We start from the raw sequence: 56193 nt of genomic DNA, 5'->3' as shown, positions 1-56193 counted from the left end.
ACCGTCCGGTGATGCCAGAACGGAGGTCTGATCGAGGACGAAACGGAAGTCGGTCGTCTTCGGCCAGACATTGTCCCATTGGGTTTTGACCCATTGATCGAGGCCGGGGATGACGTCGCTATGGGTGCCGAAGGCGAGCACGTCCGGATCGAAGAGCGGCCGCGCCGAGGCGTAATCGACCTCTCGGACATAACCCGCGAAGGTGTCCAGCCATCGGCGGAAGAACTGCGTGATCTCAGTATTCGCGGTCGGCAAAGAGGCCATCACCTGCTCCACATTCTGCAACTCAATCACGGCGATCTTTGTTGCCATGGGCCGGACGATCCAGCAAGATTTGTGCTCCGGGATCACTCGATCGCGACAGGTGTCACGTCACAGCCGGGTTCGATGCTTCGACATCGGCCGGCTCCATTTGGTGGGAGCCAGATTCATGAACCGCGTCCTTCTGCTTGCAGCCTCCCTCCTCCTCACGGGCAGCACAGCCGGCGCGCAGTCCAGTCAACCCTATGCCGGCCTTGAGAAGCGCCCCATCAAGGCGCTGTCACAGCAACAGATCGACGATCTCCGCGCCGGACGCGGTATGGGCCTGGCTCTCGCTGCGGAGCTCAATGGATATCCCGGTCCCAGCCACGTCCTCGAGCTCAGTGATCGTCTCGGCCTGACCGCCGATCAGCGCGCCGAGGTTCAACGGCTGTTCGATGCCATGAAACAGGAAGCCGTTCCGCTGGGTAACAAGCTCGTCGAGCAAGAGAGAGCGCTGGAAGACCTCTTCTCTTCCCGTAGGGTCACATCGGAAGCGCTCAAGACCAGCATTGGCGCCATTGCCGAAACTCAGGGGCAGCTCCGCGAGAGCCACCTCAAATACCACCTATCAACCGCTGCCGTGCTCGATAAAAGCCAGATGCAGCGATATGCAGAGTTACGAGGCTATCAGCGTCCCGACGGCTCCGCAGGGCACAAGCACAAGCACCATCACTAGACAATGCCGACCGAGATCAGACGATCGCGCTAGGGCGGATCGAGATGAGGCAACGGCCGACCAAGCTTCGCTGATCCGCCCCGCGCATTTGCCTCAATTCAGTGCCGAATACACGATCAGGCCGAGGATCAAGGCCGTCAGCGAGTATTTGAGCGTGTAGTAGACGTTGCGGTTCCACTCCTTCACCTTGCGGCTGGCGAGGTGGATCTCGTAGAGCTTGCCGAACACCTTGTTGAGCACGCCGACGTGCTCACCGTCGACATTCTGGGTCGCCGACGCCTTGACGATGTGATGGCTGACCCAGCGGTTGATCGCGGTCATGAAGCCGTACTTCATCGGGCGCTCGACATCGCAGAACAGGATGATGCGGTTGACGTCGGTCGCATTCTCGGCGCTGTGGATGAAGGTCTCGTCGAACATGAAGGCCTCGCCATCACGCCAGACGCATTCGACGCCATCGACGAGGATCCGGCACTTGTTCGAGTTCGGCGTGACCAGGCCGAGGTGATAGCGCAGAGACCCGGCGAAGGGATCACGGTGAGCGCCGAGCTTGCCACCGGGCGGCAGCATCGCGAACATCGCGCCATGCACGCTCGGGATCGATTTGAGTAGCTCCACCGTCTTCGGGCACAGCGTGTTCGCCGACGGCAGGAAGTCGTCGTACCATTTCAGGTAGAACCGCTTCCAGCCGCTCTTGAAGAACGAGTAGAAGCCCCAATCGTTGTTCTTCGCCGCCGCGCGGATAAAACCTTCATCGAACAGGCGCACAGCTTCGTCGCGGATGGTCTCCCAGTTCTCGCGGAGGGGCTTCAGCTCCGGAAACTGATCGACCGAGATCACCGGCTTGTTCGGCACCGCCGAGCCCGCATACATCAGCACATTGTAAGGTGCGAGATAGGTCGAGTGATCGCCGAGCTGGCGCGCGAAGCGCAGCCGCTGCTTGCCGCGGAAGTGGACGTAAATCGTCGAAGCCGCAAGCACGTACAAAATGACGAGCTGCGGCGCAAAAAGCTGTTTCAACATTTCCCCAATCCCCAAGTGACCCAGCCGGGGTGTCGTGTAGCCCGACCCGGCCGGAGCGGCAAGATATTCACCGCTGGGTTGCAATCACGCCGGGGAGAGCAAGGGGATGGACTGGGGTCCAAACCGGCCGAAACGAGCCGAATCAAGCCCGCGACAGCGCCTGCAGGCCCTTGAAGGTCAGGCGCTTGGGGTCGGTGACGCCGGCGAGATAGAGGCGGCGGATGAAGGCGATGACGGCGTCGCGGTCGCAATCGGTCAGCGCGACGACGGCGTCGACCGCTATTCTCTGGGCTTCCATTGGGCTCACCTCGGCCTTGCGAGTAACCCCGGCCGAGACAGGGTAGGACTCATCCGTTAAATCGGCGTTAACCGTTCAGGAACCATCGCCGATTCAGCCGCCCCGCCGTATACGCGAAAACGCGCATTGCGGGGGCATGAAGCGGCTCAACGCGCCTTGGTGCTCTGCTTCAGCAGCGCAAACTGCTTCTTCAGCCGGGGCACGGCGAAGTCGGTGAAGGCGCGCACCTTGGGCACCGAAAGCCGGCCCTGCGGGCAGATCAGATGCGCCGGCATCTCCGGATCCTCGTCGTCCGCCAGCACGATCTCGAGCTCGCGGCGCGAGACCTGCTCGGCCACTTGGTACGAATACATCCGCGCCACGCCGCGCCCGGCCACAGTGGAGGCCACTGCCGCATAGGTGCTGTTGACGACGAGCCGCGGGGTGAACTGCACGGTGCGCGGCGCCGATGAGCCCGGCTGCGGCGCAAAGGTCCAGGAATTGGGCAGATGCGCCATCGCGACGATCTGGTGTTTGGCGAGATCGCCCGGCTCGGTGATGCGCGGATGTTGTTTCAGGTAGCGGGGAGCTGCCACCACGACGCGGCTGATCCCGCCGACCCGCATCGCCACCATCGCCGAATCCGCCAGCGGACCGATGCGAAGCGCGATATCGACGCCTTCCTCGATCAGATTGACCGCACGGTCGAACAGCAGGAGTTTTGCCGATACGGTCGGATAGGCGTCGAGAAACGCGTCGAGGATCGGCCGCAGTACCATCTCGCCGGAGACCACCGGAGCGGTGATCGTGAGCAGACCACGCGGAGCCGTGCGCGGTCCGGCCGCGATGTCCTCGGCCTCCTCCAGATCGGTGAGCACGCGGCGGCAGATCGCGACATAACGCTCGCCTTCCTCGCTCAGCTTGATCGAGCGTGTCGTCCGGTGCAGCAGCTCGGCGCCGACCCGCTGCTCCAGAAAGGCGATGGCGCGGCTCACCGCAGCCGGCGATCGGCCGAGCTTGCGTCCTGCGGCAGCCAAGCTGCCCTCGTCCACCGCAAGGACAAACACCTTCATCGCGTCCAGACGATCCATGCGCTCGCCGCAGCCCCCTGAGATTTCGGCTGAAAGCTAGGCGTTTGCGCCGGCTGCGACAACCTCCGCAAGGATCGATCCGGCATTCGTTCGCGTCGCGAAAGAGTGTCTGCCGGGCAGCGGATATTCGCAAGCAAGCTGCCGCAGCGTACCTCAACGCCCAAGCCAGCCGCCGCTGGCGCAGGTTTTCAAGCCAACAACAGGAGCCCGTCATGGGTATCGAGCAGAAGGTCGCCATCATCACCGGTGCATCGCAGGGTATCGGCGCCGCCCTGGTCCAGGGTTTTCGCGATCGCAACTATCGCGTCGTCGCAACGGCGCGCTCCATCAAGCCGTCGGGTGACGACGACGTCCTCGCCGTTGCAGGCGACATCGCCGAGCGGTCCACCGCAGAGCGCGTGGTGTCGCAAGCGATCGCCCGCTTCGGCCGAGTCGACACGCTGGTCAACAACGCGGGCATCTTCGTCGCAAAACCGTTTACCCAGTACACGGCCGAGGACTATGCCGCAGTTATGGGCACCAATGTCGCGGGCTTCTTCAACATCACGCAGCTCGCCATCGCCGAAATGGAGAAGCAGGGGTCTGGCCACGTCGTCCAGATCACGACGACGCTGGTCGATCAGGCCAATTCGAATGTGCCCTCGGTGCTGGCCTCGCTGAGCAAGGGCGGGCTGAACGCCGCGACCAAGTCGCTCGCGATCGAATACGCCAGGCGCGGCATCCGCGTGAATGCGGTGTCGCCCGGCATCATCAAGTCGCCGATGCATCCGGTCGCGACGCACGCGCAGCTCGACGCGCTGCACCCGGTCGGCCACATGGGCGAGATGTCTGACATCGTCGATGCTGTGCTCTATCTCGAGGGCGCCTCCTTTGTCACCGGCGAGATCCTGCATGTCGACGGCGGCCAGAGCGCCGGCCACTGAGCGGAGGAGAACGACAATGCCCATCGTCACCATTCAAGTGACCCGCGAGGGAACGGCGCCGGGTGCAGCGTCGCTCACGGCGGAGGAGAAGGCCGCACTGATCAAGGGCTCGAGCGAGCTGCTGCGCGACGTGCTCGGCAAGCCGCTCGAGTCCACCTTCGTCGTGATCGAGGAGGTCGACACCGACAATTGGGGCTGGGGCGGCGTGCCCGTGCAGGAATTCCGCCGCCGCCGCGCCACGCAGACAGGATGATCTGCACGCCGTCGAGCGCAAGAGGATGACATGACCTCGGCACGATCGTCGGCCCGCTCGTCGCCGACCATCTCGGCGACCGCTCGGGTTTTGGTCCCGCCCTTCGCGCAGGCGAGCTGCATCACCTGGCACTGGGCTTTGTCATGCTTTGAGCAAGCGACCTCAGCAACTCGGTTTGCTTCAGGACCAACTCACATTGCTTTCGCGCATGCGTGCCCGACAGCTCAACCAACTCTGCCAGAGTCTTTGCACGCCCTAGCTCCCGCGCATACTCCAAGGTCGCGCCCGCATTGACCTTCATCAGTTCGAGCACGACGGTGCGACACTCGGCTGCCGTCCCAATCGCGTCGATGAGATCGCTTTCCACGACGACGGTTTCATTGGCCTCTGATGTCACACTGGCCAGCCGTGATTTTGCGAGGTCGTTGGCGAAGTTAAGCGTAGCGCTCATGCCGTCCAAAGCGCAGGCTTGATATCCCTTAGCCATGTCCACGATGAGATCAGTGCCGCTCGAAGGTTCAGGTCTTGCAACGATGACGCTGGCCGCTTCTTGTACCGGAACAGTCATCGGAGCAGGCGCTTCTTGCGCAATCTGCGGCGCATCTTGGGGGAAGACGGCGACTGAGCCCTGCGGCATGGCCAAGCCCTCGTCGACCGCACGGCTCACTTCCTCCGCCAGTTCCAGCAGCGAGCGACGCCCGGTGCGTGCAACGTCAGCAGGCAGCTTTGAGCGCGCCTTTCCCATAATCATCCGACTCCTCGGCCAAGTGCGCCGCGATCCAACCCCACAAACTTACAATTTCGTCCGAAGCTTTGCCCGCCGGTGCGAACTCCGTCACGCCCAACCCTGCTCCGAGTGCATCCTGGTGATCGTTACGCTGCGCAATAAACGGGAGTGCAAGCACGCCGAGCGAGCTTAGCGATGTGGCAGCTTCGCTCAGCCGGCACCCTCGCGTCGGTGTCTGATTGAGGATAAAGGCAAATCGGCGGTTGAGTCTGCGAATGGCGATCAGTGTAGGAATTGCGGCTTCGATATCGGCCGGGCTCGGGCGCGCCGGGATGAGACAGAGATCGGCGCAGGCGATGACGCGCATCGCCAGGCTGTTGGTCGTGGCAGCTGTGTCGACGATGGCAAGCCAGACGCCTTCGGCCTTCAGCCGCGCGATCAACGGTTCGAGCTCGGCAGGATCGGCAACGCGCTCGACGCGGGGATAGGGATGATCGCGGCGCTCTTTCCATTTCGAGATCGTACCTTGCGCGTCCGCCTCAATGAGAGCGACGCGCTCAGCTCGCTGCATTGCTGCCACCGCCAGGCCAACGGACAGCGTACTCTTGCCGCTTCCGCCTTTTTGCGTGACCAGGGCAAGGACGTGCATGTCCCGCGCTCCCCTTGAAACGGCAACGACGCGGAACTTAGACGTTGTCGGAAATAAACTTCTTGCAGCGCAGAAATACTACCGCAAGTCGTGATTCGTCTCAAGCGAACGCGAGGCTATCCCGGCATCCTACGTAGCAAGATCAGGAATACTGCATCACGCCATCGTCGATCCGACCGAAGCGCAACGAGACGATGTCAAGCGCGTAGTTCTGGTGGAGCCGCCAGGGCCGCTTCGAGCCCTGCTTCGGCATCTTGGCAATCGAGCGCTGCACGTAGCCCGAGGTGAAATCGAGCGAAGGCTGCGCGGTGATGGTGGGATCATCGTTGTGCGGCATGCACTGGCGGAAATTGTGCCGGTCCATGTAATTGATGAGGCGGCAGACATATTCGCAGGTTAGGTCGCATTTCAGCGTCCAGGACGCGTTGGTGTAGCCGAAGGCCGAGGCCATGTTCGGCACGTCGGCATACATCATGCCCTTGTAGGTCAGCGTGTTGGCGAAATCGACGGAGCGGCCGTCGACGCTGACCTCGAGGCCACCGGCGACCTGGAGCACCAGCCCGGTCGCCGTCACGATGATGTCGGCCGCCAGCTCGCGGCCGTCCTTCAGACGGATGCCATCATGCGTGAAGGTCTCGATCTCGCTGGTGACGACGCTGGCGCGCTGCTCGCGGATCGCCTTGAAGAGGTCGCCATCGGGCACGAGGCACAGCCGCTGGTCCCAGGGATTGTAGCGCGGCGTGAAGTGGGTCGCGACGTCGTAGTCCGGGCCGAGCGCGATTCTCACGCCCTTGAGGATCAGATCCTTCACCTTCGCCGGCCTGCGCCGGCTGAGCTGGAAGAAGAACATCCCCCACATCACGTTGCGCCAGCGGATCAGGTGATAGGCGAACTTCGCCGGCAGGTTGCGGCGCAGCTTGTTGGCGACGGGATCCTGCGCCGGCCGCGACACCACATAGGTCGGCGAGCGCTGCAGCATGGTGACCTGCTCCGCCTGCTTGGCGAGCTCCGGCACCAGCGTTACCGCTGTCGCGCCCGAGCCGATCACGACGACACGCTTGCCCGCGTAGTCGATGTCCTCGGTCCATTTCTGCGGATGCACGATGCGGCCGGCGAAATCAGCGGCGCCCTTGAACTCCGGCGTATAGCCCGCTTCGTATTTGTAATAGCCTGAGCACATGAATAGAAAGTTGCAGGTGAAGCGCACCAGCTCGGTCGCGCCCTCGCCCGTGATGCGCTCGGCCTCGACGGTCCAGCGCGCATCCGGCGTCGACCACGCCGCGCGCTTGACGCGGTGGTGGAAGCGGATGTGCTTGTCGATGCCGTTCTCGCTAGCAGTCTCGCGCACGTAGTTCAGGATCTGCGGCCCGTCGGCGATCGCCTTCGGATCGGTCCACGGCTTGAACGAATAGCCGAGGGTGAACATGTCGCTGTCAGAGCGGATGCCGGGATAGCGGAAGAGGTCCCAGGTGCCGCCGATGCAATCGCGTCCCTCGAGGATGACGTAGCTCTTGGCCGGACACTTGGTCTGCAGATGATAGCCGGCGCCGATGCCTGATAGCCCGGCGCCGACGATCAGCACGTCGAAATGTTCTTGTTGCATGGTTTCCTCCGCCGGGGCGGATTGTCCGCCTGCCGCTGCTGGCCGTCAATCGGCAATCAACGTACCGCAACTGCAAAGCGAGTTGAATTCCATGCCCCGAAACAACAAAGCCCCGGATCGCTCCGGGGCTTTGCGTCGATGGTTGGTCGAACCGGTGGCTCAGTAGCGGTAGTGGTCCGATTTGTACGGGCCTTCCTGCTTCACGCCGATATAGTCGGCCTGGTCCTTGCGGAGCTCGGTGAGCTTGACGCCGATCTTGGAGAGGTGCAGGCGGGCGACCTTCTCGTCGAGCGTCTTGGGCAGCACGTAGACCTTCTTCTCGTACTTGCCGTCCTTGTTGTTGGCGAACAGCTCGATCTGCGCCAGCGTCTGGTTGGTGAAGGACGCCGACATCACGAAGGACGGATGGCCCATCGCGTTGCCGAGGTTCACGAGGCGGCCCTCCGACAGCAGGATGATGCGGTGCTTGTCAGGGAACTCGATCTCGTCGACCTGCGGCTTGATGTTGGTCCACTTCAGATTGCGCAGAGACGCGATCTGGATCTCGTTGTCAAAGTGGCCGATGTTGCAGACGATGGCGCGATCCTTCATCGCGCGCATGTGCTCGATGGTGATGATGTCCTTGTTGCCGGTGGCGGTGACGAAGATGTCGGCCCGCGGCGCGGCGTCTTCCATGGTCACGACCTCGTAGCCTTCCATCGCCGCCTGCAGCGCGCAGATCGGATCAACCTCGGAGACCATGACGCGGCAGCCGGCCTGGCGCAGCGAGGCGGCCGAGCCCTTGCCGACGTCGCCGAAGCCGGCGACCATCGCTACCTTGCCCGACAGCATCACGTCGGTGCCGCGGCGGATGCCGTCGACCAGCGATTCACGGCAGCCATAGAGGTTGTCGAACTTCGACTTGGTGACGCTGTCGTTGACGTTGATGGCCGGCCACAGCAGCGTGCCTGCCTTCTGCATGTCATAGAGACGATGCACGCCCGTCGTGGTCTCCTCGGAAACGCCCTTGATGCTGTTGGCGATCCCGGCGAAGTAGCCCTTCGGCTTTTCCTTGAGCTGCTTCTTCAGAAGCGCGAAGAATACTTCCTCTTCCTCGGAGCCGGGCTTGTCGAGGAAGGCGGTGTCGCCGTTCTCCGCGCGCAGACCGAGATGGACATACATGGTGGCGTCACCGCCGTCATCGAGGATCATGTTCGGGTGACCGCCGCCGTGCCAGTCGAACAGCTTCGCGGTGTAGTCCCAGTACTCGGTCAGCGTCTCGCCCTTGACGGCGAAGACGGGAATGCCGGCGGCGGCGATCGCAGCGGCAGCGTGATCCTGCGTCGAATAGATGTTGCAGGAGACCCAGCGGATGTCGGCGCCGAGCGCGGCGAGCGTCTCGATCAACACGCCGGTCTGGATCGTCATGTGCAGCGAGCCGGCGATGCGCGCGCCCTTCAGCGGCTGCTTCGGGCCGTACTCCTCGCGGGTGGCCATCAGGCCAGGCATCTCGGTCTCGGCCAGCGAGAGCTCCTTGCGGCCGAAATCGGCGAGCGAAATGTCCTTGACGATGTAATCGGTGAAGCCGGGCTTCGCGTTCATGGCGAGTGTCCTGTTGTTGAACTCGTCATTCCGGGGCACTTCCAAGAGGCGAACCCGGAATCTCGACGTGATAGATGAGGATCCCGGGTTCGCTCGCGTACGCGCCCCGGGATGTCGCGTTTATTAGAGCGCGCGCTTGAGCTGCTCGACGAGGTCGGTCTTCTCCCAGGAGAAGCCGCCCTCGTTGTCGGGCGTGCGGCCGAAATGGCCGTAAGCCGAGGTGCGCGCGTAGATCGGCCGGTTGAGATCGAGATGAGTGCGGATGCCGCGCGGGGTGAGGTCCATCGCCTTGGCGGCGGCCTTCTCGAGCTGGTCTTCCGAAACCTTACCGGTGCCGTGGGTGTCAATGTAGATCGACAGCGGGCGCGCCACGCCGATGGCGTAGGCGAGCTGCAGGGTGCAGCGGTCGGCAAGACCGGCGGCGACGATGTTCTTGGCGACGTAGCGCGCAGCATAGGCCGCGGAGCGGTCGACCTTGGTCGGATCCTTGCCGGAGAACGCGCCGCCGCCGTGCGGGGCCGCACCGCCATAGGTGTCGACGATGATCTTGCGGCCGGTCAGGCCGGAATCGCCGTCGGGACCGCCGATGTAGAACTTGCCGGTGGGGTTGATGTGCCAGATCGTCTTCGCGGTGATCCAGTCCTTCGGCAGCGCCTCGCGCACATAGGGCTCGACGATCTCGCGAACCTGGTTCGAGCTGAGGTCGGGAACCAGATGCTGGTGCGACACGACGATCTCGCGCACGCCGACCGGCTTGCCGTTCTCGTACTGCACGGTGACCTGGCTCTTGGAGTCCGGACCCAGCACCTTCTCCTTGCCGGAGTGGCGGGCTTCCGAGATCAGGCGCAGGATCTTGTGGGCGTAGAAGATCGGCGCCGGCATCAGATCGGGCGTCTCGTTGGTGGCGTAGCCGAACATGATGCCCTGGTCGCCCGCGCCTTCTTCCTTGACCTCGCCCGGCTGCAGCGCATCGACGCCCTGGGCGATGTCGGCCGATTGCGGATGCAGGAGGATCTCGATGTCGCAGGTCTTCCAGTGGAAGCCTTCCTGCTCGTAGCCGATGTCCTTGATCGCGCCGCGCACGACGCTCTCGATCTGCTCGTTGGTCACCGACTTCGGGCCGCGGGTCTCGCCGGCGATCACCACCTTGTTGGTGGTCGCGAGCGTCTCGCAGGCGGCGCGGATTTGCCAGGGGTCGATGCCCGCCTTAGGCCCTTCACGGTAGAACAGGTCGACGATCTCATCGGAGATCCGGTCACAGACCTTGTCCGGATGGCCCTCGGACACGGACTCGCTGGTGAAGAGATAGGACGCGCGCATCAGTAACCCCTTGTTCCGCCGCTAGCCGGCGGGCGTTTGCGATGTTTACTTGTGATGATGTCAATCACGCCGGCGCGAGATGACGTAGGATTCGTCGAGAAACCAGAGCCCGTTGTACTTCCGCAGCACATCCCTGGCGGCATCCAGAGTGCGGCCGTTTTGAGTCATTTCTGTCAATCGGTCGTCCTCAATCTGAGCGACATACACCGCCGCATTCCACGCTGCAAAGGCCGTCGAGGTTCCGATGGTGCCGGTGACCTCGTTGGGCAGAGCTTCCATATCATACCTGAAGATCGAACGATTGTCCGCGTATGCATTAAAATTTAAGTCGCGGCCCACCGATCCAAGTTCATACTTAACGGCACGCAGTAGCTCATGACGGCTGACTGAGAAAGGATTTTCTCCCGGCCAGATCGCCTGGATCATTTCCATGCCCGGATCCTGCCCATGGGAGTGGATACCGATCAGCCTGCCGCCCGGCCGCAGCGCCCGCGCCAGAGGTGCAATGATCCGCTTGGCCCGGAAATTGACCGATGACAGGGCCCGATAGGGCTGGGATGCGATGACGAGGTCGAAATTGGCCTCAGTCTGGCCTGGCCGCGGAATGGTCGAATCGAGCAGGAACCGGTGATCCTCGCGATAGAGCACGAGGACCACCGGCCGCTCGTAGAGCGGCATGGCCGTGCGTGGGCTGATCGCCGCGCGCCAGTTCTGCTCCAAAAACGGCCTCAGCTCCGCGATCTGCTGCTCGAATTCGCCCGATGAAGCGCCGCGGAGCGGCACCTCGTGCCAGACGGTGGCGGCCGCCGCGGCAGGCGATGCCGGGGTCAGCCAGGGCGCCTCCGCGTAGAACATGTTGGTGAACACGAACACCGATGCCGGGTGCTCGAAAATGCGGTCCGGCACCTTCTCCAGCGTCAGGCGCAAATCCTCCAGGCTGAGCTCCTTGCCCGCGACGTAGAACGGCATGTGCGGAAAGCGCTGGTGCGTGGCGCGCAGCACCCGCGCCAGCACCGTGCCGTCGCCGACGCCGGCGTCGAACAGACGCAGCGCCGGCGGGCGCGGATGGATGGAGCTCAGCTCCAAGGCAACCCTGTCTGCGATCACCCGCTTTTCGCTGCAGGTGTGGACGAACAGCAGATATTTCTGGCGGTTCTCGAAGAAGCGGAAATTGCCGCGTGGATCGCGCTTCTCGGGCGGCACCTGAAGTCCCCGCGGCGGCGGCACGCCGCCGGCCATCGATGCCGCCATATAGGCCTGGATCCGCTCCAGCGTGTCGATGGTGATGCGCTTTCCCTCGCGCAGGCGGTGCACCAGCTTCCCATCGTTCACCGCGCGCCGGCCGAACGTCGATTCCGCCATGTCCGCCTTGCGGCAGAAGTCGGTGATCTGGCTCAGGATTTCGTCGTTCTTCATGAGTGGGAAATCGGTGGGCAGACGGATTGGGACCAATCTCCTAGCAAAATCTGCCCACTGAGGGAATAGCGGATCCAAGCGCCTCCTTCACAGTTTGCTCCGGCCGCGAGCCGCGCCCCACTCTGGCCCCGCCGAGCAACAACTGGCGCTTCTCCTCTGATCGCCTCCTTACCGTGCGCGCCTGCCCGGTCGCCCTGCTCGCCGCGCTCCTGTGGTCCGCCCGCGGTCGCGTAGGCACGCGCAATCAGCTCGAGCCGAGCTGCACGGCGGACACGACGCCGCAGACAAGATGATCAATGCCTGCGAAGGAATCATCGCGTGGGAGGTGCAGGGGCACGGCCCGCCGAGCGGCACGAGCTCAATCGCGGCAAGGCCAGGCGCGGCAAGGTGATCTCGACCCCGAAGAACAAGCATGTGCCCATGGTCGAACTCCTCTCTGTGGGGGTCTATCTGGCGGAGAAGTGACTCGTGCCCGGACGCAGCGCAGCGCTTCTCAGCGGTGCTCTGCAGAGCTGAGGCCTATAGCTCCGCGCAGCAAGTCGAGCAGCATGGGTCCCGGCTCTGCGCAGCAACGCTGGAGCGTTGCTGCGCGTCCGGGACACGGGTGAGCCTTAACGGCGGAGCCTTACTGCCCCCACACTTCCTTCGCGATCTCGACCGCGAGGCTGAGCTTGGCCCACTGCTCCTCCTCGGAGAGGATGTTGCCCTCTTCCGTCGAGGCAAAGCCACATTGCGGCGACAGCGCGAGCTGCTCCAAGGGCGCGAACTTGGCGGCTTCTTCCAGGCGGCGCTTGATGTCGTCCTTCTTCTCGAGCTCGCCGAACTTCGAGGTGATGACGCCGACCACGACGACCTTGTTGCCCTTGGGCAGGAAGCGCAGCGGCTCGAAACCGCCGGCGCGGTCGCTGTCGTACTCCAGGAAGTAGCCGTCGTAATTGGTGCCGGCGAGCATGGTCTCGGCCACCGGCTCGTAGCCACCCGAGGAAATCCAGGTCGAGCGGAAATTACCGCGGCAGACGTGGGTCGTCACCACCATGTCGGCCGGCTTCTCCGCCAGCGCGTAGTTGATGATGCGCGCATAGATCTGTTGCAGCCCATCCGGATTATCGCCGCGCTCGCGTGCCTTCTGCAATTCGTCCTGCGAGCAGAGATAGGCCCAGACGGTGTCGTCGAACTGGAGATAGCGGCAGCCGGCGTCGTAGAACGCCTTCACGGCCTTGCGGTAGGTCTTGCCGAGATCTTCGTAGAAGGCGTCGAGATCGGGATAGACGTCCTTGGAGATCGACTTGCGTCCGCCGCGGAAGTGGAGCACTGCCGGCGAAGGGATCGTCATCTTGGCGGTGACGTGAGCCTGGTCGGCGACCTTCTTCAGGAAGCGGAAGTGGTCCAGCATCGGGTGGCTGTCTGGAAAGTCGAGCTTGCCGATGACGCGGACCGCATCGTGACGGGTCTGCACGCCCGTGAACTGGATGCCGGTGTCGGGATGGAATAGCTCGCAGCCGGTGAGCTTGGCCAGGAAGTCGAAATGCCACCAGGAGCGGCGGAATTCGCCGTCGGTCGCGAGCTTCAGCCCGATCGAGGCCTGCTTGTGCACGACCTTCTCGATCTCCATGTCCTCGATCTTGCGCAGATCGTCGGCCGAGATCTCGCCCTTCTCCAGCCGGCTACGGGCTTCCTTGATCTTGAGCGGACGCAGGAGGCTGCCGACCTCGTCGGCGCGGAAGGGGGCTGTGGTTCGCTGCATGTGTTACTCCCTGGACATCTTAGTGGGCCGCCGCCCCGGCGACGCCGAGATGGCGCTCCAGGACAGAGGGGTCGGTCTTCAGCGCGGCGCTCGGAGCGTCGTGGACGATCGTTCCGCGCTCCAATATCACAACGCGATCGGCGAGCCCCAGAATCTTTTGGGCATTCTGCTCTACGATGATCGAGCAGATACCTCCGGACCGGGTGATGGTCCCGATCGCCTTCAAGAGTTCCTCGACGATGATGGGCGCAAGGCCCTCCATCGGCTCGTCCAGCAGCAGGACTTTCGGATTGAGGGTAAGTGCGCGACCGATCGCCAGCATCTGCTGCTCGCCGCCGGAGAGCTGGTTGCCGAAATTGCTCCGCCGCTCCTTCAGCCGCGGGAACATCTCGTACACCTTCTCGACCGTCCAGGGACCGGGCTGCGCTACGGCGGTCATGTTCTCTTCCACCGTCAGCGAGCGGAAGATGTTGCGCTCCTGCGGCACCCAGCCGATGCCGGCGCGCGCCCGCTGGTCGGGCCGCATCGCCGTGACATCGGTGCCGGCCAGCGCAATGGAGCCTGCGAAGCAGCGCGTGACGCCGACGATGGAGTTGATCAGCGTGGTCTTGCCGGTGCCGTTGCGCCCGAGCAGCGCCAGCACCTGTCCTTCGGCGAGACGGAGCGTCATCTTCGGCAGCACCACCGCCTCGCCGTAGCCGGCGCGAAGCGAATCGATCGCGAGCAGGTCAGACATCGACCGCCTCCTCGCCGAGATAGACCGCCTTCACCTGCGGATCGCGCGCGACCTCTTCGGGCGGGCCTTCGGTCAGCAGCGCGCCCGAGACTAGCACCGAGATGCGATCAGCAAAGGAGAACACGAGGTCCATGTCGTGCTCGATCAGGAGCACGGTGACGTCCCGCGGCAGGCTGCCCACGACGGCGAGAATGTCGTGGCGCTCGCTCTCGGGCACGCCGGCGGCGGGCTCGTCGAGCAGCAGCACGCGCGGCTTGGCCGCAATGGCCACCGCGATCTCGAGCAGGCGCTGCTTGCCGTAGGGCAGCGTCACGGTCTCTTCGTTCATGACGTCGAGCAGATGGAAGCGGGAGAGCAGATCGGCGGTCTCGCCATTGACGTCACTGCGCGTGCCCATCCGTCGCCACCAGTCGCCGCCATGGCCGAGGCGCTCGGAGACCGCGAGCCCGATGGTCTCCAGGGGAGTCAGGTCCGGGTAGAGCTGGTTGATCTGGAACGTGCGCGACAGTCCGCGCAGCACGCGCTTGTGCACCGGCAGATCGGTGATGTCCTGACCTTCGAGCAGGATGCGGCCTGCGTTCGGCTTCAGCACGCCGGTGAGCTGGTTGATGACCGTGGTCTTGCCGGCACCGTTCGGGCCGATCAGCGCGTGGCGGGCGCCCTGCTCGACCTTCAAAGACAGATCGCGGGTGACGCGCAGGCCGCCGAACTGCTTCTCGAGATTTTGGGTTTCGAGCGCGATTGTCATGAATCGCTCTCCGGCACGGCAACGATCGCCTTGCGCCCCGCAATCCGCCTGATGATCAGGTTCGGCACATACAGCACCCAGCGATGCAGGCGCTGGCGGCCGACCAGCACGATCACGACCAGCACGAGGCCGATCCAGAACTGCCAGTATTGCGGCGTGATGGTCGAGAACAATTCCTGGAGCAGGCGGAAGATCACCGCGCCGACCAGCCCGCCGTAGAGATAGCCGGTACCGCCGATCACCAGCACCAGCATCAGGTCCGCGGAGCGCTCGAAGGCGAACACGTCGAGCGAGGCGATCGCGGTCGTCTGGGTGAACAGCGCGCCCGCAATGCCGGCATAGAACGCAGCCAGCGTATAGATCGCGACCAGGCGGCGGTTGACCGGAATGCCAATGGCTGCGGCGCGGAGAGGATTGTTCTTGATGGCGCGCAGCGACAGGCCGAACGGGGAATTCACGACGCGGCGGGCCAACAGGAACAGCAGGAACAACACGGCGAGCGAATAGAAGAAGCCGGCCTTGCCGAACATGTCGAACGGGATCTCGCCGAAGATCGGCTGCATCTCGATGCCCTGCAGGCCGTCGGTCCCACCGGTGATATTGGAGAAGCGCTCGGCGAGCGCTTCCAGCAGCAACGCAATGCCGAGCGTCACCATCAGGCGCGTCAGGTCGACGCCGCGGATCACCAGAAAGCTGGTGGCAAAGCCGAGCACCATGGCGGCAAGGCCGGCGACGATCAGCGCCAGCACGGGCTCCTTGACGATGCCGTGCAGCGCCAGCAGCCCCGCGGCATAGGCGCCGACGCCGAAGAAGGCGGCATGGCCCAGCGAAACGATGCCGGCATAGCCGAGGATGAGATCGAGCGACATCGCGAACAGCGCGAGGCGCAGGATGTCAGTCATGATCAGATAGCGCGACGGAAATGCGAAGCCGCAGGCCAGCACGATCAGCCAGAAGGCGATTTCGCCGTAGTGCCAGCGCGCCTGGCGCTGGGCATGGTAGCCGACGTCGGAAGCAGCGCTCATCGGTGAACTCAACGCGCGGCCGTTCGGCCGAACAGGCCGTTCGGGCGCCAGATCAGGATCACGATCATGATGGTGTAGATCACGAAGGGGCCCATCTTCGGCACGTAATATTTGCCGGCGACGTCGCCGATGCCGAGCAGCAGCGAGGCGAGGAACGGGCCCGTTATCGAGGAGGAGCCGCCGACGGTGACCACGATCAGGAAGTAGATCATGAACTTCAGCGGGAAATACGGATCGAGGCCGAGGATCTCGGCGCTGAGCGCGCCGCCGAGGCCGGCGAGCCCGCAACCGAAGGCAAAGGTGAAAGCGAACACCTGCGGCACGTTGATGCCGAGACCGCTCGCGGCGCGGGGGTCATCGACCGCCGCCCGCAGGCGGCTGCCGAAACGCGTCTTCGCCAGAACCATTTGAAGCGCGATGGTCAGCAGGCCGCAGATCACGATGATCATCAGCCGGTAGCGGCCGATGCCGACGCCGAACAGATCGAACTGGCCTTGGAGCGCGGCGGGCAAATTGATGAAGACCCGCGAGGATCCCTGGATGTAATCGACGGCTGCCACCGACATGAAGGTCAGGCCGATCGTGAACAGCACCTGGTCGAGATGGCTGCGGGCGTAGAGATGACGGTACAGCGTCCGTTCGAGCGCGATGCCGATTGCAGCCGAGGAGACGAAAGCGAGCGGCAAAGCGGCGAAGAACGGCCAACCCATCCGGTTGACCAGCACCATGCAGATATAGCCCCCCGCCATCGCGAAGGCGCCGTGGGCGAGATTGACGAAGTTCATCAGGCCCAGCGTGACCGCGAGCCCGCAGGCGAGCACGAACAGCAGCATGCCGTAAGCGACGCCATCGAACAGGTTGGTGAGGATTGCGGTCATCAGCAGTCGAGGGTCATCTCAAGTGTGGCCAAGGGCCGTGCTGCACTCCCTCTCCCGCTTGCGGGAGAGGGTTGGGGAGAGGGTCTTTCCACTTGGAGGATTCCCGACGACGAGAGAACCCTCACCCGGCGCTCCGCGTCGACCTCTCCCGCAGGGCAGGCGGGAGAGGTGAGGAGAGCCCCGGGATGACGCGCTTTCGCGCGTCACTTCTTGGTCTTGCCGAGATCTTTGACAGCCTCGAAGGTCGCGAACTCGACATTGTAGAGTTCGCCATCCACTTTCTCGACCTTGCGGATGTAGATGTTCTGCACGATGTCGCGGGTCTCGGGGTCGATCGAGATCGGACCGCGCGGGCTCTCCCACTTCTGGCCCTTCATGGCCTCGATCAGCTTGTCGCCGTTGGTGTCGCCACCTGTCTTCTTCAGCGCCTCGTAGATCAGGTGGATGCCGTCATAGCCGCCCACGGCCATGAAGCCCGGACGGTTGCCGAAGGCCTTCTTGTAGGCCGCGACGAAATCCTTGTTCATCTGCGAGGGGTGCGCCGCGGAATAGAGATGCGCGGTGACCGTGCCGAGCACGGCGTCGCCCATGTTGTTGAGCAGATCGTCGTCGGTGACGTCGCCCGGCCCGATCACCTTGATGCCGGCCTTGTCGAGGCCACGCTCGGCATATTGCTTCATGAAGTTGCCGCCCTGGCCCGCCGGCACGAACACGAAGATCGCGTCCGGCTTTGCGTCCTTCATGCGCTGCAGGAACGGAGCGAAGTCGGGGTTCTGCAGCGGCACCTTGACTTCTTCGACCACCTCACCGCCGCCGGCCGTGAAATGCTGCTTGAAGAAATTGAGGGCGTCATTGCCCGGCGCGTAGTCCGAGGTCAGCGTCGCGACCTTCTTGATGCCGTTCTTCACCGCCCAATCGCCGATGATGGTCGAGGACTGCGCCAGCGTGAAGCTGGTGCGCACGATATAGGGCGAACGTTCGGTGATAATGGAGGTGCCGGCCGCCATCACGACTTCAGGAATCTTGGCCTGGGTAGCCAGCGGCGCGGCGGCGAGCGCGGCCGGCGTCACGCCGAAGCCGGCGATGAAGTTGACCTTGTCGTTGACGATCAGCTCCTGCGCGGCAGTCTTGGTCTTATCCGGGATCGCCGCGTCGTCCTTGACGATGATTTCGATCTTCTTGCCGGCGACGGTGTCGCCCTTCTGCTGCATGTAGAGCTTGATCGCGTTCTCGATCTGCTTGCCGGTCGAGGCCTGGCCGCCGGTCATCGGCAGGATCAGCCCGATCTTGACCGTGTCTTGCGCCTTGGCAGGCGCGACGGCCGCGAGGCCCGCGATCGCAACGACCGCTGCGGTGCGTAAAAAAATCCTGCGTTCGAACATCAGATGTCCCTCCCCTTCATTCCTCACCTCTTGTGTGGCGGACCGAGTACCCGGTCCTTGCCGCGCTTCACTCACGGACAAGCCATGCCGTGCGGCCACATGGCGTCCTCTGTAACCCCGTTGTCAATCGAACGTTGGGCGACCATTCGGCGCAAGCCGCGCAATCTGCCTCAACAACGGCGGAGAGCTATTTGTACGATTGTACAAATGAAATGGTCCTGTCAACGAAAAAGCCCTGTGACACTGGGCCGGAGGGCGATGGCTTTGCCACCCTACGAGGGCCGCACCACACCGGGGATGGAGGATTCAGTCTCTCATTTGCAGAATCCGGACATCTTAAGTGCGTCCGTGGCATGCCCCGTCCTACGATCCGTCCAATGACAAATACCCGGTGTATACCGTACCAACAGCGGCGACCTCATCAAGTACAAAATATGCCTATTATAATACCTTCTCTGTATACAGCTTTGCCCTCCCTCGAATAGGCCAATTTTACCTATTGAGAGATATGGTTGCCGCTAACGCCTATGGCGCTCCACCATCCGCGCCCCGTCGGGGGCACGACCAGAGATATTCATGCGTTCTCGCTCGCTTTCGATCGCCGCCGCACTCGCCCTGCTCAATCTCGCAGGCTGCGGGACGGTCAACGAGAAGCTCTCCGCCGGGATGGGCGACTACGTCCCGCAATGGGCCGGCGGCCTGCCCGCTGATGCGCCGCCGCGGCCCGGCACGCCGCAATACGATGCCTACATGAAGGAGCGCGAGCGCAAGCGGCTGATGCCGGCGACCGATCGCGAGAAGGAAGAACAGGCCCAGAAGGGCGCGACGGGGACGACGTCGGCTGGCGCGGGGCGCTGAGGAAGCGAATGGCGAACAGGGAGTAGCGAATAGGGCGCGCTCCCCCTCCACTCACCATTCGTCCCCCATTCGCTAATCCACGAACACCACGGTCTTGCGGCCGTTGAGGATGACGCGGTCGTCGAGATGGTAGCGGATGGCCCGGGCCAACACGCGGCGCTCGATGTCACGGCCTTTGCGGACCAGATCTTCCGGCGTGTCGCGATGGCTGATGCGCTCGACGTCCTGGTCGATGATCGGGCCCTCGTCGAGGTCGCGCGTGACGTAATGCGCGGTGGCGCCGATCAGCTTGACCCCGCGCTCATGGGCCTGGTGATAGGGCTTGGCACCCTTGAAGCCCGGCAGGAATGAGTGGTGGATGTTGATGCAGCGCCCCGACAGCTTTGCCGAGAGATCGTCGGACAGGATCTGCATGTAACGGGCGAGCACCACCAGATCGGTCTTCGTCTTGCCGACGAGGTCCATGATCTGTGTCTCCTGCTCGCGCTTGGTCTCCTTGGTGACGGGCAAATGGTGGAAGGGGATGCCGCCGAAATCGAGCCCGGCATAGACCTCGCGCGGGTGATTGGAGACGATCGCGGTCGGAATCATCGGCAATTCGCCGGTTCGCCAGCGATAGAGGATGTCGACCAGGCAGTGATCGGACTTCGACACCAGCAGCATCACCTTGCGATGCGCAGCGCGGTCGCGCATCTGCCATTCCATGCCGAAACGCTCGGCGATCGCGGCGAAGCCGGTCTGCAGTGCCGCGAGTTCCACGGCAAGATCGGCCGCTGTGAACACCACCCGCATGAAGAACTTCTTGGTCTCGACGTCGTCGAACTGCTGGGCGTCGAGGATGTTCTGTCCGTTATGAGCGAGAAACGTCGAGACCGCCGAGACGATGCCTGGGCGATCCGGACAGGACAGGGTCAGGACGTATTGATGGTCGGGCAAGGCTCGGCTCTTGATGAAGGTTTGTGCAGCGGAACGATCCAGCGGATTGCGCCCTGCTCTAGCACCGACCCGCCCTTGCGCCAATCCCAACCGCGGAGTCAGGATGAACGGACAATTGCGAATTCTCAACGGAGCATACCCATGGCCGACCGCTTGAACGGCTACCGCATCCTGATCCTGGAAACGCGCGAGGAGGCGCAGTTTTCCAAGCTTCTGGCCGAGCAAGGCGCCGAGGTCGTGCAATGCCCGATGTTCACCATCCATGATGCGCCGGACCCGGCTCCAGTCGAGGCCTGGATTCGCCGTGCCATCGACAAGCCCTTTGACGATCTCGTGCTGATGACCGGCGAAGGCCTGCGCCGCATCATGAAGCTCGCCCGCGCCCGCGGGCTCGACGCTGCCCTTGTCGCGGCGCTCGCCCAGGCGCGCAAGTTCACCCGAGGCCCGAAGCCGGGCAAGGCGCTGCGCGAGATCGGCCTCGAGACGCAGCAGACCACGGAGAAGCCGACCACCGAAGGCGTGATCGAGATGCTGGCCAGACTCGACCTGAAGGGGCGGCGCCTCGGTCTGCAGCTCTATCCCGACAAGGATCATAGCGCGCTGACCGGCGCGCTGGCCGCGCAAGGCGCCGACGTCGATACGGTGCTGCCCTACGTCTACGATTCCAAGGCTGCCGATGCCAACATCGTCGCCGCCATTGACGACATGGCAGAGGGACGCATCGACTCGATCGCCCTGACCAATCTCGGCCAGGTCCGCCGGCTGATCGAGGTTGCCAAGGCGCGCGGCAGCGAGACGAAGCTGCGCGCAGGTCTCGAACGCACGCTGATCGCATCGGTCGGCCCGGCCGTTTCCGGCGAGCTAGCAGCGCATGGCTTGCGCGCGGACGTCTCGCCCGCCGACGAAGCCTATTTCATGCGTCCTCTGATCTCGGCCATGGCAAGTGCGTTGGCCGACAGGAAAGCGGCCAGCGCGGCGAGGTAAGAGCCGAGCGCGGGGGCGGCCTGCGGCGACTGCGATTGACACCGGCATCGCCAGCGTTAGGTTGCGCCACAGCAAGAAGAAACAACAAGGTTAAGGAAATCGCCGTGACACGCGTCATCGCGTCGTGAGCGCCACTGCACGACCTTCGGCGCTCGCGCCATTCCGCATCCGCAACTACCGCTTCCAGTGGCCGTCCGATCTGCTCACCTCCTGGGCCTTCGAGGTCGAGACGCTGGTGCTCGGCTGGTACGTCATCGTCGAGACCGGCTCGGTGCTGCTGCTCACGCTGCTGGCTTCACTCCAGTTCGTCGGAACATTGGTCGCGCCCGTGTTCGGCATGATCGGCGACCGGATCGGCCATCGCGATCTCCTGGTCGTCATGCGCCTTGCCTATACGGCGCTGTCGTCGACCATCATGGTCCTCGCGCTGAGCGGTCATCTGTCGCCGCTGAGCGTCATGATCATCGTCACGATCATGGGCTTGATCCGCCCCTCCGATCTCGGCGTTCGCGGCGCGCTGCTCGCCGATATCATGCCGGCCGAGCAGCTGGTGGGCGCCATCAGTGTTGCGCGCACGACCCAGGACAGCGCGCGCATTGCCGGAGCGTTGACGGGGGCCGGGCTGTTCGCCGTGCTCGGTATCGGCCTCGTTTATGTGGCGATCGCCTGCCTTTACTTCACGGCAGCGCTTCTCATGCTCTGCCTGACCCAGCCGAAAAGGACCGTCGCCACGAGCGATCTTCCCGCAAGCAGCCACACCGTTTCGCGGCTGCTTGGCGACCTCAAAGAGGGGATCGTCTATGCCTGGAACGGGCCGGCAATGCGCGCGGCGCTGTGCGTCGCTTTTCTGGCGAATCTCACCGCATTTCCTTTCACGGGCGGATTGTTGCCCTACATCGCGCGGGAGATCTTTCACACTGATCAGACCGGCCTCGGATATCTCTCGGCGAGCTTCGCCGTCGGCTCGCTAATCGGCTCCATCACGCTCAGCCTGGTCAGTGGCGTACGCATTGCCCGGCTCCTGATCGGCGCAACGCTGGCCTGGTACGCAATGCTGCTGGTGTTCGTCGAGGTCAGGACGATGCCGGTGGCGATGGCCTGCCTCGTCCTCGCCGGTATCGCCCAGAGCATGTCGATGATCTCGGCTGCCGTCATCCTGATGCGCACCGCGAGCGCACATCTGCGCGGCCGTGTCATGGGCGTGCGCATGATGGTGATCTATGGCTTGCCGATCGGACTGCTCGCGGCCGGCAGCCTGATCGACGTCATCGGCTATTCCGCGACGGGCTCGCTCTATGCCGGCGCAGGATTCGTCGCGATGCTGGCAATCGCGATCCGCTGGCGCGCCGATCTGTGGCCGGCGCACGCGCCGGCCAATGCGCGATGACGGCGTCCCCGTAACGACGTCAGACCTCCACCGGCGGCGATCTCAGAGGAAGCAACGCCGCCACCCGCGAATCGCGCAAATAGAGACCGCCCCAGGCAAGACCAGCAAGATAGACGCCGAACAGCATATGGCTGAAGAGCGGGTTGCCGACCCGCAAGTGAACAGCCACCGTGCCGCCCATATAGGCGGTCAGCAGGATCGCACCGAGCACGGCCGTTCGCGGGAGGCCGTAGAGCGCGGTGCAGGCCAGCGCCACCACGCCCAGCGCGCGGGCCAGATCGGCCGACGGGGGATAGCCGAGCTCGGCGGTCGCGTTGATCACGACGTCCAGCGGGACGAGCTTCATCCCGGCATCAAACAGCATGAAGGCAATCACGAGCCCGCTCATGACGGAGCCGGCCACATGTCTCGACTTGGACATCGTCATCACCTACGACGCCTTCCCCTTGAGAAGCGCGACGATGGCCATCGCATGGCCATGGCCAAGGCCGAACTCGTCCTTGAGCGCGGCCACGATGGCACCCGCTTTCACGCCGGCGGCCAATCCCGCCCCGGTCGAAAAACCCCGGTCCTTGCCCCATTTGCGAAACTGGTCCGGGCTCTTGCCGGTCTTGGCCTGGATATTGTCGAGATAGGCCTTAAAACTCACCGCAGCGCTCCTCCGATGTTTGCTCCACCAGCGCGGCCGGAGCGATCCAGGCATATTGCGATCAGGACGTAGTCGTCTTGTATGAAAACGACAATTGCGGCCGCTCGCGCGAGAGGCGCGCAGGCGTCATGCCGATCAGTTGCCTGACCGAGCGGGTAAGATGGGCCTGATCGAAATAGCCAGCGCCCGATGTCGCGTCCAGAACGGAGCTGCCGCTCACCAGCAAGGCCGCGGCGCGACGCGCCCGCTCGATCTGCTGATGGCTGCTGAACGTCATGCCCGTAACGCGGCGAAAGTGGCGCTGAACCGAACGCCGGCTCATCCAGTCGACGTCGCCGTCGATCGCAGCATCGGTCGCGTGGCTGCGTGCGATGACACCCGCGCGCGCCATGCGAGCGACGAGACTTTCCGCATCGTCATAGCCTGGAATGTCCCAGCTCAGACCCGAAAACAGAAAACGGCCGTTGGGCAGCACCGGCAACTGCATGTTTTGATGGTCGATCAGTGCGCTCGTCGGTATCTCCGGCAGGTAGGTTCCCAGCCGAAACCGGATCGCGAGCCATTCGCCGCTCGCGGGACATTCGACGAGTGTCCCGCGGGTGACCGGCCCTCGGAGCGTCACCGCCAGAAGCTCCGGGAGCCTGGTGACCACAAGCTCGATATTTCCCTCGGCCATCGACAGGAACGAGCCGCCACGCCGGCTCCGGCTGCGCCATACCCGCTCGACGTAAGGCGAGTCCGACGCGCGATGGTCGAACTCTATGAGCACGGAAGCACCGGGAATGCGCAGATCATCGCTCCTCCCCGTAGCTCCCGAGCCGCGCGATATCGAGGATCGTGACCCCGCCATATTCCAGCCGCAGCAGCCCCTCCTTCTCCAGCCGGTTCAGCGCGCGGTTGGCGTTCTGGCGGGACATGCCGGAGAGCGCGCCGATCTCCTCCTGGGTGATCTCCAGATGCGCGGTCGATTCCGGATAGAGGATCGGGTTGAACAGCGAGGCGATGCTGCGGGCGAGGCGCGCGGTGGCATCGAGCGTGCGGTTGACCTCGAGCATGCCGATGAACTGGCCCAGCCGCTCGTTGAGCTGGCGCACCAGGAAGCGGTTGAAGCCGACGCTGTTCTCGAACAGCCACATGAAGGCGCTGCGTTCCATCAGCGCGATGCGGCTGTCGCGCAGCGCGACCACGTCGTAGCGGCGCGGCTCGTTCTTGAGCACGCTGCCCTCGCCGAACCAGGCCCCTGCCGTCAGCCCGGCAAGGCTGGTCTCCTTGCCGTCGCGCGAGACCCCGCCCATGCGGGCAAGGCCGCGCACCATGCCGGCCCAATAGGCAAAGATATCACCGCGCATGAACACGCTCTCGCCGGTGCCGTAGGACCGTTCCGTAATTCCGGCGCGCGCGACCTCGATCTCGGCTGGTGTGAGCTCACGCGACCAGGCGGCAATGCGCTTCAGATGATCCTCTGAAATCATGATCTCGAAGCCAGCCGCACCGTTCAGTCACCCCATGCTCCTGTTGCACTGCAACAGAATCGCTTCAGCCATCCATCCGACGAAAGATGAAGACCCGCTCGGCCCGACAACTTTGTCGCAGAATTGTCAGGCCGGAGACATTTCAAAATAGCGCTTTCCCCTATTGAGGACCACCTCGGGCGATGCGGCTTTTGATCCCTCACGGGAACGAAGGTGGCGCCGGTCCGGTCGAGACCAATAGCTGCATGGTCTGGCCGGCACGACCGTACTAGGATCGCCTGACAGGAACGGAAGAGCGCCAATCAAGCGCCATCACCGGGAGGGATTCGTTTGGTGGCTACCAGTCTCGAAGTGCGCGGCGTGTCCTTACGATTCGGCGGCGTCCGCGCGCTGACCGACGTCAGCTTCGCCATCAGGGAAGGCGAGCTGTTCTCGATCATCGGCCCCAACGGCGCCGGCAAGACCTCGATCGTGAACTGTATTTCCGGTCGCTATAAGCCGACCGAAGGCCAGCTGTTCTATCAGGACCGCGACATCACCGGCTTGACGCCGAATGCCCGCGCCTCGCTCGGCGTCGGCCGCACCTTCCAGAATCTCGCGCTATTCCACCACATGAGCGTGCTCGACAACATCATGGTCGGCCGCCATCACCTCTTGAAGAACAATTTCCTCACGGGCTCGCTGTACTGGCTCACCGGCGCGCGCAAGGAGGAGCTCGAGCACCGTCGCAAGGTGGAAGAGATCATCGACTTTCTCGATCTGCAGCCGGTGCGCAAGGCCACCGCCGGCACCCTCCCCTACGGCCTGCGCAAGCGCGTGGAGCTCGCCCGCGCTATGGCGCTGGAGCCGCGCCTGATCCTCCTCGACGAACCGATGGCCGGCATGAATTTCGAGGAGAAGGAAGACATGGCCCGCTACATCGTCGATCTCAACGAGGAGTTCGGGATGACGGTGGTGATGATCGAGCACGACATGGGCGTGGTGATGGATATCTCGCATCGCGTCATGGTGCTGGATTTCGGCAAGAAGATCGCCGAGGGCGATCCGGCGACAGTGCTCGCCGATCCGCACGTCAGGCGTGCCTATCTCGGCGAAGAGGACGAGGTGCTTGTCGATCCCGATGATGCCTCTCCGGCGCAGGAGAGCGCGGCATGATGGATTATGCGGGCCGCGTCGCGCAGGCCGACACCTATCCGAAGATGCTCCGGCTCAATGCCAGGGAGCACGGCAACGAGATCGCAATGCGCGAGAAGGATCTCGGGCTCTGGCGCATCTTCACCTGGAACGACTATCAGGCCCGCGTGCGCGATTTCGCGCTCGGCCTCATCGAGCTCGGCCTGGGCCGCGGTGATGTCATCGCCATCATCGGCGACAACCGGCCCGACTGGGTCGCGGCAGAAGTTGCGACGCATGCCATTGGCGGCCTCAGCCTCGGGCTCTATCGCGACGTCCTGGACGAGGAAGCTTCCTATCTCCTCAACTACGGCGAGGCGCAGCTGGTCTTTGCCGAGGACGAGGAGCAGGTCGACAAGCTGCTCATCCTTGCAGAGCGCGTGCCGAAGCTGAAGCACATCATCTATTCCGATCCGCGTGGGATGCGGAAATACGACGACCCGCGCCTGATGCCGGCGGAGAAGTTCGCCGAGCTCGGCCGCGCGCGGGGAGCACGCGAGCCGGAACTCTACGACAGATTGGTCGATGCCACCGAGGGCGAGGACGTCGCGATTCTCTGCACGACGTCGGGCACCACCTCGCATCCGAAGCTCGCGATGCTCGCCGCCGGACGCGTGCTCGGCCATTGCGCCACCTATCTCGCCTTCGACCCCAAGGGTCCCGATGACGAATACGTGTCGGTGCTGCCGCTGCCCTGGATCATGGAACAGGTCTACGTGCTCGGCAAAGGTCTGCTCTGCCGGATGAAGATCAACTTCGTCGAAGAGCCGGACACGATGATGAACGATCTGCGCGAGATCGCACCGACCTTCGTTCTGTTCGCGCCCCGCGTCTGGGAATCGATTGCCGCCGACGTCCGTGCCAAGGTGATGGACGCAACGCCCTTCAAGCAGCGCCTGTTCGACATCGGCATGAAGTCGGGCCTTGCCGCGCTCGAACAGGGCAAGCGCTCGGGCTTTGCCGACGCGATCCTGTTCCGCGCACTGCGCGATCGCCTCGGCTTCACCCGGTTGCGCTCGGCCGCGACCGGCGGTGCGGCGCTCGGGCCTGACACCTTCAAGTTCTTCCAGGCCATGGGCGTGCCGCTGCGCACGCTCTACGGTCAGACCGAGCTGCTCGGGGCCTACACGCTGCATCCCGAGGGCAAGGTCGATCCTGATACCACCGGCGTACCGATGGCCGACAATGTCGAGATCCGTATCGACAATGCCGACGTCCACGGCGTCGGCGAGATCGTCGTGCGGCACCCCAACATGTTCCTCGGCTACTACAAGAACCCCGAGGCCAGCGTCGCCGACATCAAGGACGGCTGGATGTGCTCGGGCGACGCCGGCTATTTCAACGCCAACCACCAGCTCGTCGTGATCGACCGCATCAAGGATCTCGCCGAGACCTCCCGCGGCGAGCGCTTCTCGCCGCAATTCATCGAGAACAAGCTGAAATTCTCGCCCTATATCGCCGAAGCTGTGGTGCTTGGGGCCGGCCGCGACGCGCTCGCGGCAATGATCTGCATCCGCTACTCCATCATCTCGAAATGGGCGGAAAAGAACCGCCTCTCCTTCACGACCTACAGCGACCTCGCCTCACGGCCGGAGGTCTACGCGCTGCTGCAGAAGGAGGTCGAGACCGTCAACGCCACGCTGCCGCCGGCCCAGCGCATCTCGCGCTTCCTGCTGCTCTACAAGGAGCTCGACGCCGACGACGGCGAGCTCACCCGGACGCGAAAGGTGCGCCGCGGCGTCATCAACGAGAAATACGCCGGCATCATCGACGCCATCTACCGCGGCGATTCCGACATCCCCGTCGACACCGTGATCCGCTTCCAGGACGGCACCACGCAGCGGGTGCGAACGACGCTGCGGGTGGTGGACCTCGGCGGGCACGGGCACATGGCGGAGGCTGCGGAGTGATACAGATCCTCGTCATGCGCGGGCTTGACCCGCACATCCATCCTCTTCCGAACAGTCTTCCTTCCTCATCGATGGATTGCCGGGTCAAGCCCGGCAATGACGGGCTGAGTCACCCAACATGAACACCGCCTTCCTCATCCAGCTCCTGGTCAACGGCCTCGTGGTCGGCACGCTCTATGGCGTAGTCGCGATGTCGTTCGTGCTGATCTACAAGGCGACGCAGGTCGTCAACTTCGCGCAAGGTGAATTGCTGCTGGTCGGCGCCTGGGTGTGCTGGGCCTTGCTGGCGAAATACCAGGTGCCGTTCTGGATCGGCATGCCGATCACGCTGGTGTTCATGTTCGTGTTCGGCGTCGCGGTGCAGGTGCTGATCCTGCGGCCGATGATCGGCGAGCCCATCATCTCGGTGATCATGGTGACGATCGGCCTCTCCACCGTGCTGCAGGCGACGCTGAAATGGATGTTCGGCGTCAATCCGCAGCCGTTCCCGCGCGTGTTCGAGAGCCAGTCGGTCGACCTGTTCGGACTGCAGATCCAGACCGTCTACGTCATGAGCCTCGTGGTGTCGGTCGCGATGATGATCGGCATGGCCTGGTTCTTCCGCGCGTCGAAGTACGGCCTTGCGATGCGCGCCACCGCGTTCAACCAGCAGGTGGCGCAGTCGCTCGGCATTTCCGTCAAGAGCGTGTTCGCGATGGCCTGGGCGATCTCGGCGACCGTCTCGGCGGTCGCCGGCGTCGTCGTCGCCGTCGTCAATGGCGTGTCCTCGGGCCTTGCTGCCTACGGCATCAAGGTGTTTCCGGCGGCGATCCTCGGCGGGCTCGATTCCGTCGGCGGCGCGGTGCTCGGCGGCATCATCATCGGGCTTTTGGAGAACGTCGCCCAATATGTCGACAGCGAGTATCTGCACTGGGGCAATCTCTACGAGATCGCGCCGTTCTACGTTCTCATCATCGTGCTGATGATCAAGCCCTACGGCCTGTTCGGCACCCACGACATCGAGCGGATCTGATCCATGGCCGGCCCTGCCCTCATTCCCGCTGGTGATTTCCGCACCACTTACGCCGCGGACACCACGATCTTCCCGACCACCACCAGCCGCAACTTCGCGTTTCTGGGCGTCGCGCTGCTCTGCCTCGCGCCGCAACTCTTCAGCGGCTACTGGCTCAGCATTTTGATCCAGATCGGCATCTTCTCGATCGCGGCGCTCGGCCTCAATATCCTGGTCGGCTTCACCGGCCAGATCTCGATCGGACACGCGGCCTTCTTCCTGCTCGGCGCCTTCACCTCGGCCTACATCTCCAATAATGCGCCGATCCCGGTGTTCTTCGCGATCCCGCTCGCGGGACTCGTGACGGCGCTGGTTGGATTGATCTTCGGCATCCCCGCGGCGCGGCTGAAGGGACTCTACCTCGTCATTGCAACGCTGGCCGCTCAATACATCCTGCTCGACTTCTTCTCGCGCGCCGAGTGGTTCTCCGGCGGCTCGGTGCCGGCGAGCGCCGAGCCGTTCTCGATCTTCGGCTACACGCTGCGGGGCGACAGGCAATATTTCTACGTCGTGCTGGCCTATGTGCTCTTGAGCTACATCCTCGTCACCAACCTGATGCGCACGCGCGATGGCCGCGCGCTGGTGGCGATCCGCGACCATTATCTCTCCGCCGAGATCATGGGCATCAACCTCACCAGGTACCGCACGCTGTCGTTCGGTCTCGCCGCCTTCTTCGCCGGCATCGCGGGCGCGCTCTACGCGCACTATCAGCTCGTGGTCTCCCAGGAAGGCTTCGGCATCGAGCGCTCAATACTGTTCCTGGCCATGATCATCATCGGCGGCACCGGCTCGATCATGGGCACGCTGATGGGCACCGCCTTCGTGGTGCTGCTGCCCGAGGCGATGGAGTTCATCAGCCATCATTTGAAGGGCGGCGCGATCGACAAGGCGCTCTCGCTCAACACCAACATCACCTTTCTGCGCGAGATCGCGATCGGGGTGATCATCATCGCATTCCTGATGTTCGAGCCCGATGGGCTCGCGCATCGCTGGCGACAGATCAAGGCGTATTGGAAACTCTACCCGTTCTCGCATTGAGCACGGCTACTTCACTTAAACGATAACAGGAGGAACCAACCCATGAAGACCAAATCGCTTTTAAGCACCGCGTCGCTCGCGTTTGCGATCGCTGGTTTTGCGGCCAGTGCGCAGGCCCAGATCGCCGTCGGCCATCTCGCTGACTACTCCGGTGCGACGTCGGACGTTGGCACGCCCTACGGCCAGGCCGTCGCCGACACCTTTGCCTGGATCAACAAGAACGGCGGTATCGGCGGCAAGCAGGTCAACCTCGATACCAACGACTACGGCTATCAGGTGCCGCGCGCGATCGCGCTCTACAAGAAGTGGTCGGCGCCGGACGGCAAGGTTGCAACGATCATGGGCTGGGGTACCGCCGATACCGAAGCGCTGACCGGCTTTGTCGCGCAGGACAAGATTCCCTATATCTCCGCCTCCTACGCGGCGGCGCTGACCGATCCGGAAGGCGTGAGCGGCAAGGCCAAACCCGCGCCCTACAACTTCTTCTACGGCCCGAGCTATTCGGACGCGATGCGGGCATTGGTGACCTGGGCGGCGGAAGACTGGAAGGCCAAGGGCAAGAGCGGTAAGCCGAAATTCGTCCATATGGGCGGCAATCATCCGTACCCGAACGCGCCGAAGGCCGCCGGCGAGGCGATCGCCAATGAGCTCGGCTTCGAAGTGCTGCCGCCGATCGTGTTCGCGCTGACGCCCGGCGATTACTCCGCGCAATGCCTCAGCCTGAAGAGCTCCGGCGCCAACTATGCCTATCTCGGCAACACCGCAGCCTCGAACATCTCCGTGCTCAAGGCCTGCAAGACCGCCGGCGTGGACGTGCAGTTCCTCGGCAATGTCTGGGGCATGGACGAGAACGCCGCCAAGACCGCGGCTGACGCCGCCGACGGCGTCGTCTTCCCGCTACGCACGGCCGTAACCTGGGGCGGCAACGCGCCAGGCATGAAGACGGTGATGGAAATCTCGAAAATATCGGATGCAAGCGGCAAGGCCTATCGCCCGGTGCACTATATCGCAGGCGTCTGTAGCGCTCTCTACGCCAGGGAAGCGCTCGACTGGGCCGCCAAGAACGGAGGTGCCACCGGTGAGAACGTCGCCAAGGGCTTCTACCAGAAGAAGGACTGGGTGCCGGCCGGCATGGACGGCGTCTGCAATCCCTCGACCTGGACCAACAAGGACCATCGCGGCACCCTCAAGGTCGATCTCTATCGCACCAAGGTCTCCGGTTCGACCAATGCCGACCTGAACGACCTGATGGCCAACGGCACGATCAAGCTCGAGAAGGTCAAGACCGTCGAGCTGCCGCGCAAGCCGGAATGGCTGGGGTGGTGAGCCCGGCTTTCACCACGCGAACACTGTCATCCCTCGCGTTGTGCGCAATTGCGCACCCGGGCGGGGGATCCAGTACGCTGCGGCTTCTCGATGAATCTCAGGCGCCTCTGGACTACTGGTCGCCCGGTCAAGCCGGGCGATGACAGCGGAGTTTTGAAGCATGACCGACACCCTCGAAGCATCCCGCGCCAAGCCAACCGCCGTGGAGTCCGCTCCCCTCCTCGCCGTGCGCAACATCGAGGTCGTCTATGACGATGTGATCCTGGTGCTGCGCGGCCTCAGCCTCGACGTGCCCAAGGGCGCGATCGTGGCGCTGCTCGGGGCCAACGGCGCCGGCAAGTCCACGACGCTCAAGGCGATCTCGGGGCTGCTCAAGACCGAGGACGGCGAGGTGACGCGCGGCGAGATCCTGTTCGAGGGCGAGCGGATCAACGGCATCGATCCCGACAAGATCGTCCGCCGCGGCATCTTCCAGGTGATGGAGGGCCGGCGCATCGTCGCCGACATGACCTCGCTCGAGAATCTCAAGCTCGGCGCCTTCACGCGCCGGGACCGCGAGGTCGACGCCGACCTCGACATGGTCTTCGGCTATTTCCCGCGCTTGAAGGAACGCACCGGCCTTGCTGGTTATCTCTCCGGCGGAGAGCAGCAGATGCTCGCAATCGGCCGCGCGCTGATGGCGCGCCCGAAGATGATCCTGATGGACGAGCCTTCGATGGGCCTGTCGCCGCTGCTGGTGAAAGAGGTGTTCTCGATCATCCAGAAGATCAACCGCGATCTCGGCGTCACCATCCTCCTGGTCGAGCAGAATGCACGCGCTGCGCTCTCCGTGGCGAGCCACGGCTACATCATGGAGCAGGGCAAGGTCGTGCTCGACGGCAGCGCCGACGCATTGCGCGACAACGAGGACGTCAAGGAATTCTACCTCGGCGGCGCCGGCGACCAGCGCAAGAGCTTCAAGAACCTCAAGAGCTTCAAGCGGCGCAAGCGCTGGCTGTGATCCACAAGGAGCCTAGCCGAGCACCTGCTCGGCTTCCGTGACCGCGCAGAGAACATGATAGAACGACGACGCAGGAATGGTGTCGATCAGCGATTTGCCGTCGCGATCGAACTGGTCGTACCAGCCGCCCTTGACGGGATGGCTGAGATAATGCCGTTCGAGCCGCACCAGCGCCGCGCGCGCCTCGTCCGCCGCACCCGCCTCGCCGGATTCGGCCTGCGCGATCCACGCCTTCGCGATCTCGGTTTGCGGCCACAGCCGGCGCGTGCTGCGGCGGATGCTGCCGCTTGCATCGCCCTCGTCGACGAGGCAGCCCGTCGCCTCGTCACGATAGCGCAGCGAGGTCTCCAGCAATTCCGCACGCCGCTGGCTGGTCGGGCATCCCGTGATGCGTTCAAAATTCTTCAGCAGCCAGACCCATTCCGCCTGGTGACCCGGCTCGACGCTGACCGGCTCGATCTTCGACCAGTCCTCCTCGAAATATTCCGACAATACGTGCCTCTGCTTGTCGTAGAGGTTGGCGAGGAACAATGCGAAGAATTCTCCGGCACGGTTCTGGAACGACAGATCGTGGGTCGCCTCGAAGCACGCGATCATCGCCTCGAACAGATGCATATGCGGGTTCTGCCGGCGCGGCAGCGAGACCGGAAGGCCTTCGTGAACGCCGCCATGCGGCGAGCGCAGGTGGCCGTCGAGGAAGGCGAGCAGCGCATCGATCTCGGCGCGGACCTGCGCATCCTGGTCGAGCGCATAGACGCTGGCGAGCGCAAACAGGATGAAGGCGTGGTCATAGGCATCACGCCGGGCATCCAGCACCGATCCGTCCGGCGTCAGCCGGTGCACATAGCCGGGCCGGCCATCGGGCGCCTTCGCTTTGGCCAGCAGGTGCTCCAGCCCCTTCAGCGCAATCGCGCGCCCCTCGGGATACCAGCCCATCTGTGCCGCCTTGGCGTAGCACCAGATCTGGCGGGCCTGCACGAACACGCGCCGGGGCGCGGCGGCATCCGCCGCACCGTCGCGGTGCAGCCGGTCGATGAAGCCGCCTGCGGCGTGATCCCAGCCGACCGTCGACCACAGCGGCAGCGCCTCGTCGATCATACGGCGCTTCAGGCGCGCAACGACGTTCGACGCCTCGTCCGCCGCAATGATTCCTTCGTCCGCCATCGGGTCCCTTTCAAGCCTCGCCACTGGCGGTCTGATAGCCATGCCGGTGGCGGCGCGCAACGGATGCCAACACGGAAAGAACAGCCATGACCGCCCATTACGACGCCCGCGAGACGCGTGAGCAAGCCGCGCGCGAGGCCGACCTGTTCGCCCGCCTCCCGGAGGTGCTGCGAGCCGCGATGGCCGCCCCGGCCTATGCCGAGCGGCTGAAAGGCTTCGATCCCGCCGCCGTGACCTCCAGGGCGGCTCTGGCGGATTTGCCGGTGTTGCGCAAGTCGGAACTGCCCGCCCTGCACAAGGCCTCCGCGCCCTTCGGAGGCTTCGTGGCGGCGGCGCCTGGCTCGTTCGCCCGCCTGTTCACCTCCCCCGGTCCGATCTTCGAGGCGGAAGGGCGACAAGCCGATCCCTGGCGCGGCGCAAGGGCGCTGTTCGCAGCCGGGTTCCGCCCCGACGACATCGTCCTCAATACCTTCAGCTACCATCTCACCCCCGGTGGGTTCATCTTCGATGCGTCGGCGCGCGCGCTCGGCTGCGCGGTGATCCCGGCCGGCCCCGGCAACACAGAACAGCAGTTCGAGCTGATCGAGGCCTACCGGCCGGTCGGCTACAGCGGCACGCCGGACTTCTTGAAGATTCTGCTCGATGCCGCGGCAAGCTCGGGGCGTGACGTTTCCTCGATCAAGCGCGCGCTGGTCTCGGGCGCAGCGTTTCCGCCCTCGCTCCAGGCCGAGATCAAGGGGCGCGGCATCGATGCCTACCAGGCCTTCGGCACCGCCGATCTCGGCCTCATCGCCTTCGAGACCGAGGCCCGCGAAGGCATGGTCGTGAACGAGGACCTGATCCTGGAGATCGTCAAGCCCGGCACTGGCGATCCGGTCGCACCAGGTGACGTCGGCGAGATTGTCGTGACTTCGCTCGACCCGCACCATCCCTGGATCCGGCTCGCGCTCGGCGACCTCACCGCGGCCCTGCCCGGCACGAGCCCGTGCGGGCGCACCAACATGCGCATCAAGGGCTGGATGGGCCGCGCCGACCAGACCACCAAGATCAAGGGCATGTTCGTCCGTCCCGAGCAGATCGCCGAGATCGGCAAGCGCCACGCGGGGCTCGGAAGAGTTCGCCTCATCGTCACGCGCCAAGGCGAGACCGACGCCATGACGTTGAGAGCGGAAGCCGCGGCCGCTAACGACTCGCTCCGTGACGAGATCGCGGCCAGCTTGCGCGCCGTGACGAAGCTCGGCGGAGCCGTCGAGCTGGTCAGTCCCGGCACGCTGCCGAATGACGGCAAGATCATTGCGGACGAGCGTTGACGCCCCAAACTCATTCCCAGCGAACAGGGAATTCTGCAGGGAAAATCATTCCAGCGTGCCGGACCGCGACGCGTGAAAGAAGTGGGAACAGCCTTAAAATCCTGAGCATCTCGGCAGCGAAGCGACAAGACTGGAACAGGGAACTTTCCCGTGCAAAACAGGAAAAGGACCCCGCCTGAAACAGGGCGCGACCGCAAATTTATCCGGGCAAGCATGGCGTTCAAGTTTTGAAATTCCCGAGCCGGTTCAAGCCAATTCCGTTTTAGGCGGGGGACGGCGCCAGGTCCGGTTGGAAAACCAACCGCTTGCCTATCCCGATAATTGATGAGGTGATCCGGTTGTCGCTGGATCGGCCCTCCCCTGACAGGCGCGACGCGTGATGCTTCGGTCTTGGGACGATTCCCCCTGCGTCTCATCGCATCCGACCAGCGCCCCATCCTTCTGTTACAGAGCCAATATTCCGGTTCTTTAGGGGCACAATTTTGAGCCGGAACCGTCATGTCCATCGAAAGATCGAATTTCCCTAAACTACGCCTCCAGTACATCCCTGTGCGGAACTCCAAGAAAAACGTACGCAATCCTCGCCGCCATCCGCAACATCAGCTCGATCAACTTGCCAAGAGCGTAAATACCCTTGGGGTTTACAAACCGATCAGCGTCGATGAAGACCTCAAGGTTATCTATGGCAACGCGGTCGTTATGGTCGCCGAACGACTGGGCATCACGGAATTACCGGCAGTCGTGATCAAGCCCGTTGAGCCGCCGCACTTTTGCCGGCGCAAAACACTCCAACAAATCGGCCAACATCGGCTGGCCTACCGGCATGAATGTGCTGTTGATGTCGACGTGGCCAAGATGAAGTTCGAGGTGCTGGCCGCGCGCGCCGCCTCGCACAGCCTGACGCTGCGCGACCGGCTGGTCGGATATCTGCCGCGCTATGCCGGCCTTGCGTCGCGTTTCGCGCCGCTGGCAAATTTGCGCAACGGCAGCCCGCTTGTTGCGGAAGCTGTTCGAGTGCTTTGCCTTCATCAGCGCACGCCGGGCGCTCCCCCGGCGCGCTCGCCATGGGCATGGGCTCGCGCGCTTTGCTCCAGCGCGCGCAGGAGCAGGCCAATTTAATCCATGCCGTGAACACGATCGCCAAGGGCGCGCTGGTGCCTGTCCCCGGCGGCGTGCTGATCATGGACTGCGCGACCTTGCTCGGCGCGGTCGGCGTCTCCGGCGATCTGGTGCGGTATGTCGAAAGATTCTCGATCGCAAACAGGAGGCAGATGCAGCTTAACCTGCCGACATCACACCCGTCCATGGAGAGCATCCAAGGAGAATTCATGAAGCGGTATGGTCAGTATCGCGAATACAGCTCTGACATCCTGGATCTGGTACCCGGGAGAAGCTACAGCGGTCCGTTTATTTCAATTCTTTCTCGGTCGTACACGAACCGAAGTGGCGGCATTTCGTCCCATTGGAAAGATAGGACACCATAACGCAATTATCGTCACGGCCACGATCGAGGGCGAGAAATACCAGGACCAGTGGATCGAGCAGGAAGTCAGGCTGAAATATTATCTCAAGGCTGAGAGCCACCGTGGACGGAAAAGATATAATGAAAACTCACCCGGAAACCGATCGATAAAGGATTTCCCAGAATTGCCAATTCTGGTCTTCGTAAAGAAGCAGGATCGCCCAAGCCTGTATTCATATCATGGCATCTTCAAAAGCACCCGCGTGGTCACAGAACCGGACGGGGCTAAGTGGTTCGATCTGATCAGGCACTAGGTTGTTACTGTCACGGTAGACTCTCGTACACCGCTATGCCGTTTCAGAATTCGCCTGACGCTCGAATTTGCTGACCGTCTCCCAGAGGCGGTCCTCCTCGTACCAGCCGACAACATTGTTGTGCAAACGGTGCGCGGCGACGAGATCCTCGCTGCTACCATCCTCCTGTACCTTGATAACGAGAAGCATCACATGATTGTCGTCCTTCCCCTCGGCGGTAAAGGCCCTTATCGACAGCTTGTAGCCGTCCTTCTGAAGGGCGGAAACGATGTCATAGAGCCGCACCTTCGGCATCAGCTGATCTCCCCGGCTACGTACGTACTATGAGTACTTCCCGCCCCTCGGAATTCGATTTCCGTGTCGGCTATCTCGGTCCGGAAGGATACTGTTCGGCCCCGATTCATGAAGGCTTCAGCCCTTGATCCCTTTCGATTTCGTCGAGCGCTTCCGGATCGCCCATCAGCGGCAACGTCGCAAGATACGACTTGATCATGTTCAGCCGGACCGGCGCGAAACCGAGCACGTCGACTCCGATGTCGCACGACTGCACATTCCCGGGCAGGCGCCCGTGGCTGTGGCCATACAACATCAGGGCTCCCTTACCAATGCGCGGCCAAGTACGCATCGAATAGTGGCACAGACCGACATTCTGAGAGTCAATCGATACATACGCAATGTCACGCACGCTCTCCCATGGCAGCGCAAGCGTTGCCGCGTTGTCGTGGTTGCCTTTCACCAGATGCTTGTGCCCGTTCAAACTCGCGAACAGCTTCGACAACTTGGCGGCATCGTATCGGTGCGCGAAATCACCGAGGTGAATCACGGTGTCCTCCGACCGCACAGTCGCGTTCCAGCTCTCGACCATCGCTGCATCCATTTCATGGACATCGGAGAATGGTCGGCCGCACATCCTGATAACGGCGCCGTGTCCGAAGTGAGTGTCAGCGATGAGAAAAGTGGACATGAGCTATCACTTGCCGTCCGTCTTGCGCTTGCGCGGCGGGAAGCGCAGCGTGATCGGAGACAGCGGCTGCACCTTGCGGACGCCGGAAATGAGTTCGCCGCCCCCGTACATGTGCTCGCGAACAGCAGCATCGCCTGCTCTCTCCATCGCCACGATCTCGAGCACTGTCAGGCCAGCGAGCCAGACGCGAACGTCGCGCGGCACCCTCTTGGGCGGCTCAAGCTGGCGCCATTCGGTCACGCAGTCGCGCGCCCAGCTCCAGACAACAATGGATATTCGAGTGCGATCCGCTTCGAGCTCTTTCTTTTGAATTGCCTGGTGCTTTCGCTGTTCGGCGAGCCAGGTTTCCCATATCTCCCGTTGATCGACTTGCACCTGCGGCGCGGGGGTGTCCCGAAAGAGGCGGCGAAGAAATGCAAGCATGTCACACCCCAAATGAAGGTTTTAGCGTCGGTTCGACTTCAACAACAAGGTCGGGGATGAAATCCGGGTTCTCGCGTGCGCGCGGCCCTGCTGCGTATCCTCTCGGGTTGCAGATCACGCGCGTGTTGCCAACAACGTAGTCGCGGTTGCGATGAATATGCCCGTGGCACCATAGGGCCGGTGCGTTCTCGCCCTCCATGAGCTGCTCCAGCGAGCACGCGTACAGCCAATCGTGCGCGTGAATACCAGGCTCGAGGCTCTGGCGGGATGGAGCCATATGAGTCAGGCAGACCGTCTCTCCAGCGAAAGGCGTCGAGAGCTCGCGCTCCAAGAATGCACGGCTCTCTCGGTGAAGTGCGAGCATTTGCGACGGCGTGAAGCGGTGCCTGCTCGATCCTCCTCCGAACCGGATTTCGCGGAAGTCATTATGGTACGAGTTGTCCCAAAAGCGACCTCCGGCTGGGCTCCATCCCTTTTGGCTCTGCGACATCGCATCGCGAACCGTGATGCCCGGCGGCAGGATCGAAAAGTCAGACCAGAGAGTGGCCCCGAGAAATCGCACGTCTTCGACGATCGCGACTTCGTTGTCCAGGAATGTGATTCCGAACCGGTCCGCCATCTCGCGCCCGCGCTCCTTCTGCTGCTGATAGAAGGTGTGCTCTTCACCGCTTCCCTGGAGCCCGCGGTAGAAGCAATGATTACCGCACACATAGATCAGCGGTCGAGAGAACGTCCTGGCGACCCACTCCATGCCGCTGGTCATGGGGTTCGCAACGTCCCCCAATATCACAGTAACGTCGCAATCGACGTCCGGGACATTTCGCCAGGCATTGTGTTCGTGGGTGACATGGAGGTCGGAGAGAACGCGGATGCGCATCAGACGAGGACCTCCCGCCGATCGGGTCTTAAGTTTGTCACGTCGAGATCCATGGCGACTAGGTTCTGCACGAGGTCTTTCCTTCCCGAGCGCATTTACGATGTGTAAAGATTTGACCGTACACCATTAAGTGTCGCGTTTCCAGCAAATTGGAGGGCCGCATTGTCAGATATCAGCACCGACCCGTACACCTACATCACCGGCACCGCTGCACTTACTTCGATATTCTCAACCGCAGCGATGGGCGCGACGCATGACCGGGTTAATCGCTCGGTCGCCCTCGCCCGGCTGGCCAAAGCAAAGCACTTGCGCTTGCAAGCCACATGGCGCTGGCACGGCGAGCGACGCAAGCTGGAGCTCGATCTTGCCATCGCCCAATGCGATGCGGCGATCGCTCGATGGCACCTCAAAAAGTTGAAGCAGGCCCGAACTCTGCGGAGCTGAATGACTTCTCCGACCCGGCGAGCTGAGGGCGGTCATCCAGGCTTGGGATGCTCGGCACGCCGGGGATTGGGATGGACCAGTACAGATGGCTGTAAGCCGCAGCTTTTCCTGCCTGCACCAATGAATCTCGCTGGTGGTCCAATAAACAAGCGAGCCAGGGAAGCAGTTCCGGCCGAACATCGGGAAGCGGTATTGTGACATCGGCGCAGCAGGCGTCCGCAGCCCACCTTAGAATGCGATTGATTTCCAGCTCGCGGGCTTGGCGCAGCTCTTCAGCAACCGCAAAGGGATCGAAGCTCGGGTCAGGGTGAAATAACTCGTCAGAACCGGCATCCCCAATGGTGTGGTCGCTGAGCAGCGGCTCATAGGCCGCCGGGAAGAAAATGCCGAGGATTGCGTGCACGGGCGCCAACATCAGCGCCACACACCCGTTGGCGGTCCAAACGATCGCGCGGACCGCCGCGGCCAAGATAGATCGAAGCATGCGAAGAACCCCTCTGTTGCTGTAACTTGAGCGTGCTTTTTAAACACCAACAATGTCGTTGGGTGTCCGACAAGCCGCAAGGGACAATTCTATCGAATGTGTGCGCTGCCGGAGGCTACCTAAGCCGGCCGAAACTCGGCAATCGCAGAGCTGTGCTGACCAGAAGTTTAGATCCGTCGGGGTGCGTCGCGGCAATGATCAGTTGAGTTAAGTAGCCGCGTTTGAGGCGCACACGTGCGTTCATACTCGTGCGCGTTAAATTCTCGCCGCCCCCCATTACGTGGTGCAAAAAGGAACAGATGTTGGTGTGAGAAGGAACGTCTATTCGCACACCAAATTTGGCCCGCTCTCGTAGAGGGCTCTGTGATGATGTCTTCGTTGTATCGTCGAGTTGGCGCTCCGCAAGCGCTTGGAGTTGCAGGCAAATGCGCGAGCGCACCGTATAATGCCCGCATTATGCCTGTGCGATCGCCTCCTTATGTTCGACGGCTCTGGATGTTGATTGAAAGCGCGGACTCAGAGCGCGCTCTCAATGAATGATCGGATGCCAGTTCCTACCAGTCCGGCTGCGGCGAGGGGCCCTACCAACGAGTGCGGCGATCATGGATAGGACAGAATAAGCTCGGGATGCGTTCGAAACATCCGGCTGTTTCAGTAGGCTCCCGGGCTGGAAGCAAAATGACCGAAATCTGTTGGGACACGCTGAGATTCACGGTTTATCGCGCGGGCTCACCTTCTTCCAAGCACCGGCCCAAGCCTCGGATGCCAGCCAGCTGAGCTAAGCGAGACTCCTGGGCTCCGGGAGTCCCTATTCCCGAACTCCGGAGCTTCCCGGACCCCTACCTTCCGTGGACCTTCCGTCCCATGGGACCATGCGGACGTCCGGAGGTCCCATGGCACCAAGACAGAATAAGCCCGGCATGCGTTTGAAACATCCGGCTGTTTAAGTAGGCTCCCGGGCTGGAAGCAAAATGACCGAAATCTGTTGGGACACGCTGAGATTCACGGTTTATCGCGCGGGCTCACCTCTTCCAAGCTCGGGCCCAAGCCTCGGATGCCAGCCAGCTGAGCTAAGCGACCTCGGACTCCTGCGCTCCGGAAGTCTCCACTCCCGAACTCCGGAGCTTCCCGGACCCCTACCTTCCGTGAAGCTTCCGTCCCATGGGACGTCCGGAGTCCAACATTCTCTGGGATTCCGGGGAAAGCCCGCCGACGGTGTTGTCTCTCGCTGTGCTCCAACCGATGTTCGATGGGCTCACATGGGGTGAGTTGCGTATACGGTAATGAAGCGTCGAAATCTGGACAGTCGCTCAAAGACAGCGGGGCAAGCCCGCGCTGGTCAGGAAGGCAGAGCGAGCCTGGACTCACATTCCTTTGGTCTGTTTGGCGCGGTGCATATTCGATGAACGAGCACTTCAATTTTGCCGCGGTCAAAGCGGCGGCGATGGGACAGCTATCCAGCCTCGTCATCGAGATGCTTCCGAATGGTCGACGGGAGGGCGATGAATGGGTAGCAATAAATCCGACGCGTTCAGACGAACACGTCGGCTCATTCAAGGTGAACCTCAAGACCGGCCTGTGGAAGGACTTCGCCGTCGACGAACGCGGAGGAGATGTGATCAGCCTCTACGCCTACCTGCATGGCGTCTCGCAACTCGAAGCCATGCGGGAAGTGGCCAGGAAATTGGGCGTGATGGCGCATACGACTGGACGGAAATCGCGACCGGAAGATATTCCGATCATACCGGTCCCCACCGGGGCGCCGACGCCCAACTTTGAACACCCGCGCTACGGCCAGCCTACATCCACATGGACTTATCTCGATGCCAGTGGAAACACACTCGGTTTCGTGGCCCGTTTCGACGTCAAAGATGGCAAACAAGTTTTGCCGCTCACATTTTGCCGGTTGAAGTCTGGCAGGAATGGCTGGAGCTGGAAATCTTTTCGCGCACCCAGACCTTTGTACGGCCTTCGTGAGCTCGCCGAACGTCCCGACGCAGGCGTACTGATGGTCGAGGGCGAGAAAACGGCCGATGCGGCGCGCGTCCTGTTTCCGGACGCGACTGTCGTGACGTGGCCGGGCGGCGCGAGCGCGGTCAGGAAAGTCGACTGGAGCCCCTTGCAGGGGCGCCGCGTCGTGATCTGGCCTGACAACGATCAGCCCGGAATCGCTGCCGGTGAAGCCATTCTGGGCGAGTTGCGAAAAATCGGCGCCGCCGATGTTCGGGTGATCAAAGTCCCAGAAGGCCTGGATAAGGGTTGGGATCTCGCCGATCCCGTTCCCGAAGGCATCGATCTCCAGTCCATTTTCGACAGCAGGGGCGAGGAGGCGAGAGCGGGTGCTGCCAAGCTGCCGACCGGCTTCTATCTCAGTCCTCGCGGAATCGAGTGGCTCGATCCCACGGACGATGAAGGCCGTCCCGTTTGGATCAGCGCGCCAATCGAAGTCCTGGCTGAAACCCGTGATGTTGACGGACAATCCTGGGGCGTACTGCTTCGGTGGCGCGACAATGATGGTGCTGAGCATACCTACGCGCTGCCCCGGTCAACCCTTGCAGGCGACGGTGTCGATGCACGACGCATTCTGATCGACGGCGGCTACACGATTTCCGAGTCCCCGAAGGCGCGCAGCAAATTCAACTCCTTCCTGCTGCGAGTCCGATCTGACAACCGTGCTCGAGCCGTCCCCCATATAGGATGGCATAATGACGTGTTCGTTTTGCCCGACCAATGTTTTGGCAGCAGCGGCGGTGAGACGTACCTGCATCAGTCATCATTCGCACGGGAGAATCCCTTCCGTCAGGCCGGCTCTCTAGCGGAATGGCAGCAGAATGTGGCACGGCTCGCCGCTGGAAACAGCAGATTGATGTTTGCGATCTCCGCGGCATTGGCCGCCGCCCTCCTCCATCCGCTTTCTGCTGAACCCGGCGGATTCCATTTCCGAGGGCCCTCTTCGATCGGCAAGACCAGCGCACTTTTGGTCGGGGCCAGCCTTTGGGGCGGCGGTCCGAACGGGTACACCAAGACCTGGAGAGCCACAGCGAACGGATTGGAGGGCGTTGCAGCTGCTCACACGGATACCCTGTTGACACTGGATGAGATGTCTCAGGTGAGTTCACGGGAAGCCGGTGAAGCCGCGTACCTGCTCGCGAACGGCCAGGGCAAGCAGCGAAGCGGCAAGGACGGCTCGGCCCGTCGCCAAGTCCGGTTCCGGACATTGTTCTTGTCATCCGGCGAGATCTCGCTCGCCGATAAGCTCGCTGAAGATGGTCATGGAAGAAAGCCCGCCGCTGGTCAGCAGGTTCGGATCGTGGATATCGAGGCGGACGCTGGAGCCAATCTCGGACTCTTCGAGGACCTCCATGAATTTGACTCGCCGGAAGCTTTCGCGCGCCATCTGCGTTCCACGACGTCGAACTTCTATGGTTGCGCCGCTCGCGCGTTCTTGGAGGTGGTGACCGGCGACCTCGACAATATCAGAGACGCCGTGCGGGAACATATGAAGGGATTCACTGAGCACTACGTGCCGAAATCGGCGGACGGTCAGGTCGAACGAGTAGCTCAGCGGTTTGCTCTCGTCGCCGCCGCCGGCGAAATCGCCGCTGTTTCAGGCATCGTTCCCTGGCCCGCGGGGGAAGCCAGCTCGGCTGCGGCGCGGTGCTTCGGGGACTGGATGACGGGACGGGGCGGAATCGGAGATGCCGAGACGGCCACCGCTCTCAAGCAGATTCGCAAGATTCTCTTGGGTGAAATCGGCCGCTTCGTACCGGCGTGGGATAAGGGCACGGACAGCGCCCGCCTCACGCAACGCGACATATTGGGGTACCGAAAGCAAACACAAAGCGGTGGCTGGGACTTCTACTGCACCGTCCCGGCTTGGGACACCGTGCTCTGTCTTCAACTGGATGCGAAGCGTACAGCTGAGGCGCTGGCTAAACGGGGCTTTCTGCTCCTGCCAAACGACGGTCGGCTCAACAAAGTCGTGTCGGTGCCTGGATTCGGCAAAGTCCGAGTCTACCACATCCTCTCGCATCTGGTGGAGGACGACGGAGATGCCTGACAAGTTGGATTGGAAAAAGCGACTGACGCGCGCGCTCGCGACCTCCGTCGAGAAAGCCGGTAACAATGGTTCCGGTGGTGGCGCCAGGCGATTGGCGAACGGATCCAACCATTTATTGGTAACCAGCAGGAATACCTCCGTAACCGCTATGAAGGCTGTGGTTACCAACCCAGCTACTGTAACCGTCGGCAACCAGCAAGGTGCGGCGCTGCTCGCGATAGACGGTTACCCCAAAACCCTTGAGAATCGCAGATTTATGCCGACTGTAACCGCGGCAACCACCGTAACCATAGACGCCGAGCATGATGCAGCCGAGCGCGCTGCCATTGCAGAATTTGACGGTGGCATTCCGCGGAAGTGGGCCGACGGGATCGCTCGGCTCGAACCGCGACCCGTAGCAGGTTTCTCAGAGGGTCGATGGCTACAGATTCTGAATGACGCGGGACGCTTCCTGGATGCGTGGGGAGCGGAGGCAGCCAAGCTGTCATGGAGCCTCACTGATCTCTTCGGTTACTCACGCGTGCCATGCAACAGCTACAGCCCTGCCGGGCTCATCTTTGTTATCGGGGGAGGTCAAGTGACGGCAATCAACAATACGTGCGCCACGATCTGGAAGTGCGGATCGTACCTCACCTACCATCGCCCTTCACCTCCCCTGGTCAGTATTTGGGATCTCAAGGCAGCAAATGAATAGCGCGCCACGACTCGTCCACCTCATTGCGAATACTCACGAGTTTAGAAAATGAGCCTGAAGGACTTTTCTACTGAAAAACGACATCAGCTAGACAAGATCTGGCTGCCGGCTGAGTGCATGTTTCAGTCTGCCTTCGTGTGCGCACTACTGGACTTGGAGGCGCACGCCGAACAGAGAATTGAGAGCCCGCCTGCGCTGACAGAGGCAATCAATTCTATTCAGAAGGCGCGCGGCATGTGCCCTTTTGGCGACTGGGAACCTTTTGTGCACCTCCGGAGAACTCCCTTCCGGAAGCCTACCTGGAGCGCGCTGCGCCTCTGGCGTCTCGTTCATGAACATAGTGCCGACGTGTTGGAGTCGCGAAATTTCGATTGCGTCTTTTACGACGAATATTCACTTCTCGAGGAGCTGGGCTCACGTCGCGTTTGGTGGCGCGTGTGTGAGGAGGTGACCAAGGCGGTCGCACGCTCGATCCCCCTCATCGCCCCCCCTACCTGGGCTTGGCCATCCAATGAGCAAATCTATGAGACTGTCAGGCGCGTGGCCGTAGAGCGGGACTACCTCGATTTCGAGCCAGATGTTGAGGCCGTATCGAGAGTCTATCAATTCGGGAAATTGGGATCACGAGGCACGTCTTCGGCTCTCTAACTGCGAATCCGATACTTCCCAGGAGCGTAATACACTTGCGATGGCTGTCATTTGGCATGCCAAAAATTGGAACGCTTATTGACATCCTGGTGCAGTTCGAGGCCGGGACGGCGAAGAGAGATGAGGTGCCGCTTCACATACCAACATCCGCCGCGAGACAGAAGATCATGGATCCAGATTTTCTCATGTAATCGATCTCCTGATCGGAGAACCTTGGCCGCTCGCGCTGCGGCCCACGCGGTCCCATCGAATGCTGAGGACGGCAACTGCCAGCGCCACCTCGCACGCCGCGACGACGCCGACAGGCTCACGCCTGCGCACATCGAGCAGCCCGCCGCGGCCGGCTTGCTTGTGATGATCGCTGATTGGGGATGCCATAGACGGTCTGAGCGAGCTCGCGCGCGGGAGCTCAACCGCTTGCCATAATCCTCGTCGCGCCGCCGGACGTTATGCGTCAAGCGCCCTCATGAACCGGCTTGAGAAAGTCAGGTCTGCCCCTCGAAAAAACCGCAGGCGTAGAAATACAGCGCCGCTGATTTGCCAATCAGCCAAGCACTGCAGCTTTTCGAGAAGGTCTTGGTATTCGAGCGGAATCTCTGGATTATTTTCCCCCATCCCTAAGTCCTTCCCGTGCTCAGCAAGATCGACGTGGCTCTCCTGGAGAGCAGCGTACACGTGTTGGCTGAGCCAACTGGCTGTTGGCACAGCCGCAGGATGAATCGCGAGCCCGTCCAGGGCAGACAGCAGCAGTCGAGTTTGACGCTCATCAAGACCGAAGTACTCTGTGCTAAGATGATTTTTTTCACTTCTTTGCCTCTTATTCCGGAGTTTATTTTGTGCCGACCGTTCGCGCTAAAGAGCTTCGGGTTATGACTTGCCAACGAGTTGCTGCCGTCTGCGAGCTTGACTGGCAGTTGCTGACCGGTCGTGCCGATGGTGTAAGTGTCCCTCTAACCGCCGCTCCTCATTAGGACTGCGAAAGAGCAGCGGTTCCGGCACTGAAGAATTGAAGGCTTGCGCATAGCACTCGGTCAATTGGATGCGTAGACCGACTATCCGACTACGCTTAACGCTTCGTGAGGGCGGCAGACAAAGCCGCTTGGGCCCAAGCCCAAAGAGCCGGCTGCTGGCACGCGGCACTTCACTTCATGCTCACGGCGTGTGCACCGGTATTGCGGAGCCAATGAGGAATGCAGGCGCTCGATCACATGACGCTGGGCCTAGAGATGCTTGTCGAGCGGATATTTAGGGCTCGCGAGGGGTTGTTGGGGATGCTGCTTCAGCAAGCTCAAGCAGTTCCGTCGCGTCGCAACCCGCTTCGAAAAACCGCCGGAAACTGCCGAGCCGTCGTCGCTCTCGCTGCCATGGTCCTATGGATGCGATAAGTGTCCACACTGCCTAAGCGGTCTTGGAGGCCCTCCGGTCAAGACCGCTTCTGTGGCCCTTCGCGTCATTTGCTGTGGCCGCACAAAGGTGGTCGGTAGACGCCGCTAGCTGCGGCCATTCTCCCGCAGCAGGCGCTGACGAAATCTCCGGCAAACCTTCAGAACCTCAGGAAGGGAATAACCCTGCTGCTGCAGATCGACCAGCGCCACACCTACAAGTCCATGCTCCTGCTTTGTCAACTTGCTCAAATCTGATCCAACCAAGGCACGAAGCAGTGCCATACCTATGAGAGCGGCCTCTGGTCGCCTCACTTGGTCATTCTGAACGCGCCACCTCGCTGTCCGAAGGCGAGCCTTCGCCTTAACGACAGCGGCAGGTTGCCGAACTCCCTTCCGGCGTACCCCGTCCACCCCAGGGCGCCACCACGTCTCCTGGCGCTCGCGGTCTATAGATTCCACTGTTTCGCGGGTTACGCTCATATGGGTATCGTCGCATCCTGGCTAGCAAGCCGGAAGACCTACTTTGCCCCCCGACGACGACTTCCCTTCTGACCAGAAGCTGTGGCTTCCTCGGGCACCTCGGTGTCTCCCTGCCGGCCTTTTTCGTTTAGGTCGGCTTCCGCCTCGACCTGCCTGCCGATCTCAAGGGGCTTCCCTGATACCGGTAACGTATCAAGGCGCCTTGCCAACCGAGGATTCCATTCTTTGCGAGGCATCCATCGACCGATGGGGTCAAGCTGCGCGCCTTCGTGGGCGTTGCAATAGTCTACTAGAATCCGCTCGACAAATTGTGAGCGCGTTATTCCATATTCTCTGCTTCTTTGGTCGAGCACGCTCATCAGGTGGGGATGAACGCGCTGCGCCAGGCGCTTGGTGCGAACATCCAGAGGGTCGCCGAACGGGCGTCCCAACTTGACGCCCCGAAGAGCCTGCTGGGGTCCCCCCTTTTTCGAACCCTTAACCACGATCGCACCCTCGGGTTTTGTTTGTGCATTTAATGGTGTACAATCTTCCGATGACTGACAAGCACCTCAAGGACTGGCAACGACTCGTTCAGGAAGATCGGGCCGACTGTACACCGCGAAATGTTGGGGATTCGCCCTCCCTGTCAACCTCGGCCAAGCCCATGCCAACTGCTCTATTACTATTCAACACTTGGCCGGCCGCGGCGTCGTGGACCTGGGCCAAGTTGAGCAAGATTGAAAAACTTCGGCTGGATGACCTGACGGTCGAGTTCTGGTCTGGCGAAAAAGAACTCTGCAAGCAAGCTTGCAGGCAGCTGGCGAACAGACTCTTTGATCTCGGCTCTGGCGAGGCGGCGCTCTGTGCCTTGATGCTCTCCGTCGATGCCGGCCAACCGAAAACATTTGACGACGTGCTCCCGCAACTCGCCTCCGGTGCCGAGCACTTGTGGCGGGATGCCCATTCGGAACGCGAACTGGCGGAAATCCGCTCCAGGCTGAGCACCTGGTCGAAGGCCGCGGAGGGACATTTCGAAGGCGATCAGCGCAGCATCTTTTGGATCGCGCACCTGCAGCTGATCGGAGCCCACCGGGTCGCGCGGCCGGCCGCGCCCGCGCCTCAACCGGAGAAATGGACCTCGGCGGACCCTGAAGAGCGTAACGTTGTTGTCATGCCCAAAGCCAAAAGTTCGAAGCTCGGTGCCGTTCATGAGGACTTTAAGGACATGGTCGACGCTAGACTTCCTCTCGTGATTGCCCACGATGTGCGAGGTGTTCGAGACGTGTTGTCGGCTGAGTATCCTCACGCCTTGAACGCCATCGATCTCGTGCTTCGCGAGTTGCGCGAAGGATATCCGGTTCGCCTCAAGCCTCTGCTGCTTGTCGGCCCTCCGGGCAATGGAAAATCCCGTCTGGTCCGCAGAATTTCTCAGTTACTCGGACTGGAAGCTTATCGGATCGATGGTTCGAGTTCGACGGATGCAGTTGCATTCGGCGGAACACCGAAAGCGTGGTCCAACACAATTCCTTGCGCGCCAATGCGCGCGATTTGCCAGTCGCGCATCGCGAACGTGATTTGTTTCGTCGATGAGATCGACAAGTCCGCCACATCCCAGCACAATGGCCGGCTAGTCCATGCCATTTTGCCACATCTCGAGCGCGAAACTGCTTGTCGTTACAGGGATAGCTCGCTAGACGCCGAGCTCGACCTAAGTTGGGTCGTACATATTGCCACGGCCAATTCAATCAAAGATCTGCCAGAGCCCCTGAAAGATAGGTACCGCATTGTCAACATTCCTTCCCCCCGGCTAGCCGACCTGCCGTTGCTGGCGGCAAATGTGATGCGCGAGCTTGCTATCGAAATCGAAGAGGAAGCATTCGTTCAGGCCCTTGCGAACGATGAGCTGGACGTCATCGCGCGTGCCTGGAGCGCATCTGGCTTCAGCCTCCGGAAGTTGCGGGCGATCCTCTCCGCGACGCTAGAACTCCGCAATCAAGCGGCAATCAGGCATTGATCCCAGGGAGTATCGGAAGCCAGCAATGGAGAAAACGAGAGCACGTAGCCTCACAGTCGACCTTAAAGTGCTGCCTCAAGGGAGACGTTCGAGTTCACGAAAGCTGACCAGACCCTTTGATCGATGCCTAGACATCGGCGCGCTCTACAGCTCCGCCGTAGGTTCCGTGCCTTCGGCCCCGACTGCTCTCGGGAACGCGCGGACTGCGGCAAGCTAACCAACTGATATTCGGTCCGAATTTGGACTGGTCCGCCCAGCCCGCGATCAAATGCGAGCACATATCTTCAGACCGCCAACAAGGGTCGTCCAGCGCAACGACCTTCTCGTACGGGCATTGCCAACGGTCGGCTAGGTGCAGGGTCCTTTACAACGGAGCTGGCTCAAAGGGCAGCAATGCGCGAATTACTTCCCATGAGATTTCCGCGTTCGCGGACCAGTCATTGGGACCTGGAGACGGTGCATATCCAGTGGACTTCCCTCCCTACGGGTCCATTCCACGAATATCGGCGACAGGGATTCCGCCGAGGTTGCACGTGTGTCAAGTGCGATGTGTCATTAGAGGTACAAAACTGGTGAGCTGGGGACATCTCGACACTCCATGGTCGAAGCCGCACAAATTCGCTACCGGGTCGACCCGGCCGACGTGCCGCCTGAGAAGGCGGCACGGCGGCTGCACCTGTCTCCGGAGCGCTTCAATGAGCTTCTGCCACGTCTGCTCGCCCGCGGCTTCCCGTCAGCAGGGCATGTACGACCTGGAGGCCATCGATACTTGGCGCCGAGCCCGCCATCGCTCACCATCATTGACACCTCATGCCGAGACGCAGCAGGCTCCCTCCTCTGGCGCCACGGGGGCGCCAACCAGCGCAGCGGAGCGGTTCCTTGCCGCGAAACGGGGGCAGACCGAGGACGGGGGGCGGCGTCGTGGCGCCGCCTGAACACATCCACGCGATCAGTAAACCCAACGGACGGAGGTACCTCTATTTCAGCAAATTCCGGTGGACCGAGCGTGAATGGCCGCGCGTGCGGATCCTCGACGAGCCATTGACTGAAGGATTTGCCCGCCGCGTTGGCCAACTGGCACGGATCGAAGCCGTCAGGTCTGAAACCGGTAGTTGGTCGTGGACATTCCGGGATGCGACGGAGCAAGCGCGCGACCTTCCCCTCCCCAACGACGCCGCCGCGTTCTGGTCCGCCGGTGACAAGGCGGAAGTGACCGGCCGGATGCTGCTGGCGGGGGATCGCAAAACCTGGCGATCGCTCATAGCCAGGTACAAGGACAACGACGCCTACGAGAAGCTCTCCAAGTCGATGCGGGACCAGTATGATCGCTACATCAGGGTCATCGAGGCCGCCTGGGGTGACGATCCCGTTCGTGCATTGCGAGCGCCAGACATCCAGCAGATCCTGGACACGGCTTACAAACGGACGCCGCAGGCAGGTCGCATTTTCCGAGCGACGCTGTCGGTGCTGTTCGAGTTCGGAATCCCTCGCGACTTTTGCGAGACCAACCCGGCCGAGCACACCGAAAAGGCTGCAAAGGGCAATCCTTGGATTCCCTGGCCGGCGGAAGCCTTTGCACTGTGGTTTGAGCACGCTCGCGTCGATATGCATCTTCCCATCTATTCCGCGCTTTTCACGGGCCAGAGGAAAGAGACCGTGCTGGGCATGCTAAGGCCGAAATCGGACGCGACTGAACTTCAAGTCTATGCCCAGAAGATCAAGTCGTGGATTCCAACACAGATTCACAGCGAGTACCGTCAGTTGATCGACGCGGTGCCTATCGACCCCGACAAGCCGCAGCTGAAGCTGCACCTGATGGCGAGCGGCCAACCTTGGTCGTATGAGGGTTGGAAGACGGCATGCAGCGAGAGTTGGAGAAGCCCGCGTTGAAAGCGTTCAAGGAAAATCGATGGGTGTTTCACGGGCTGTGGAAGAATGCAGTCTGCAATCTGCTCGAGGTCGGGTGTACGACGCAGATGGTCTCAGCAATCGTTGGCATGAGCGAACAGATGGTCAATCATTACGCCAAGGACGTTAGTAGATTTCGCTTGGCGAGGTCCGCCATCAAGTTGTTCGAAGCCGGCTGGGCTGAGCAACGCGTACACGTGTTAGGCAGCACGAAGGACATTTGAGACGTTTCACAAATCCTGCTCCTTAAGGCCCAATACTGCGTCAGAGCATCGGGACGGGTGCAGGCTTCAGATGCAACCGTTCAGTGGCCGCAAGTCCGCTCGGCGTATGATAGGATTCGCGCTTAACCAGGTTGGGCTGTTCACGACGAAAGGTCGCGAAGTCGCTTGGACCTGCCGGCTCAATCGTACTTCCGCCAAATGAAAGCACGGACATCGGACTGTCATAGGCATCTTCGGAAAGGTAGGCCGTTCCAAACGCCAGTGTTTCGGCGTCATCGAAGACAGCAACGATTGGCAGCAAGTCGCCAGGCACTTTGCCGTTCGCGGTCGTCTCACCGTTACATGCGCTCGGGGGCCGCACCACCAGCCCCTTGCCGTCGCTCATGCGACGACCGAAAACGCTCGGGATCAGTCCGACTTCGAGCGTCCGTCCACCATCCATGTAATTTGTCTGCTTGACGTTGCAGCCGACGACGATGTCGAAATTCTGAGGCTCGCCTTTGTAGGTGAGACTAACCTTCAAGCGATAATATGTACTGTTGTCGCGCTCAACCGATTTCGTGAAATTCCAGTTGCCGAGCAGCGCCGCCCGGATAGCGGGATGAGAAATGCCGACGGCGGCGAACAGCAGAGCAAGCACGGCCGCAAGAGCGATGGCATTGGTCGCTCTCATGACAGCCACCGAGCATGGAACTCGATTGGATCGAGAGCCTTCAGCAACAAAATCAAGGCGAGACATGCAACTCCAGCAACCGTAAAGCCGCGCACTCGAAGCCGCCAATTTCGGACTTCCTCTGAAGCAGTCATCGCTCTTCCTGCAGGGTACGTACGCTCTCGCGCCTAATGGCCCTGCGGCTTTCGTCTTCCATCCGGGGACGGTTGAGATGTCTCGTAAGCCGCCCTTCAGCGCCCCATCCGCGTCGCCTTGCGATCGGGGCCAACAGCAGGCAGGCCAGGTTCAAGGCAACCAGCGCGATCAGTAGATCGAGGCCGTAAAACACGAAAATGCAGGACGCGCCCCCGACGATAAGGAAGAGGAGAACGGTGGGCGGGATTTTGATGCGAAACATGCTCACCATGGTAACACAAAGCCGCCTAGGCTCGCGCCGCTATACGAACAAGGTTTGCATACCTTTAAGGGCGCGTCTGCCCGTGCCTAACGTGAGCCAAAGCGTCTGAAGATAGGTAAAAGCTTGCGATATGCGCTCAAAGAGGTTGGCCGTCGGACGATTAACAATTTTCTCCATCGCTTTAAGGTTGAGGAAATCAACGCGCGCTATTGGTTCGCCAGCGCGCTCGAGATGGCGGCGGTTGCGCCAGGGATCCCGTCGAATGTACTTGCTCACCGCTTGTCTGATTGTGTTGGCCTTGACTGCCTTGGTGGCATCTCGCCGGGCCAGGCGTCTGCCACGGACCCATCGGGGGCGGTTCGCAGCGATCTGGCCTGCTCTTTGCTCGGGAATTTGTGCGCTGGGACTACTCGCAATTTGGCGTGCCCAAGGTGTTCAGGACGTCGAGCCCTCTTTGTTGACCTGCCTCCTTATGCTTGTTGTCGCCTTCAATGCCGGGTGGTTTATCGGCCTCATGGGTGAGTGGTCGTGGCAGTGACGATAAAGGTCGTTCCATATGGACACCGTCTACGTGATCCTGCTGATCACGACGCTCGTTCTGGGGTTCGTCGCGACCGTCCTATGGGGGCCGGACTTCGAATGGCTTGGGCACGACGTTGAGGCCGCTTACATATTTAAGATGGTCGCCATCGGGCTGGCCGTGTTCTTTTTAATCGCGATCACTTTCGGCCTCATCTGAGACCTCAAAAACCCTACGACCCGGGAACGCCATGACCCCTGCTGAACACCTTGGGACAGTCTCTGCGGCCGTGCTCGCCGCCTCTGCATTCATGGTTGTCGCGCGCTCCGTGGTTCTTCGGCCGAAAGCTATCGCTAGAGGAAGCGGTTTCGATTGGATGGGTGGCTTGGTCGATTTTTATGGCGGGGTTCGTGGTCTACATTGGACTAAAACTCCCGCTAGGTATTAGCCGCGAGGCGGACGCCCTGGCCATCGGTGTCTCCGGATGCTCGTCTCTCGTTGCCATGTTGTGGTTGGCGCGGGTGGTCACCGACTGGGGACGAAGCGTGAAAATTTCGATCTTTGCTCTGTTCCTTCTTACGCTGGTGGTGGTCTCCCTCACGCTGGACTTGTCGCGGTCTCAAGTCTGAGACCCAGCGCAGTTCCGGTTCTGGCCCTTGAGCGACCTCCCGCGACGGCTGCCTATCCCTCGTCTTTTGACCCGAAGCCGACATTCGTCACATGCAGCTTGGCGAAGTGTTAGGTAACGACAACCGCGAAGACAGCCCCTGGTATCCGACAGCTCGCCTGTTCAGGCAAAACGAGGGCCGGGAGTATGGCAGCGTCATCGATCGCGTTCGTCGAGACTTGCGGAGTGTGATCGGCAACGAACTTGATCTGGCACAACAAACAGACAGTGCCCGCTTCTGACCCTAAGCGGAAGTCGTCCAAAGATTCAGGCGTCTTTTCCGGACGCACGAGATCGTGTACTCTTTAAATAGCTGTCGTCGCAGGCGGGAATGCCGAATTCCTCGCGGGACTGAACGGACAGCAGTCGTGCCATCGGCAGCATTGCACTCGAAAAACCGACTTCCTTTTTCGCCGGTCCTTCAGCATTCGCATTCCAACGCGGGTGCGCACAAGGCGCGCCCGGATGCTTTGAATCTGAAACGCGGGCCCCAGAGCGTGCCTGCGAGGGAGGAGATCTCCATGGCTGACCACCCCACTATTTCGACTGAATATGACCTGGCATCGCCGACCCTGCCGACCACGGCGGTCACTCGCCGCTCGCTCCTCGGCGGGGCCGGCATCGCAGTTGGCGCCGCCGTGCTTGCGTCTCCGCCGGGTATGTCCGGAGTAGCCCCGGCCGCGGCGCAGACCGTGGGCGTGGGCACGGAGGCGCGACCGCTCGACGCGGCGCTCAAGCGCCGCGCCTTCGAAGTCCGAGCGGCCTGCGCGAGCAATAACGAGAAAATTCCCATCGCGCCCCACCCGGCGAACGGCGATGAGGCGCGCTACACCAACAAGATCGGTTCCGATACGCGGGGCCTGCCGCACGACAAACGCGGCGAAGTGGAACAAGCTGCTTGGCAGGCTTTCTATATTGCTTGTCAGTCGGGCGATCCCGCTGATTTCGAGAAAATCCCGCTCGGCGGCACGCGCAAACTGGTCAATCCGGTAGGCACGCTGGCCGTCAGCCTGAGCGGCATGAACCCTACTCAGATTGCGCTACCGCCGGCGCCGACCCTTGCAAGTGCGGAGCGCGGCGGCGAGGCGGTCGAGGTATACTGGCAATCCCTGCTTCGTGATGTTCCGCTTACCGAGTTGCGCGACGACACCTCCAACCGCGACGTGCTTGCAGCGACCGAGGAAATCAACAAGCTTGCGGATTTCCGCGGGCCGAAGTCTGGTGGTCGGGTCACACCCGGTACGCTGTTTCGTGCCAATGCGCTTTACTTCGACCCGGCTGACCCGAAGGGCCGCTCCGTCACGCCTCCAGGCGTTCTGGACGGCCCGCTGATCTCGCAATTCCTGCTCCGGGACGTGCCCTATGCCGCACAGTGGATTAGTGCTCAAATTCGCGCCGCGTTGCCCGCGAGCGAATTCCTGACCGAATACGAAGAGTGGCTGGCGATCCAGAACGGCGCCGCGGCGAAACGCCGGTTGCAATTCGAGGCGACACCGCGATACATCACGACAGGAAGAGATCTCGCGGAGTATGTCCGCGCTGGTCCCGCACTCGGGTGGGCAGCAGCGCTGATGCTTGCAACCCCCGGCGGCGGAACGGACCAACGGTACTCCGGGATGTATCCAGTGACGGAGCCCGTATCCTACCCGTCTAGCCCCTATCGGAAATCGAAAACACAGGGCCCTGGAGGAGGCACATTCGGATTGGCCTATGTGCAGGCACTACTCACCACGGGGATCAGCAACTCCGTCCGCGCGTCCTACTGGCAGAAGTATTTCGTGCACCGGGCCGTGCGACCGGAAGCCTATGGCGGTCTGGCGCACCATCGCCTCGCCAATGGCGTGAGCGACTACCCGTTGCATGACAGCTTCCTGAAATCGGAAGCCCTCGATCGCAGTAAAGCGAAATACGGCACCTACCTCTTGTCACAAACCTATCCGGAAGCCGCGCCCCTTCACTCCACCTATCCCGGCGGTGCCACGGGCGTCGGTGCCGTTACGGCTACCATATTGAAGGCGTTTTTCGACGAGAGCCGCGTCATCATCAACCCGGTACAGCCCGATCCGGCTGACCCGACGAAGCTCATGCCCTATGACGGCCCGCCACTCACGGTTGGTGGAGAGTTGAACAAGCTCGCGGTGAATTTCGGTTTCGGACGGAATTGGGCGGGCATCCACTGGCGTTCCGACGCTTCGGCCTCAATGGCGATCGGCGAAGAAGTGGCTATCGGCATGCTGCGGGACGAGCGCATGACCCTCCGCGAACCTTTCGACGGCTTTTCCTTCACGCGCTTCGACGGCAGCCGCGTGACGATCTGACAGCAGTCGGGCGACGCCCCCCGCCGTGGGGCGCCGCCCCGGTCCTGTGCAGAGTAGTGGAAGCGTTTATGCCCGATAGCCTATTGGTGGGAGCTGAGCGCGGCGCCTGCTCAATCAACGAGGACCCAAGCCGGGGGCGACTCTCGTTCTGATCATCTTATGATGCGTGGTTGACCTGACCCGTGAACCGCAAACTTTCAATGACCGGAGCAGCCCACCAAATGCTTGCTTACCAACAATCTTAAAGACAGCGAAATTGCTCGGCATCGAGATTCCGGCATTCTTTCTCGACTGTGCCGACGCGGTGATCGAGTAGGCACAGTCCACTTCAGGAATTGGCCGATCGTGTCACATTGCATCGCCGCACCAACTCGGTAGCTTTCGGGACGAAGCCGACATCAAAGGGTGAGCAAGATCGGCCGGACCGGTCGCGTTTGACCCGAAACGCACATCGCGGCCGCACCTGGTTCCCCGGTCGCGCCGGTACTTACGGGTGGGCGGCAGCCAAATTCTCCACCGAATTTCGCTAGCCTGACGCGGAATGAGGTGCGACACTCGCGCCCGCGGTTTGTCACGCAGTAGGCCACCATGGCTGACATCCCGGCCACTCACTATGTCAAAAGTGACGACGTCCATATTGCC

At 62.0% G+C, this 56193-nt stretch carries 52 protein-coding genes and 4 pseudogenes (1 of these 56 only partly in view); 26 read left to right on the top strand and 30 right to left on the bottom strand.

Annotated features, from left to right (window positions below; genetic code table 11):
• Positions 1-264 carry the 5' portion of a YybH family protein gene (locus tag I6F28_RS29965; RefSeq protein WP_036015790.1) on the bottom strand. Its footprint begins 195 nt before the window's first position, so the window shows 264 of its 459 coding nt (coding positions 1-264); the start codon lies at positions 262-264; the stop codon falls past the left edge of the window.
• Positions 265-430: 166 nt separating this feature from the next.
• Between I6F28_RS29965 and I6F28_RS29960 the strand changes: the two genes are divergently transcribed.
• Positions 431-979, top strand: a complete 549-nt coding sequence (locus I6F28_RS29960; protein WP_036043277.1) for a Spy/CpxP family protein refolding chaperone — start codon at positions 431-433, stop codon at positions 977-979.
• A gap of 93 nt (positions 980-1072) precedes the next feature.
• Here I6F28_RS29960 and I6F28_RS29955 read toward each other — a convergent pair whose 3' ends face one another.
• From I6F28_RS29955 to I6F28_RS29945, 3 genes are all read right to left on the bottom strand, one after another.
• Positions 1073-2002, bottom strand: a complete 930-nt coding sequence (locus tag I6F28_RS29955; protein WP_036043270.1) for an aspartyl/asparaginyl beta-hydroxylase domain-containing protein — start codon at positions 2000-2002, stop codon at positions 1073-1075.
• Positions 2003-2144: 142 nt separating this feature from the next.
• Positions 2145-2300, bottom strand: coding sequence for a hypothetical protein (locus I6F28_RS29950; RefSeq protein WP_007612486.1), 156 nt, complete (start codon positions 2298-2300; stop codon positions 2145-2147).
• A gap of 146 nt (positions 2301-2446) precedes the next feature.
• Entirely contained in the window at positions 2447-3370 is a 924-nt protein-coding gene (locus I6F28_RS29945) for a LysR family transcriptional regulator (protein WP_109143126.1), read from the bottom strand.
• Positions 3371-3582: 212 nt separating this feature from the next.
• On the opposite strand from I6F28_RS29945, the gene I6F28_RS29940 reads away from it, so the two are divergent.
• A complete protein-coding gene (locus tag I6F28_RS29940) occupies positions 3583-4293 on the top strand; it encodes an SDR family NAD(P)-dependent oxidoreductase (RefSeq protein ID WP_036015767.1) in 711 nt (236 codons plus the stop codon).
• Positions 4294-4309: 16 nt separating this feature from the next.
• Entirely contained in the window at positions 4310-4546 is a 237-nt protein-coding gene (locus I6F28_RS29935) for a tautomerase family protein (protein WP_192893139.1), read from the top strand.
• Positions 4547-4667: 121 nt separating this feature from the next.
• Here I6F28_RS29935 and I6F28_RS29930 read toward each other — a convergent pair whose 3' ends face one another.
• The 6 genes from I6F28_RS29930 to I6F28_RS29905 all read right to left on the bottom strand — a co-directional run bounded on the left by I6F28_RS29930 (position 4668) and on the right by I6F28_RS29905 (position 11842).
• Positions 4668-5291: a phasin family protein gene (locus tag I6F28_RS29930; protein ID WP_192893138.1), complete on the bottom strand. Its 624-nt coding sequence runs from the start codon at positions 5289-5291 to the stop codon at positions 4668-4670.
• Positions 5260-5922 carry a nucleotide-binding protein gene (locus tag I6F28_RS29925; protein ID WP_225142536.1) on the bottom strand — a complete coding sequence of 221 codons (663 nt, stop codon included), beginning with the start codon at positions 5920-5922 and terminating at the stop codon, positions 5260-5262. Before I6F28_RS29925 ends, I6F28_RS29930 begins: the two co-directional genes overlap by 32 nt.
• A gap of 142 nt (positions 5923-6064) precedes the next feature.
• On the bottom strand, positions 6065-7525 hold the full coding sequence (locus I6F28_RS29920) for a flavin-containing monooxygenase (protein ID WP_225142535.1): 1461 nt from the start codon (positions 7523-7525) through the stop codon (positions 6065-6067).
• A 159-nt stretch (positions 7526-7684) separates the two neighbouring features.
• Positions 7685-9106 (bottom strand): adenosylhomocysteinase, encoded by a 1422-nt coding sequence (gene ahcY, locus I6F28_RS29915; RefSeq protein ID WP_036015760.1) that lies wholly within the window; start codon positions 9104-9106, stop codon positions 7685-7687.
• A gap of 123 nt (positions 9107-9229) precedes the next feature.
• The gene (gene metK / locus I6F28_RS29910) at positions 9230-10426 is read right to left on the bottom strand and encodes a methionine adenosyltransferase (protein WP_128266405.1); all 1197 of its coding nucleotides are present in this window, start codon (positions 10424-10426) and stop codon (positions 9230-9232) included.
• Positions 10427-10486: 60 nt separating this feature from the next.
• Positions 10487-11842, bottom strand: a complete 1356-nt coding sequence (locus I6F28_RS29905) for a hypothetical protein (RefSeq protein ID WP_225112032.1) — start codon at positions 11840-11842, stop codon at positions 10487-10489.
• A 318-nt stretch (positions 11843-12160) separates the two neighbouring features.
• On the opposite strand from I6F28_RS29905, the gene I6F28_RS29900 reads away from it, so the two are divergent.
• Entirely contained in the window at positions 12161-12307 is a 147-nt protein-coding gene (locus tag I6F28_RS29900; RefSeq protein WP_157784118.1) for a hypothetical protein, read from the top strand.
• Positions 12308-12467: 160 nt separating this feature from the next.
• On the opposite strand, the gene I6F28_RS29895 is transcribed toward I6F28_RS29900, so the two are convergent.
• From I6F28_RS29895 to I6F28_RS29870, 6 genes are all read right to left on the bottom strand, one after another.
• The gene (locus I6F28_RS29895; protein ID WP_036015736.1) at positions 12468-13586 is read right to left on the bottom strand and encodes a cobalamin-independent methionine synthase II family protein; all 1119 of its coding nucleotides are present in this window, start codon (positions 13584-13586) and stop codon (positions 12468-12470) included.
• Positions 13587-13605: 19 nt separating this feature from the next.
• A complete protein-coding gene (locus I6F28_RS29890; protein WP_225142534.1) occupies positions 13606-14322 on the bottom strand; it encodes an ABC transporter ATP-binding protein in 717 nt (238 codons plus the stop codon).
• Positions 14315-15070, bottom strand: a complete 756-nt coding sequence (locus I6F28_RS29885) for an ABC transporter ATP-binding protein (protein WP_036043305.1) — start codon at positions 15068-15070, stop codon at positions 14315-14317. The genes I6F28_RS29890 and I6F28_RS29885 overlap by 8 nt, the downstream gene beginning before the upstream one ends.
• Positions 15067-16095, bottom strand: a complete 1029-nt coding sequence (locus I6F28_RS29880) for a branched-chain amino acid ABC transporter permease (RefSeq protein ID WP_036029893.1) — start codon at positions 16093-16095, stop codon at positions 15067-15069. Before I6F28_RS29880 ends, I6F28_RS29885 begins: the two co-directional genes overlap by 4 nt.
• 8 nt (positions 16096-16103) lie before the next feature.
• Positions 16104-16973 carry a branched-chain amino acid ABC transporter permease gene (locus I6F28_RS29875; protein WP_036015727.1) on the bottom strand — a complete coding sequence of 290 codons (870 nt, stop codon included), beginning with the start codon at positions 16971-16973 and terminating at the stop codon, positions 16104-16106.
• A gap of 203 nt (positions 16974-17176) precedes the next feature.
• Complete coding sequence (locus I6F28_RS29870; RefSeq protein WP_036015725.1) at positions 17177-18355, bottom strand: ABC transporter substrate-binding protein; 1179 nt, start codon at positions 18353-18355, stop codon at positions 17177-17179.
• A gap of 576 nt (positions 18356-18931) precedes the next feature.
• On the opposite strand from I6F28_RS29870, the gene I6F28_RS29865 reads away from it, so the two are divergent.
• On the top strand, positions 18932-19213 hold the full coding sequence (locus tag I6F28_RS29865) for a hypothetical protein (protein WP_036015722.1): 282 nt from the start codon (positions 18932-18934) through the stop codon (positions 19211-19213).
• A 72-nt stretch (positions 19214-19285) separates the two neighbouring features.
• Here the strand turns inward: I6F28_RS29865 and purU are convergent, their stop codons facing one another.
• Positions 19286-20149: a formyltetrahydrofolate deformylase gene (purU, locus tag I6F28_RS29860; protein WP_036015720.1), complete on the bottom strand. Its 864-nt coding sequence runs from the start codon at positions 20147-20149 to the stop codon at positions 19286-19288.
• Positions 20150-20290: 141 nt separating this feature from the next.
• Here purU and I6F28_RS29855 point away from each other — a divergent pair, with 141 nt between their 5' ends.
• Together I6F28_RS29855 and I6F28_RS29850 are read left to right on the top strand one after the other, a co-directional pair.
• Positions 20291-21133, top strand: a complete 843-nt coding sequence (locus I6F28_RS29855) for a uroporphyrinogen-III synthase (RefSeq protein ID WP_225142526.1) — start codon at positions 20291-20293, stop codon at positions 21131-21133.
• 124 nt (positions 21134-21257) lie between these two features.
• The gene (locus tag I6F28_RS29850; RefSeq protein ID WP_225142524.1) at positions 21258-22520 is read left to right on the top strand and encodes an MFS transporter; all 1263 of its coding nucleotides are present in this window, start codon (positions 21258-21260) and stop codon (positions 22518-22520) included.
• Positions 22521-22539: 19 nt separating this feature from the next.
• Here the strand turns inward: I6F28_RS29850 and I6F28_RS29845 are convergent, their stop codons facing one another.
• From I6F28_RS29845 to I6F28_RS29830, 4 genes are all read right to left on the bottom strand, one after another.
• The gene (locus I6F28_RS29845) at positions 22540-22941 is read right to left on the bottom strand and encodes a DoxX family protein (protein WP_370058344.1); all 402 of its coding nucleotides are present in this window, start codon (positions 22939-22941) and stop codon (positions 22540-22542) included.
• Between the two features lie 9 nt (positions 22942-22950).
• Positions 22951-23169 carry a DUF4287 domain-containing protein gene (locus I6F28_RS29840; protein ID WP_036015710.1) on the bottom strand — a complete coding sequence of 73 codons (219 nt, stop codon included), beginning with the start codon at positions 23167-23169 and terminating at the stop codon, positions 22951-22953.
• Between the two features lie 61 nt (positions 23170-23230).
• Positions 23231-23845, bottom strand: coding sequence for a helix-turn-helix transcriptional regulator (locus I6F28_RS29835; protein ID WP_158644890.1), 615 nt, complete (start codon positions 23843-23845; stop codon positions 23231-23233).
• Between the two features lie 115 nt (positions 23846-23960).
• A complete protein-coding gene (locus I6F28_RS29830) occupies positions 23961-24641 on the bottom strand; it encodes a Crp/Fnr family transcriptional regulator (protein WP_225135812.1) in 681 nt (226 codons plus the stop codon).
• Between the two features lie 333 nt (positions 24642-24974).
• Here I6F28_RS29830 and I6F28_RS29825 point away from each other — a divergent pair, with 333 nt between their 5' ends.
• The 6 genes from I6F28_RS29825 to I6F28_RS29800 all read left to right on the top strand — a co-directional run bounded on the left by I6F28_RS29825 (position 24975) and on the right by I6F28_RS29800 (position 32139).
• Entirely contained in the window at positions 24975-25796 is an 822-nt protein-coding gene (locus I6F28_RS29825; RefSeq protein ID WP_225142522.1) for an ABC transporter ATP-binding protein, read from the top strand.
• Complete coding sequence (locus I6F28_RS29820) at positions 25793-27724, top strand: long-chain fatty acid--CoA ligase (RefSeq protein WP_225142520.1); 1932 nt, start codon at positions 25793-25795, stop codon at positions 27722-27724. The genes I6F28_RS29825 and I6F28_RS29820 overlap by 4 nt, the downstream gene beginning before the upstream one ends.
• 118 nt (positions 27725-27842) lie before the next feature.
• Positions 27843-28736, top strand: a complete 894-nt coding sequence (locus I6F28_RS29815; RefSeq protein WP_225142518.1) for a branched-chain amino acid ABC transporter permease — start codon at positions 27843-27845, stop codon at positions 28734-28736.
• 3 nt (positions 28737-28739) lie between these two features.
• Positions 28740-29813, top strand: a complete 1074-nt coding sequence (locus I6F28_RS29810; RefSeq protein WP_225142516.1) for a branched-chain amino acid ABC transporter permease — start codon at positions 28740-28742, stop codon at positions 29811-29813.
• Between the two features lie 42 nt (positions 29814-29855).
• Positions 29856-31139 carry an ABC transporter substrate-binding protein gene (locus tag I6F28_RS29805; protein WP_036015698.1) on the top strand — a complete coding sequence of 428 codons (1284 nt, stop codon included), beginning with the start codon at positions 29856-29858 and terminating at the stop codon, positions 31137-31139.
• A 160-nt stretch (positions 31140-31299) separates the two neighbouring features.
• Positions 31300-32139 (top strand): ABC transporter ATP-binding protein, encoded by an 840-nt coding sequence (locus I6F28_RS29800; RefSeq protein WP_225142514.1) that lies wholly within the window; start codon positions 31300-31302, stop codon positions 32137-32139.
• Positions 32140-32151: 12 nt separating this feature from the next.
• Here I6F28_RS29800 and I6F28_RS29795 read toward each other — a convergent pair whose 3' ends face one another.
• Positions 32152-33303, bottom strand: a complete 1152-nt coding sequence (locus I6F28_RS29795; protein ID WP_225142512.1) for an AGE family epimerase/isomerase — start codon at positions 33301-33303, stop codon at positions 32152-32154.
• 86 nt (positions 33304-33389) lie between these two features.
• Between I6F28_RS29795 and I6F28_RS29790 the strand changes: the two genes are divergently transcribed.
• The 3 genes and pseudogenes from I6F28_RS29790 to I6F28_RS29780 all read left to right on the top strand — a co-directional run.
• The gene (locus I6F28_RS29790) at positions 33390-34613 is read left to right on the top strand and encodes a phenylacetate--CoA ligase family protein (RefSeq protein ID WP_225142510.1); all 1224 of its coding nucleotides are present in this window, start codon (positions 33390-33392) and stop codon (positions 34611-34613) included.
• Positions 34614-35426: 813 nt separating this feature from the next.
• Positions 35427-35664, top strand: a pseudogene (locus I6F28_RS29785) (hypothetical protein); the annotation flags it as partial.
• Positions 35654-35839: pseudogene (locus tag I6F28_RS29780) on the top strand (heme-binding protein); the annotation flags it as partial. The pseudogenes I6F28_RS29785 and I6F28_RS29780, both read left to right, overlap by 11 nt.
• 583 nt (positions 35840-36422) lie before the next feature.
• Here I6F28_RS29780 and I6F28_RS29775 read toward each other — a convergent pair.
• The 4 genes from I6F28_RS29775 to I6F28_RS29760 all read right to left on the bottom strand — a co-directional run bounded on the left by I6F28_RS29775 (position 36423) and on the right by I6F28_RS29760 (position 38653).
• Complete coding sequence (locus tag I6F28_RS29775; RefSeq protein WP_225142508.1) at positions 36423-36683, bottom strand: hypothetical protein; 261 nt, start codon at positions 36681-36683, stop codon at positions 36423-36425.
• Between the two features lie 106 nt (positions 36684-36789).
• Entirely contained in the window at positions 36790-37353 is a 564-nt protein-coding gene (locus tag I6F28_RS29770) for a metallophosphoesterase family protein (protein ID WP_225142506.1), read from the bottom strand.
• Between the two features lie 6 nt (positions 37354-37359).
• A complete protein-coding gene (locus I6F28_RS29765; RefSeq protein WP_225142504.1) occupies positions 37360-37776 on the bottom strand; it encodes a hypothetical protein in 417 nt (138 codons plus the stop codon).
• A 1-nt stretch (position 37777) separates the two neighbouring features.
• Positions 37778-38653, bottom strand: a complete 876-nt coding sequence (locus I6F28_RS29760) for a metallophosphoesterase (protein WP_225142502.1) — start codon at positions 38651-38653, stop codon at positions 37778-37780.
• A 162-nt stretch (positions 38654-38815) separates the two neighbouring features.
• Here I6F28_RS29760 and I6F28_RS29755 point away from each other — a divergent pair, with 162 nt between their 5' ends.
• Entirely contained in the window at positions 38816-39097 is a 282-nt protein-coding gene (locus tag I6F28_RS29755) for a hypothetical protein (protein WP_225142500.1), read from the top strand.
• On the opposite strand, the gene I6F28_RS29750 is transcribed toward I6F28_RS29755, so the two are convergent.
• Entirely contained in the window at positions 39060-39566 is a 507-nt protein-coding gene (locus tag I6F28_RS29750; protein ID WP_225142498.1) for a hypothetical protein, read from the bottom strand. The two genes, I6F28_RS29755 and I6F28_RS29750, sit on opposite strands and share 38 nt — an antisense overlap.
• A 1417-nt stretch (positions 39567-40983) precedes the next feature.
• On the opposite strand from I6F28_RS29750, the gene I6F28_RS29745 reads away from it, so the two are divergent.
• Genes I6F28_RS29745 through I6F28_RS29735 form a run of 3 tightly spaced genes read left to right on the top strand, consistent with a single transcriptional unit; the run spans position 40984 to position 44983 of the window.
• Positions 40984-43641 carry a DUF927 domain-containing protein gene (locus I6F28_RS29745; protein WP_225142497.1) on the top strand — a complete coding sequence of 886 codons (2658 nt, stop codon included), beginning with the start codon at positions 40984-40986 and terminating at the stop codon, positions 43639-43641.
• Complete coding sequence (locus tag I6F28_RS29740; protein ID WP_225142496.1) at positions 43634-44335, top strand: hypothetical protein; 702 nt, start codon at positions 43634-43636, stop codon at positions 44333-44335. The genes I6F28_RS29745 and I6F28_RS29740 overlap by 8 nt, the downstream gene beginning before the upstream one ends.
• A gap of 48 nt (positions 44336-44383) precedes the next feature.
• Positions 44384-44983, top strand: a complete 600-nt coding sequence (locus tag I6F28_RS29735) for a hypothetical protein (RefSeq protein ID WP_225142495.1) — start codon at positions 44384-44386, stop codon at positions 44981-44983.
• 1154 nt (positions 44984-46137) lie between these two features.
• Here the strand turns inward: I6F28_RS29735 and I6F28_RS37900 are convergent.
• Positions 46138-46256: pseudogene (locus tag I6F28_RS37900) on the bottom strand (IS5/IS1182 family transposase); the annotation flags it as partial.
• Between I6F28_RS37900 and I6F28_RS29730 the strand changes: the two are divergent.
• The 3 genes and pseudogenes from I6F28_RS29730 to I6F28_RS29720 all read left to right on the top strand — a co-directional run.
• A pseudogene (locus I6F28_RS29730) lies at positions 46256-46368 on the top strand (IS5/IS1182 family transposase); the annotation flags it as partial. The pseudogenes I6F28_RS37900 and I6F28_RS29730 sit on opposite strands and share 1 nt — an antisense overlap.
• Positions 46369-47383: 1015 nt before the next feature.
• Positions 47384-48844: an AAA family ATPase gene (locus tag I6F28_RS29725; protein WP_225142494.1), complete on the top strand. Its 1461-nt coding sequence runs from the start codon at positions 47384-47386 to the stop codon at positions 48842-48844.
• Positions 48845-49765: 921 nt separating this feature from the next.
• Positions 49766-50734 carry a site-specific integrase gene (locus tag I6F28_RS29720; protein WP_225142493.1) on the top strand — a complete coding sequence of 323 codons (969 nt, stop codon included), beginning with the start codon at positions 49766-49768 and terminating at the stop codon, positions 50732-50734.
• A gap of 282 nt (positions 50735-51016) precedes the next feature.
• Here I6F28_RS29720 and I6F28_RS29715 read toward each other — a convergent pair whose 3' ends face one another.
• Positions 51017-51649, bottom strand: coding sequence for a hypothetical protein (locus I6F28_RS29715; protein ID WP_225142492.1), 633 nt, complete (start codon positions 51647-51649; stop codon positions 51017-51019).
• Between the two features lie 436 nt (positions 51650-52085).
• Complete coding sequence (locus tag I6F28_RS29710; protein WP_225142491.1) at positions 52086-52322, bottom strand: hypothetical protein; 237 nt, start codon at positions 52320-52322, stop codon at positions 52086-52088.
• A gap of 280 nt (positions 52323-52602) precedes the next feature.
• On the opposite strand from I6F28_RS29710, the gene I6F28_RS29705 reads away from it, so the two are divergent.
• From I6F28_RS29705 to I6F28_RS29695, 3 genes are all read left to right on the top strand, one after another.
• Entirely contained in the window at positions 52603-52785 is a 183-nt protein-coding gene (locus I6F28_RS29705) for a hypothetical protein (RefSeq protein ID WP_131873258.1), read from the top strand.
• Between the two features lie 501 nt (positions 52786-53286).
• Positions 53287-53475, top strand: coding sequence for a hypothetical protein (locus I6F28_RS29700; RefSeq protein WP_225142603.1), 189 nt, complete (start codon positions 53287-53289; stop codon positions 53473-53475).
• A 279-nt stretch (positions 53476-53754) separates the two neighbouring features.
• The gene (locus I6F28_RS29695; RefSeq protein WP_109145698.1) at positions 53755-55551 is read left to right on the top strand and encodes a vanadium-dependent haloperoxidase; all 1797 of its coding nucleotides are present in this window, start codon (positions 53755-53757) and stop codon (positions 55549-55551) included.
• Positions 55552-56193: the final 642 nt, after the last annotated feature.

This window comes from Bradyrhizobium sp. NBAIM14 (assembly GCF_020193895.1).
Lineage (GTDB): Bacteria > Pseudomonadota > Alphaproteobacteria > Rhizobiales > Xanthobacteraceae > Bradyrhizobium > Bradyrhizobium yuanmingense.
This window is presented reverse-complemented; position numbering and strand designations above follow the sequence as displayed.

Bases quoted from the DNA above. Each gene is read 5' to 3' on its own strand.
- I6F28_RS29960 (WP_036043277.1), top strand. From the start codon at position 431: ATGAACCGCGTCCTTCTGCTTGCAGCCTCCCTCCTCCTCACGGGCAGC.
- I6F28_RS29955 (WP_036043270.1), bottom strand. From the start codon at position 2,002: ATGTTGAAACAGCTTTTTGCGCCGCAGCTCGTCATTTTGTACGTGCTT.
- I6F28_RS29950 (WP_007612486.1), bottom strand. From the start codon at position 2,300: ATGGAAGCCCAGAGAATAGCGGTCGACGCCGTCGTCGCGCTGACCGAT.
- I6F28_RS29945 (WP_109143126.1), bottom strand. From the start codon at position 3,370: ATGGATCGTCTGGACGCGATGAAGGTGTTTGTCCTTGCGGTGGACGAG.
- I6F28_RS29940 (WP_036015767.1), top strand. From the start codon at position 3,583: ATGGGTATCGAGCAGAAGGTCGCCATCATCACCGGTGCATCGCAGGGT.
- I6F28_RS29935 (WP_192893139.1), top strand. From the start codon at position 4,310: ATGCCCATCGTCACCATTCAAGTGACCCGCGAGGGAACGGCGCCGGGT.
- I6F28_RS29930 (WP_192893138.1), bottom strand. From the start codon at position 5,291: ATGGGAAAGGCGCGCTCAAAGCTGCCTGCTGACGTTGCACGCACCGGG.
- I6F28_RS29925 (WP_225142536.1), bottom strand. From the start codon at position 5,922: ATGCACGTCCTTGCCCTGGTCACGCAAAAAGGCGGAAGCGGCAAGAGT.
- I6F28_RS29920 (WP_225142535.1), bottom strand. From the start codon at position 7,525: ATGCAACAAGAACATTTCGACGTGCTGATCGTCGGCGCCGGGCTATCA.
- ahcY (WP_036015760.1), bottom strand. From the start codon at position 9,106: ATGAACGCGAAGCCCGGCTTCACCGATTACATCGTCAAGGACATTTCG.
- metK (WP_128266405.1), bottom strand. From the start codon at position 10,426: ATGCGCGCGTCCTATCTCTTCACCAGCGAGTCCGTGTCCGAGGGCCAT.
- I6F28_RS29905 (WP_225112032.1), bottom strand. From the start codon at position 11,842: ATGAAGAACGACGAAATCCTGAGCCAGATCACCGACTTCTGCCGCAAG.
- I6F28_RS29895 (WP_036015736.1), bottom strand. From the start codon at position 13,586: ATGCAGCGAACCACAGCCCCCTTCCGCGCCGACGAGGTCGGCAGCCTC.
- I6F28_RS29890 (WP_225142534.1), bottom strand. From the start codon at position 14,322: ATGTCTGACCTGCTCGCGATCGATTCGCTTCGCGCCGGCTACGGCGAG.
- I6F28_RS29885 (WP_036043305.1), bottom strand. From the start codon at position 15,070: ATGACAATCGCGCTCGAAACCCAAAATCTCGAGAAGCAGTTCGGCGGC.
- I6F28_RS29880 (WP_036029893.1), bottom strand. From the start codon at position 16,095: ATGAGCGCTGCTTCCGACGTCGGCTACCATGCCCAGCGCCAGGCGCGC.
- I6F28_RS29875 (WP_036015727.1), bottom strand. From the start codon at position 16,973: ATGACCGCAATCCTCACCAACCTGTTCGATGGCGTCGCTTACGGCATG.
- I6F28_RS29870 (WP_036015725.1), bottom strand. From the start codon at position 18,355: ATGTTCGAACGCAGGATTTTTTTACGCACCGCAGCGGTCGTTGCGATC.
- I6F28_RS29865 (WP_036015722.1), top strand. From the start codon at position 18,932: ATGCGTTCTCGCTCGCTTTCGATCGCCGCCGCACTCGCCCTGCTCAAT.
- I6F28_RS29855 (WP_225142526.1), top strand. From the start codon at position 20,291: ATGGCCGACCGCTTGAACGGCTACCGCATCCTGATCCTGGAAACGCGC.
- I6F28_RS29845 (WP_370058344.1), bottom strand. From the start codon at position 22,941: ATGTCCAAGTCGAGACATGTGGCCGGCTCCGTCATGAGCGGGCTCGTG.
- I6F28_RS29835 (WP_158644890.1), bottom strand. From the start codon at position 23,845: ATGGCCGAGGGAAATATCGAGCTTGTGGTCACCAGGCTCCCGGAGCTT.
- I6F28_RS29830 (WP_225135812.1), bottom strand. From the start codon at position 24,641: ATGATTTCAGAGGATCATCTGAAGCGCATTGCCGCCTGGTCGCGTGAG.
- I6F28_RS29820 (WP_225142520.1), top strand. From the start codon at position 25,793: ATGATGGATTATGCGGGCCGCGTCGCGCAGGCCGACACCTATCCGAAG.
- I6F28_RS29815 (WP_225142518.1), top strand. From the start codon at position 27,843: ATGAACACCGCCTTCCTCATCCAGCTCCTGGTCAACGGCCTCGTGGTC.
- I6F28_RS29810 (WP_225142516.1), top strand. From the start codon at position 28,740: ATGGCCGGCCCTGCCCTCATTCCCGCTGGTGATTTCCGCACCACTTAC.
- I6F28_RS29805 (WP_036015698.1), top strand. From the start codon at position 29,856: ATGAAGACCAAATCGCTTTTAAGCACCGCGTCGCTCGCGTTTGCGATC.
- I6F28_RS29800 (WP_225142514.1), top strand. From the start codon at position 31,300: ATGACCGACACCCTCGAAGCATCCCGCGCCAAGCCAACCGCCGTGGAG.
- I6F28_RS29795 (WP_225142512.1), bottom strand. From the start codon at position 33,303: ATGGCGGACGAAGGAATCATTGCGGCGGACGAGGCGTCGAACGTCGTT.
- I6F28_RS29790 (WP_225142510.1), top strand. From the start codon at position 33,390: ATGACCGCCCATTACGACGCCCGCGAGACGCGTGAGCAAGCCGCGCGC.
- I6F28_RS29775 (WP_225142508.1), bottom strand. From the start codon at position 36,683: ATGCCGAAGGTGCGGCTCTATGACATCGTTTCCGCCCTTCAGAAGGAC.
- I6F28_RS29770 (WP_225142506.1), bottom strand. From the start codon at position 37,353: ATGTCCACTTTTCTCATCGCTGACACTCACTTCGGACACGGCGCCGTT.
- I6F28_RS29765 (WP_225142504.1), bottom strand. From the start codon at position 37,776: ATGCTTGCATTTCTTCGCCGCCTCTTTCGGGACACCCCCGCGCCGCAG.
- I6F28_RS29760 (WP_225142502.1), bottom strand. From the start codon at position 38,653: ATGCGCATCCGCGTTCTCTCCGACCTCCATGTCACCCACGAACACAAT.
- I6F28_RS29745 (WP_225142497.1), top strand. From the start codon at position 40,984: ATGAACGAGCACTTCAATTTTGCCGCGGTCAAAGCGGCGGCGATGGGA.
- I6F28_RS29740 (WP_225142496.1), top strand. From the start codon at position 43,634: ATGCCTGACAAGTTGGATTGGAAAAAGCGACTGACGCGCGCGCTCGCG.
- I6F28_RS29735 (WP_225142495.1), top strand. From the start codon at position 44,384: ATGAGCCTGAAGGACTTTTCTACTGAAAAACGACATCAGCTAGACAAG.
- I6F28_RS29725 (WP_225142494.1), top strand. From the start codon at position 47,384: ATGACTGACAAGCACCTCAAGGACTGGCAACGACTCGTTCAGGAAGAT.
- I6F28_RS29715 (WP_225142492.1), bottom strand. From the start codon at position 51,649: ATGAGAGCGACCAATGCCATCGCTCTTGCGGCCGTGCTTGCTCTGCTG.
- I6F28_RS29705 (WP_131873258.1), top strand. From the start codon at position 52,603: ATGGACACCGTCTACGTGATCCTGCTGATCACGACGCTCGTTCTGGGG.
- I6F28_RS29700 (WP_225142603.1), top strand. From the start codon at position 53,287: ATGCAGCTTGGCGAAGTGTTAGGTAACGACAACCGCGAAGACAGCCCC.
- I6F28_RS29695 (WP_109145698.1), top strand. From the start codon at position 53,755: ATGGCTGACCACCCCACTATTTCGACTGAATATGACCTGGCATCGCCG.